Source organism: Kribbella sp. NPDC050281 (assembly GCF_040655855.1).
Taxonomy (GTDB): domain Bacteria; phylum Actinomycetota; class Actinomycetes; order Propionibacteriales; family Kribbellaceae; genus Kribbella.
The window spans coordinates 1-54,647 of sequence record NZ_JBFAKS010000031.1; the positions used below are offsets into that span (position 1 = coordinate 1).

At 68.5% G+C, this 54,647-nt stretch carries 57 protein-coding genes and 1 riboswitch; of the genes, 26 read left to right on the forward strand and 31 right to left on the reverse strand.

Going from position 1 to position 54,647, the window contains the following annotated elements; translation table 11 throughout:
* From AB0I34_RS29150 to AB0I34_RS29160, 3 genes are all read left to right on the forward strand, one after another.
* Positions 1–901, forward strand: a 901-nt coding sequence (locus AB0I34_RS29150) for a replication initiator (protein ID WP_360451169.1), incomplete at its 5' end; no start/stop codon positions are given.
* Positions 902–931: 30 nt separating this feature from the next.
* The gene (locus AB0I34_RS29155) at positions 932–1,120 is read left to right on the forward strand and encodes an excisionase family DNA-binding protein (RefSeq protein ID WP_360451171.1); all 189 of its coding nucleotides are present in this window, start codon (positions 932–934) and stop codon (positions 1,118–1,120) included.
* Between the two features lie 13 nt (positions 1,121–1,133).
* Positions 1,134–2,372: a tyrosine-type recombinase/integrase gene (locus AB0I34_RS29160; protein ID WP_360451174.1), complete on the forward strand. Its 1,239-nt coding sequence runs from the start codon at positions 1,134–1,136 to the stop codon at positions 2,370–2,372.
* A 175-nt stretch (positions 2,373–2,547) separates the two neighbouring features.
* Here the strand turns inward: AB0I34_RS29160 and AB0I34_RS29165 are convergent, their stop codons facing one another.
* Genes AB0I34_RS29165 through AB0I34_RS29180 form a run of 4 tightly spaced genes read right to left on the reverse strand, consistent with a single transcriptional unit; the run spans position 2,548 to position 5,812 of the window.
* A complete protein-coding gene (locus AB0I34_RS29165; RefSeq protein ID WP_360451177.1) occupies positions 2,548–3,111 on the reverse strand; it encodes a DUF1990 domain-containing protein in 564 nt (187 codons plus the stop codon).
* Positions 3,108–3,887 (reverse strand): YndJ family protein, encoded by a 780-nt coding sequence (locus tag AB0I34_RS29170; protein WP_360451180.1) that lies wholly within the window; start codon positions 3,885–3,887, stop codon positions 3,108–3,110. Before AB0I34_RS29170 ends, AB0I34_RS29165 begins: the two co-directional genes overlap by 4 nt.
* Before the next feature lie 20 nt (positions 3,888–3,907).
* On the reverse strand, positions 3,908–4,924 hold the full coding sequence (locus AB0I34_RS29175; RefSeq protein ID WP_360451183.1) for an LCP family protein: 1,017 nt from the start codon (positions 4,922–4,924) through the stop codon (positions 3,908–3,910).
* A 54-nt stretch (positions 4,925–4,978) separates the two neighbouring features.
* The gene (locus tag AB0I34_RS29180) at positions 4,979–5,812 is read right to left on the reverse strand and encodes an AraC family transcriptional regulator (protein ID WP_360451186.1); all 834 of its coding nucleotides are present in this window, start codon (positions 5,810–5,812) and stop codon (positions 4,979–4,981) included.
* 72 nt (positions 5,813–5,884) lie between these two features.
* Here AB0I34_RS29180 and AB0I34_RS29185 point away from each other — a divergent pair, with 72 nt between their 5' ends.
* Together AB0I34_RS29185 and AB0I34_RS29190 are read left to right on the forward strand one after the other, a co-directional pair.
* A complete protein-coding gene (locus AB0I34_RS29185) occupies positions 5,885–6,670 on the forward strand; it encodes a phytanoyl-CoA dioxygenase family protein (RefSeq protein ID WP_360451188.1) in 786 nt (261 codons plus the stop codon).
* A gap of 132 nt (positions 6,671–6,802) precedes the next feature.
* Positions 6,803–7,096 (forward strand): HU family DNA-binding protein, encoded by a 294-nt coding sequence (locus tag AB0I34_RS29190; RefSeq protein WP_131352976.1) that lies wholly within the window; start codon positions 6,803–6,805, stop codon positions 7,094–7,096.
* Positions 7,097–7,103: 7 nt separating this feature from the next.
* Here AB0I34_RS29190 and AB0I34_RS29195 read toward each other — a convergent pair whose 3' ends face one another.
* A complete protein-coding gene (locus AB0I34_RS29195) occupies positions 7,104–8,141 on the reverse strand; it encodes a superoxide dismutase (RefSeq protein WP_360451191.1) in 1,038 nt (345 codons plus the stop codon).
* A 129-nt stretch (positions 8,142–8,270) separates the two neighbouring features.
* Between AB0I34_RS29195 and AB0I34_RS29200 the strand changes: the two genes are divergently transcribed.
* On the forward strand, positions 8,271–10,205 hold the full coding sequence (locus tag AB0I34_RS29200) for a M13-type metalloendopeptidase (RefSeq protein ID WP_360451194.1): 1,935 nt from the start codon (positions 8,271–8,273) through the stop codon (positions 10,203–10,205).
* 51 nt (positions 10,206–10,256) lie between these two features.
* On the opposite strand, the gene AB0I34_RS29205 is transcribed toward AB0I34_RS29200, so the two are convergent.
* Positions 10,257–11,726, reverse strand: a complete 1,470-nt coding sequence (locus AB0I34_RS29205) for an aminopeptidase P family protein (RefSeq protein WP_360451197.1) — start codon at positions 11,724–11,726, stop codon at positions 10,257–10,259.
* Between the two features lie 17 nt (positions 11,727–11,743).
* Entirely contained in the window at positions 11,744–12,166 is a 423-nt protein-coding gene (panD, locus tag AB0I34_RS29210) for an aspartate 1-decarboxylase (RefSeq protein WP_360451200.1), read from the reverse strand.
* A 100-nt stretch (positions 12,167–12,266) separates the two neighbouring features.
* On the opposite strand from panD, the gene AB0I34_RS29215 reads away from it, so the two are divergent.
* Entirely contained in the window at positions 12,267–13,265 is a 999-nt protein-coding gene (locus tag AB0I34_RS29215; protein WP_360451203.1) for a hypothetical protein, read from the forward strand.
* Here the strand turns inward: AB0I34_RS29215 and AB0I34_RS29220 are convergent.
* The 4 genes from AB0I34_RS29220 to AB0I34_RS29235 are packed head-to-tail and all read right to left on the reverse strand — an operon-like array spanning position 13,255 to position 18,469.
* Positions 13,255–14,682 (reverse strand): FGGY family carbohydrate kinase, encoded by a 1,428-nt coding sequence (locus AB0I34_RS29220; protein WP_360451206.1) that lies wholly within the window; start codon positions 14,680–14,682, stop codon positions 13,255–13,257. The two genes, AB0I34_RS29215 and AB0I34_RS29220, sit on opposite strands and share 11 nt — an antisense overlap.
* Positions 14,669–16,066, reverse strand: coding sequence for a trehalose-6-phosphate synthase (locus AB0I34_RS29225; protein ID WP_131353333.1), 1,398 nt, complete (start codon positions 16,064–16,066; stop codon positions 14,669–14,671). Before AB0I34_RS29225 ends, AB0I34_RS29220 begins: the two co-directional genes overlap by 14 nt.
* Positions 16,067–16,073: 7 nt before the next feature.
* Positions 16,074–17,075, reverse strand: coding sequence for a Gfo/Idh/MocA family oxidoreductase (locus AB0I34_RS29230; RefSeq protein WP_360451209.1), 1,002 nt, complete (start codon positions 17,073–17,075; stop codon positions 16,074–16,076).
* Positions 17,066–18,469, reverse strand: a complete 1,404-nt coding sequence (locus tag AB0I34_RS29235) for an amidase (protein WP_360451212.1) — start codon at positions 18,467–18,469, stop codon at positions 17,066–17,068. Before AB0I34_RS29235 ends, AB0I34_RS29230 begins: the two co-directional genes overlap by 10 nt.
* A 148-nt stretch (positions 18,470–18,617) precedes the next feature.
* Here AB0I34_RS29235 and AB0I34_RS29240 point away from each other — a divergent pair, with 148 nt between their 5' ends.
* Genes AB0I34_RS29240 through otsB form a run of 3 tightly spaced genes read left to right on the forward strand, consistent with a single transcriptional unit; the run spans position 18,618 to position 20,373 of the window.
* The gene (locus AB0I34_RS29240; RefSeq protein ID WP_131352967.1) at positions 18,618–18,926 is read left to right on the forward strand and encodes a DUF3263 domain-containing protein; all 309 of its coding nucleotides are present in this window, start codon (positions 18,618–18,620) and stop codon (positions 18,924–18,926) included.
* A gap of 2 nt (positions 18,927–18,928) precedes the next feature.
* On the forward strand, positions 18,929–19,543 hold the full coding sequence (locus AB0I34_RS29245) for a LytR C-terminal domain-containing protein (RefSeq protein ID WP_360451215.1): 615 nt from the start codon (positions 18,929–18,931) through the stop codon (positions 19,541–19,543).
* The gene (otsB, locus tag AB0I34_RS29250; protein ID WP_360451218.1) at positions 19,540–20,373 is read left to right on the forward strand and encodes a trehalose-phosphatase; all 834 of its coding nucleotides are present in this window, start codon (positions 19,540–19,542) and stop codon (positions 20,371–20,373) included. Before AB0I34_RS29245 ends, otsB begins: the two co-directional genes overlap by 4 nt.
* Here otsB and AB0I34_RS29255 read toward each other — a convergent pair.
* A complete protein-coding gene (locus AB0I34_RS29255) occupies positions 20,339–20,806 on the reverse strand; it encodes a hypothetical protein (RefSeq protein ID WP_360451221.1) in 468 nt (155 codons plus the stop codon). The two genes, otsB and AB0I34_RS29255, sit on opposite strands and share 35 nt — an antisense overlap.
* An 82-nt stretch (positions 20,807–20,888) precedes the next feature.
* On the opposite strand from AB0I34_RS29255, the gene AB0I34_RS29260 reads away from it, so the two are divergent.
* From AB0I34_RS29260 to AB0I34_RS29285, 6 genes are all read left to right on the forward strand, one after another.
* The gene (locus AB0I34_RS29260; protein WP_360451223.1) at positions 20,889–21,800 is read left to right on the forward strand and encodes a DNA-3-methyladenine glycosylase 2 family protein; all 912 of its coding nucleotides are present in this window, start codon (positions 20,889–20,891) and stop codon (positions 21,798–21,800) included.
* A gap of 27 nt (positions 21,801–21,827) precedes the next feature.
* Positions 21,828–23,054, forward strand: coding sequence for a cation:proton antiporter (locus tag AB0I34_RS29265; protein ID WP_360451225.1), 1,227 nt, complete (start codon positions 21,828–21,830; stop codon positions 23,052–23,054).
* A gap of 71 nt (positions 23,055–23,125) precedes the next feature.
* Positions 23,126–23,266, forward strand: a riboswitch (SAM riboswitch).
* Positions 23,267–23,279: 13 nt separating this feature from the next.
* Complete coding sequence (thrC, locus tag AB0I34_RS29270) at positions 23,280–24,539, forward strand: threonine synthase (RefSeq protein ID WP_360451228.1); 1,260 nt, start codon at positions 23,280–23,282, stop codon at positions 24,537–24,539.
* The gene (locus AB0I34_RS29275; RefSeq protein WP_360451231.1) at positions 24,536–24,811 is read left to right on the forward strand and encodes a ubiquitin-like small modifier protein 1; all 276 of its coding nucleotides are present in this window, start codon (positions 24,536–24,538) and stop codon (positions 24,809–24,811) included. The genes thrC and AB0I34_RS29275 overlap by 4 nt, the downstream gene beginning before the upstream one ends.
* Positions 24,812–24,866: 55 nt before the next feature.
* A complete protein-coding gene (locus AB0I34_RS29280) occupies positions 24,867–25,247 on the forward strand; it encodes a VOC family protein (protein ID WP_360451233.1) in 381 nt (126 codons plus the stop codon).
* Between the two features lie 13 nt (positions 25,248–25,260).
* On the forward strand, positions 25,261–26,286 hold the full coding sequence (locus AB0I34_RS29285; protein ID WP_360451236.1) for a zinc-dependent alcohol dehydrogenase family protein: 1,026 nt from the start codon (positions 25,261–25,263) through the stop codon (positions 26,284–26,286).
* 153 nt (positions 26,287–26,439) lie between these two features.
* Here the strand turns inward: AB0I34_RS29285 and AB0I34_RS29290 are convergent, their stop codons facing one another.
* The 3 genes from AB0I34_RS29290 to AB0I34_RS29300 form a co-directional block, all read right to left on the reverse strand.
* The gene (locus AB0I34_RS29290) at positions 26,440–27,663 is read right to left on the reverse strand and encodes a hypothetical protein (RefSeq protein WP_360451238.1); all 1,224 of its coding nucleotides are present in this window, start codon (positions 27,661–27,663) and stop codon (positions 26,440–26,442) included.
* A 66-nt stretch (positions 27,664–27,729) separates the two neighbouring features.
* The gene (locus AB0I34_RS29295) at positions 27,730–28,692 is read right to left on the reverse strand and encodes a dihydrodipicolinate synthase family protein (RefSeq protein ID WP_360451241.1); all 963 of its coding nucleotides are present in this window, start codon (positions 28,690–28,692) and stop codon (positions 27,730–27,732) included.
* 8 nt (positions 28,693–28,700) lie between these two features.
* Positions 28,701–29,816, reverse strand: coding sequence for a dipeptide epimerase (locus AB0I34_RS29300; RefSeq protein WP_360451243.1), 1,116 nt, complete (start codon positions 29,814–29,816; stop codon positions 28,701–28,703).
* Positions 29,817–29,913: 97 nt separating this feature from the next.
* On the opposite strand from AB0I34_RS29300, the gene AB0I34_RS29305 reads away from it, so the two are divergent.
* From AB0I34_RS29305 to AB0I34_RS29320, 4 genes are all read left to right on the forward strand, one after another.
* Complete coding sequence (locus tag AB0I34_RS29305) at positions 29,914–30,888, forward strand: LLM class flavin-dependent oxidoreductase (RefSeq protein ID WP_360451246.1); 975 nt, start codon at positions 29,914–29,916, stop codon at positions 30,886–30,888.
* 83 nt (positions 30,889–30,971) lie between these two features.
* Positions 30,972–31,382 (forward strand): hypothetical protein, encoded by a 411-nt coding sequence (locus AB0I34_RS29310; RefSeq protein WP_360451248.1) that lies wholly within the window; start codon positions 30,972–30,974, stop codon positions 31,380–31,382.
* Between the two features lie 16 nt (positions 31,383–31,398).
* Entirely contained in the window at positions 31,399–32,517 is a 1,119-nt protein-coding gene (locus AB0I34_RS29315) for a hypothetical protein (RefSeq protein ID WP_360451250.1), read from the forward strand.
* Positions 32,504–32,995, forward strand: coding sequence for a hypothetical protein (locus tag AB0I34_RS29320; protein WP_360451253.1), 492 nt, complete (start codon positions 32,504–32,506; stop codon positions 32,993–32,995). The genes AB0I34_RS29315 and AB0I34_RS29320 overlap by 14 nt, the downstream gene beginning before the upstream one ends.
* Here AB0I34_RS29320 and AB0I34_RS29325 read toward each other — a convergent pair.
* From AB0I34_RS29325 to AB0I34_RS29365, 9 genes are all read right to left on the reverse strand, one after another.
* Complete coding sequence (locus tag AB0I34_RS29325) at positions 32,985–33,857, reverse strand: carbohydrate ABC transporter permease (RefSeq protein WP_131352946.1); 873 nt, start codon at positions 33,855–33,857, stop codon at positions 32,985–32,987. The genes AB0I34_RS29320 and AB0I34_RS29325 overlap by 11 nt on opposite strands.
* Positions 33,857–34,798, reverse strand: coding sequence for a sugar ABC transporter permease (locus AB0I34_RS29330; RefSeq protein WP_360451255.1), 942 nt, complete (start codon positions 34,796–34,798; stop codon positions 33,857–33,859). Before AB0I34_RS29330 ends, AB0I34_RS29325 begins: the two co-directional genes overlap by 1 nt.
* Complete coding sequence (locus AB0I34_RS29335; RefSeq protein ID WP_360451258.1) at positions 34,795–36,063, reverse strand: sugar ABC transporter substrate-binding protein; 1,269 nt, start codon at positions 36,061–36,063, stop codon at positions 34,795–34,797. The genes AB0I34_RS29330 and AB0I34_RS29335 overlap by 4 nt, the downstream gene beginning before the upstream one ends.
* Before the next feature lie 99 nt (positions 36,064–36,162).
* Positions 36,163–38,181, reverse strand: a complete 2,019-nt coding sequence (locus tag AB0I34_RS29340) for a hypothetical protein (protein WP_360451261.1) — start codon at positions 38,179–38,181, stop codon at positions 36,163–36,165.
* A 115-nt stretch (positions 38,182–38,296) separates the two neighbouring features.
* Entirely contained in the window at positions 38,297–38,872 is a 576-nt protein-coding gene (locus AB0I34_RS29345; protein ID WP_360451263.1) for a hypothetical protein, read from the reverse strand.
* Positions 38,869–40,023: an L-histidine N(alpha)-methyltransferase gene (locus AB0I34_RS29350; RefSeq protein WP_360451266.1), complete on the reverse strand. Its 1,155-nt coding sequence runs from the start codon at positions 40,021–40,023 to the stop codon at positions 38,869–38,871. Before AB0I34_RS29350 ends, AB0I34_RS29345 begins: the two co-directional genes overlap by 4 nt.
* Before the next feature lie 122 nt (positions 40,024–40,145).
* Positions 40,146–40,346 (reverse strand): cold shock domain-containing protein, encoded by a 201-nt coding sequence (locus AB0I34_RS29355; protein ID WP_131352941.1) that lies wholly within the window; start codon positions 40,344–40,346, stop codon positions 40,146–40,148.
* Between the two features lie 231 nt (positions 40,347–40,577).
* Positions 40,578–40,757 carry a hypothetical protein gene (locus tag AB0I34_RS29360; protein WP_131352940.1) on the reverse strand — a complete coding sequence of 60 codons (180 nt, stop codon included), beginning with the start codon at positions 40,755–40,757 and terminating at the stop codon, positions 40,578–40,580.
* Positions 40,754–42,094, reverse strand: coding sequence for a PspC domain-containing protein (locus AB0I34_RS29365; RefSeq protein ID WP_360451270.1), 1,341 nt, complete (start codon positions 42,092–42,094; stop codon positions 40,754–40,756). The genes AB0I34_RS29360 and AB0I34_RS29365 overlap by 4 nt, the downstream gene beginning before the upstream one ends.
* A gap of 194 nt (positions 42,095–42,288) precedes the next feature.
* On the opposite strand from AB0I34_RS29365, the gene AB0I34_RS29370 reads away from it, so the two are divergent.
* On the forward strand, positions 42,289–43,854 hold the full coding sequence (locus tag AB0I34_RS29370; protein WP_360451273.1) for a PspC domain-containing protein: 1,566 nt from the start codon (positions 42,289–42,291) through the stop codon (positions 43,852–43,854).
* Entirely contained in the window at positions 43,851–44,492 is a 642-nt protein-coding gene (locus tag AB0I34_RS29375) for a response regulator transcription factor (RefSeq protein ID WP_360451275.1), read from the forward strand. Before AB0I34_RS29370 ends, AB0I34_RS29375 begins: the two co-directional genes overlap by 4 nt.
* Positions 44,493–44,510: 18 nt before the next feature.
* Here the strand turns inward: AB0I34_RS29375 and rpsR are convergent, their stop codons facing one another.
* Positions 44,511–44,753, reverse strand: a complete 243-nt coding sequence (gene rpsR, locus AB0I34_RS29380) for a 30S ribosomal protein S18 (protein ID WP_131352936.1) — start codon at positions 44,751–44,753, stop codon at positions 44,511–44,513.
* A 139-nt stretch (positions 44,754–44,892) separates the two neighbouring features.
* Here rpsR and AB0I34_RS29385 point away from each other — a divergent pair, with 139 nt between their 5' ends.
* Positions 44,893–46,215: a C1 family peptidase gene (locus AB0I34_RS29385; RefSeq protein ID WP_360451277.1), complete on the forward strand. Its 1,323-nt coding sequence runs from the start codon at positions 44,893–44,895 to the stop codon at positions 46,213–46,215.
* Between the two features lie 9 nt (positions 46,216–46,224).
* Here the strand turns inward: AB0I34_RS29385 and AB0I34_RS29390 are convergent, their stop codons facing one another.
* Entirely contained in the window at positions 46,225–46,956 is a 732-nt protein-coding gene (locus AB0I34_RS29390; RefSeq protein WP_360451280.1) for an alpha/beta hydrolase, read from the reverse strand.
* A 40-nt stretch (positions 46,957–46,996) separates the two neighbouring features.
* Positions 46,997–47,725 carry a PIG-L deacetylase family protein gene (locus AB0I34_RS29395; RefSeq protein ID WP_360451283.1) on the reverse strand — a complete coding sequence of 243 codons (729 nt, stop codon included), beginning with the start codon at positions 47,723–47,725 and terminating at the stop codon, positions 46,997–46,999.
* Positions 47,726–47,783: 58 nt separating this feature from the next.
* On the opposite strand from AB0I34_RS29395, the gene AB0I34_RS29400 reads away from it, so the two are divergent.
* Positions 47,784–48,914, forward strand: a complete 1,131-nt coding sequence (locus tag AB0I34_RS29400; protein WP_360451285.1) for a serine hydrolase domain-containing protein — start codon at positions 47,784–47,786, stop codon at positions 48,912–48,914.
* On the opposite strand, the gene AB0I34_RS29405 is transcribed toward AB0I34_RS29400, so the two are convergent.
* The gene (locus AB0I34_RS29405) at positions 48,894–49,502 is read right to left on the reverse strand and encodes an ATP-dependent Clp protease proteolytic subunit (protein WP_360451288.1); all 609 of its coding nucleotides are present in this window, start codon (positions 49,500–49,502) and stop codon (positions 48,894–48,896) included. The genes AB0I34_RS29400 and AB0I34_RS29405 overlap by 21 nt on opposite strands.
* Entirely contained in the window at positions 49,502–50,098 is a 597-nt protein-coding gene (locus AB0I34_RS29410; RefSeq protein WP_131517059.1) for an ATP-dependent Clp protease proteolytic subunit, read from the reverse strand. Before AB0I34_RS29410 ends, AB0I34_RS29405 begins: the two co-directional genes overlap by 1 nt.
* Positions 50,099–50,195: 97 nt before the next feature.
* On the opposite strand from AB0I34_RS29410, the gene AB0I34_RS29415 reads away from it, so the two are divergent.
* Complete coding sequence (locus AB0I34_RS29415; protein ID WP_360451291.1) at positions 50,196–50,573, forward strand: hypothetical protein; 378 nt, start codon at positions 50,196–50,198, stop codon at positions 50,571–50,573.
* Positions 50,574–50,576: 3 nt separating this feature from the next.
* Here the strand turns inward: AB0I34_RS29415 and AB0I34_RS29420 are convergent, their stop codons facing one another.
* Positions 50,577–51,464, reverse strand: coding sequence for an alpha/beta hydrolase (locus AB0I34_RS29420; protein ID WP_360451294.1), 888 nt, complete (start codon positions 51,462–51,464; stop codon positions 50,577–50,579).
* Positions 51,464–52,108, reverse strand: coding sequence for a class I SAM-dependent methyltransferase (locus tag AB0I34_RS29425; protein ID WP_360451297.1), 645 nt, complete (start codon positions 52,106–52,108; stop codon positions 51,464–51,466). The genes AB0I34_RS29420 and AB0I34_RS29425 overlap by 1 nt, the downstream gene beginning before the upstream one ends.
* A gap of 107 nt (positions 52,109–52,215) precedes the next feature.
* On the opposite strand from AB0I34_RS29425, the gene pcrA reads away from it, so the two are divergent.
* Positions 52,216–54,534: a DNA helicase PcrA gene (gene pcrA, locus AB0I34_RS29430; protein WP_360451300.1), complete on the forward strand. Its 2,319-nt coding sequence runs from the start codon at positions 52,216–52,218 to the stop codon at positions 54,532–54,534.
* The last annotated feature ends 113 nt before the right edge of the window (positions 54,535–54,647 follow it).

Consider the following 54,647-nt stretch of genomic DNA (forward strand, 5'->3'; position numbering starts at 1 on the left):
GGTCGTCTGGAACGCGCTGTCCGGCGAACTGTGGCGCCGCACCATGGACCGCGCCAAAGAGATCCTCCGCGCCGAAGCCAAGAAGCACGGCGCCAGCGTGAAGCTGTCCTACGGCAAGGTCGCCGAAATGCAGGCCAGGGGAGTGGCTCACTTCCACGCGTTGATGCGCCTCGACGGCGTCAACCCGCTCGACCCCTCGCTGATCGAGCCGCCAGCGTGTGCCGCGACCTTCGCCATGCTTGCCGACGCCGTCCGCCGCGCCGCCACTACCATCCGGTTCCGGTCCCTGCCGCACCCCGACAACCCGGATGGCTGGCTGATTGAGTGGGGGACACAGCTCGACGTACGCCCGGTCCGGCAAGCCGTAGACGGCGCGATCACGGAGACGGCCGTGGCTGGCTATCTCGCGAAGTACGCCACCAAGGGCGCTGAGGCGACCGGCCACTCGTCGACGCGGCTCACCAACGCCACGGTCCGCCGCTACGCCACCGAGCGCACCCATGCCGGCCGATTGGTCGACGCCTGCTGGCGCCTCGGACGCCCTGGATCCGACCTGGACGAAGCAGAAGCAGCCAAGAACTCCGGGCGGCTCTCCTACCGGCGTCTCCAGCGGTGGGCACACATGCTCGGCTTCGGTGGCCACTTCTCCACCAAGAGCCGCCAGTACTCCACCACGCTGAAGGCGCTCCGCGATGCCCGCGCGAACTGGCGCCGCGACCACCACCGGACGGCCGACCACACCGACGTCGAAACCACGCTCATCGTCGGCAACTTCACCTACGCGGGCACCGGCTGGAAAACCATCGGCGACACACTCCTAGCCAACACCGCCGCCGCCAAAGCACGCGAACACCGGCGCCTGCTGAAAGACGTGATCGATGAGACGCCAATCGATGAGTGACACGTAACTGTCAACGAGAGGAGGGAAAAGATGGCTGAGGTTCAGATCTTTCTGACGGTCGAGGAAGCCGCTGCTGCACTACGTATCGGTCGGACTCGCATGTTCGACCTGATCGCAAAGCACGAGATCGAGTCGGTGCGAATCGGTCGCTCGCGTCGGGTTCCGGTCGACGCACTTCACAAGTACGCCGAAAAGTTGTTGCAGCAGCCCGCTGCCTGACAGGAGAACTGTTATGTCGCGAAACGCGAACGGACGATCGTCGATCTACGAAGACGCCAACGGTGTCTGGCACGGCTGGGTAACTGTTGGCGTCAAGGCGAACGGCAAGCCGGATCGCCGTCATCGGCGCGGTGCAACGAAGACGATCGTCACCAAGAAGGTCGAGGACCTTGAGCGCATGCGAGACGAGGGCAGAGCACCAGCCCTTGGTCAGAAGCCGTCGGTGCGGAAGTGGTTCTTGTTCTGGCTTGAGAACATCGCTCCGCTCACGGCTAGTGAGGCGACGATCATCAATGTTTACCGACCGAAGGTCATCAATCGAATCATTCCCGGAATCGGTGAGCATCGCCTTGATCGACTGGGGCCTGAACACCTGGAAGTGTTCTACTCCGCATTGAAGCGATCTGGTCTGAGCTCGAAGACGATCCTCGACTATCACCGCATGATCAGCAGATCGCTGAAAATGGCGCACCGACGGAAGCTCGTCACCGTCAACGTCGCGACCATGATTGATGCACCGAGTCATGTTGACACGGAGATCGAACCGCTACTCCAAGAGGATGCCAGGGCGATACTGGATCAGGCCAGCGCCCTCCGAAACGGTGCACGATGGTCCGTTGCCTTTGCGTTGGGCCTTCGTCAGGCCGAGGCGTTGGGCATGCGGTGGAGGTACGTTGACCTGGAGAAGGGGCAGCTGCGCGTTTTCCAGCTGAAACGGCGTGGTTTCGCTCATGGGTGTGGAGATCCAGTGGCCTGCGTCCAAACGAGGCATAAGGACACCTGTGGCCCTGACTGTGTCGGTCATGCTCGTTACTGTCCTGAGCGCGGCGGCGGTGAGTGGGAATTCAGGAAGCCCAAGGGTCGCAAGACTCGGCCGGTGCCGATTCCTGAACCGTTGATCCCGTTGCTGAGGGCTCACAAGGCCGCCCAGGCGGCCGAACGGCTGGCGGCGGGCAGTGCATGGGAGGACCGGGATCTCGTCTTCTGCCGTCCGGATGGCCGGCCGATTGATGCTCGCGATGACTGGGGCTCCTGGCAGTCGCTTCTTGAGGCAGCGGGTGTTCCGCCCGCCCGTTTGCACGATGCTCGACACACTGCTGCCACTCTCCTCCTCGAACAGGGCGTGGACATCAGGGTCGTGCAAGAGATCCTGGGGCACTCGTCGCTCGCCATGACCAAGCGGTACACCCACGTGACGTCCCGCCTCGCGCGCGATGCTGCGGACCGGATGGGGAAGGCGCTGTGGGGATGAGTCCTATTGCAACCGCAACTGCAACCACGGAGCGAGTTGCTGCCCCGCCGCTCACACTGAGCACTTGGTTGATCGACTTGCTGTGTTGGCGTGTTGGTCATCTGGGCGGCTTGAGACCGCTGGTACAAAGGACCCGGCCCCGCAAAGGTATGAGCTTGCGGGGCCTTTGCTTTGGTCAGCGGGTGGCCAGGCGGCGGAGGGTTTGGGTGTAGCGGCGGGCGGCGAGGTGTTGGGCCTTGCGGGTGGCGGGGCCGCCGAGGCGGGTGTACCAGGTGGCGGGGCGGCTGTAGGCGCGGACGGTGAAGTGGATGCCGTCGGGGTCGCGGGTGACGACGAAGGACTCTTCGCCGGACGCCGGGTGGCCTTCGAGAGTGCCGTACGCGAAGCCGGTGCGGTCCGGTTCGTCGACGGTCCAGACGACGCGGCACGGGACGGGGAATCCGAGCAGGCCGACCGGGGACAGGGTGCGGAGGCGGCCGACGAGCATGCCGGCGCCGAGCCGGCCGAGGCTGTTCGTGCCGATGGCCGGCGGTGTGTCGGTCGCCGTCATCGGCAGTCCCGCCGCACGGTGCATGCGCCAGCCCAGCAGCGCCTCACCAGCACGCAGGAAGACCTCGTCTCCCTCGCCGATCCGCTCCCGGTACTCGAGCCGGTGGTATCCCTGCGGCGTCTCGTCGTACCGCGTCGAACCGACCGCGTCGTAGTTGAACCGCAACCCGGCCAGATCCTCCAGCCTCATCGAACCCCTTCCCTCAGCCGTCGCCACGCCAGTACCCCGCACAACGCGAACCCGGCCGCGTTCGCCAGGCCGTGTGTCGCGACCATCCACTCCAACGGTAGGTACGGCGTACCAGCGACATGCCCCACGGCCCAAGTCAACGCCAACACCATCGTCACCACGAGGGTCGACGCGGAGACGATCAAAAGGGCGGCGGTGGCTCGCCCGGCCTGCCGAGACCGAAGCCAGAGATTCCACCCGACCAACCACATCCCAGCGGTCAGTACGGCGGCACCCGCGAGTTCCACCGCATCGCCGAGGAAGAAGCCGAGCAGGACGATCCCGGTGCCGAGCGGGACGCTGATCGCGGCGGCGGTGGTTGTCGTGCCCGGGCGATCGGAGACCAGGTAGGCGATCAGCGCGGCCGCGAAACCGGCGAAGTGGAAGTGGGCGACGGTCAGGGTGAGGACGGTCAGGCTGAAGCCGAACAGTTCGTACGACGAGCGTTCGGCGACCAACGCGACAGCGGCGATGGACGGCGTCGCCAACGCCGTGTAGAGCGCGACCTCGCGAGGGCGGATCGCCTTGTACTGCAGGGGATGGCGAGCAGCCAGCGCGATGAGCACGAGCGTGCCGGCGAGATAGATCGACGCGAGGGCGATCGAGACCGGGCCGCGCGGGAGCCAGAGGGCGAGTGCTCCGGGGATGGCGAACGCGAACCACCAGCGCGTGCTGGTGGTTCGCGTTGGGAGGAGAGTGAGACCGAGCGGTACGACGACGAGCATGCCCAGGCTCACGACAGCATGGACGAGGACGGTCAAGCGCTCTTGAGGCCGCTCGTGTCGTCCTGCTTGAGGGAGTTGAAGAGCGCCAGCGCCTTCTTCTGGTCCCACCTCACCGCGACGCTGCCGTCCGACAGGCGGTAGTTGTCGTCGCCGATCGGGACGGTCAGGGTGACACCGCCGCTGCCCGAGACCGCGCGCATCCCGCGGGCGAAGCGGATGAAGTCGAACAGGCTCATGTCGTTGTCGACGGTCAACGCGTCCACACCCTTGGTGGCGACGTTGAAGTAGCGCACCGGGTTGAGGAACGTCGACGGCGAACTGGCCTTCTTCGCGACCGCACCGACCATCGTGCGCTGCCGCTCCACCCGGCCGAAGTCGTTGTTGCCGTCGGCCTTCCGGGACCGGACGTACCCGAGCGCGTTCACACCGTCGAGCTCCTGGCAGCCGGCCGGCAGATTGATGTGCGCGTCCTTGTCCTTCATTGCCTTGGGCAAACACATCTCGATCCCGCCGACACTGTCGATGACCGAGGCGAAGCCGCCGAAGCCGACCTCGACGTAGTGGTCGATGCGCAGGCCGGTCGCGTTCTCGAGGGTCTCGATCAGCAGTGCCGGGCCCTTGTTGAAGGCAGCGTTGATCTTGTGCTTGCCCTTCATCCCGGGGATGGTCACGGCACTGTCGCGCGGAACGCTGATCAGCGCCGTCGGTCCGGAGTCGGGCACGTGCATGATCATGATCGTGTCGGTCCGGGCACCGCCCTCGGAGCCGGTGTGCAGTCGGGCCCGCTCAGCACGGCTGAGGTCTTCGCGGGCGTCGGAGCCGACCATCAGGTACGTCGTTCCAGGGGTTTCGGCCGGCCGGTCGCCGGTCGGCATCGCGTCGATCTTGTCGATCCGGCTCCAGGCGTAGAGCGGTACCGCGACGAGCATGAGGATGAACAGCAGGACGATCAGTCCGACGGTCCGGAGGAACCAGTTACGCCGCTTCTTCGGTCGTGCCTGCGGCGGCCGGCTCACGTAGCGTGGGTCGATGGGCTGCGGTTGACTCATACCCACGACCGTAGCGGTGCCGGGTCCTGGTGCACGTCACCCCACTGAACGGTTTTACATGGCGGAAAGTCGATCCCGCCTCCTCCGGAAGGAGGAAATCCGGCCCGAAACCGAACCAGAACGCCGGAAGCCGCCGGGCGAAAGCCCTACCCGGGCGGTGAACAAGCGCGTGAAGTACGCCGGATCGTCATACCCGACCTGCCGGGCGACTACGGCAACAGGCAGGTCCTCCTCGGCGAGCAAAACCTTTGCAGTGTTGAGTCTTGTGGTCAGGACCAGTTCCTGCGGTGTGGAGCCAGTGGTACGACGGACTGCCTCGCGCAACTCCTTCACCGTGAGCCCGAGCTCAGTGGCGTAGTCCTGAATGCTCATCGGCGTACACGCCAACTCGCTCAACCGCCCGGCCACATCATCAGCACGCGGCGGTGCCGCTGCCGCGAGAAGCTCATACAGCGCAGCCACTGTCTGTACGGCGTCATGCGTCCTGCTGACTCGCAGCAGTCGGGTGAACGCGCGGTCGACCGGTCGCGCGTCGGCGTACCGTCGTACGGGCTCGGACGGGTCGAGATGCCCCAGTGTGGTGAGTGCGGCGGTGGCCGGACCGCTGAACAGCGCCCATTCCTGACGCCAGCTGGTCGTCGGTCTATAGCCATGCAGAACGCCGGGATAGAGCCAGAGCATCGCGGGTGCCTTGACCTCGTGCAGCCGGCGGTCGGGGCCGTGCAGAAACTGCCCGCGGCCCTCCTTGATCCAGACCAGGGCGTGGCACCCGAGGGCCCGCTCCGGAGGTGCCCCAGGCGGGTGGTCCTGTTCGCCGGCTCCGAGACAGAAGAGTCCAAGCTCACGCTCAGGAGCGCCAGGGGTCAGGTAGATCGACCAGTTCGGCATGACACAAGAGTCCAAGAATCGGGTCCCGGCTGTCCATTCCGGAGCGGCCGCAGGCCCGGATGCAATGGACGTGTGCTGACTTCGAACGGGTATGTGCTGGATGAGCGGCGGCTCGGTGAGCTGAGCGTCGTGCCGGAGCGGGAGCGTCAGGACCGGTCGCGGTTGCGGGAGAGGTTGCAGCGGGACGGGTATCTGTTCCTGACCGGGCTGCTGGATCCCGAGGAAGTGCTGGCGTTCCGGCGCTACTACTTCGGGCTCATCGGGTCGGTGACCGAGCGGGCGACGTACCGGAAGGTGCTGTTCGGTCAGATCGTGCCGGGGTCGGAGTACGCCGCCTTCTGCACGCAGCCGGCCTTGAAGGGGTGGTTCGAGTGGTTCCTGGGTGGTGACCCCTTCCTGCACAAGCGGAAGATCATCCGGCAGACCGCACCGGGCGAGAACGGCATCGGTACGGCGACGCAGGCCCACTACGACCTGGTCTACCTGCGCGGGGGCAGCGACCAGGTGCTGTCGGCGTGGATCCCACTGGGCGACTGCCCGGTCAGCCGCGGCGGCCTGACCTATCTGGAGCGCAGCCACCACAGAGTCCTCGCGGACGAGGCCTCAGGACGGCTCAAGCGACCCGCAGCCTCCATGACCGCCGACCTGCCGGGCCTGGCCGAGGAGTACGACGCCAACTGGCTGGTCACCGACTATGCGGCCGGAGACGTCGTGATCCACACCGCCCACACCATCCACGCGGCGCTCGACAACGTGTCGACGGACATGCGGCTCTCCACCGACATTCGCTACCAACGGGCCGACGACGCCGTCGACGCGCGCTGGCAGAACCACTGGCATGACCAGGACGGACTCTGAGCGACTCTAGACGCCGACCCCGCCGGCGAAGTTCCCGCTCCGGAGCAGTCGACCGGATTCCGGGCGCTTCTCGCTAACGACAATCATTTCGGTTACGGTTCCGGTCGAAGGTTAGCGAATCGGAGGAGAGCCGTGAACCGCAACGAGCTGGTCGCCGGGGTGGCGCAGAAGGCGGGCATCCCGCGGAACCAGGCCGAGAAGGTCCTCGACGCGCTGGGCGACGTCGTCACCGAGGCCGTGCACAAGGGCGACAAGGTGTCGCTGACCGGTCTGCTGAGCATCGAGCGGGTCCTGCGCGCACCGCGCACCGGCCGCAACCCGCAGACCGGCGAACCGCTGGCGATCCCGGCCGGCTACTCCGTGCGCCTCTCGTGCGGCAGCCGCCTCAAGGCTGCCGCACGAGGAGACCTCCGAACCGTTTCCTGACCCCCGATTACCCCTTCAGGAAGCGGATAGGGTCGCACTGGCCGTCGTCGGCCGAGTGCTTGACCGGCGAGATCTGGACCGCGGTGGCCCAGTACTCCGTGGTCGGCGTCGGCGGTGTGGTGAACCGGGCGTTCGGCAGGTAGAGCCGGTTCCCGAACGCCGCCGCTGTGGTTGGTACGTCGAAGTCGTCGCTGGTGATGCGCCGCTCCACCATCCCCTTGGTGCCGGCGGAGTTGAGGCTGACGACCGCGATCGTGTTCAGCCGGTTCTGGACGACGTACAGGGTCTTGCCGATCAGCAGCAGGCCGTCGCCGTTCGTCATCACCTCGGTGCCGAGATCGACGCGCGTCGTCACGCCGGTGCGCGGGTCGACCCGGAAGAGGAAACCGGTCGACGACTGCACGATGATCAGGCCGCGGCCGTCTGGGGTCAGCGAGATGCCGTTCGCGTTGGTGACGCCGGGCGTGTGTTGGTAGGCGCCGCTGAGCGGGACGGTCTTCACCGCGGACTGTCCCGCCAGCCGGCCGTGGCGGCCGAACGGAACCTTGTAGAGCACCGGCTGCTGCGAGTCGGTGAACCAGGCGGCGTCCTTGCTCAGGATCACGTCGTTCACGAACGTCATGGTCGAGGTGGTGAACGTGTAGCTCTTGAGGATGCGGCCGGTGCGGAGGTCGACCACACGGCCGTTGCCGCCGCCGGCGCCGGCTACCCACAGCCGTTGGGAGCGGTCCACCTTCATCCCCAGGGACGCGGTGCCTGGTCCCTGGCTGAACACCTTCCCGGTCCCGGTCCTCAGGTCCGCCCGGTAGATGTCACCGTCCACCCGCGAGCCGAAGAACGCCTGACCGCCGGCGATCGCGATGCCTTCCGGCTGGAACCCGGCCGGCAGATCGATGTGGGCCGGGAACTTGGTCGTGGTCTGCGTCGTGGTTTGGGTCGTGGTTTGGGTCGTGGCCGGGGCGGCGTCGGCCGGCGAACTCACCAGGACCAGTAGCAGAGCGGGCACGCTCAGCACTGTGGTGAGCCGGCGGACAAGGTTAGACATGGGCGGGCCCTCCTGATCCGATGTCCTTTACAGGGACAACGGCGCATCCCTGTGGATGGTTCAAATCCTGGTCCGTGCAAGCGGGTACTGTCACTGGCAGCAACTCGACTTCGGGAACAAGGGGCAGGGATGACAGCAGGGATCGACAGTTCCGGCACGGTGCGCCCGCAGGACGATCTGTACCGGCACGCGAACGGGCAGTGGCTGGCCGAGCACGAGATTCCGGCGGACAAGGCCATCTACGGCGCCTTCCACGCGCTGTGGGACACCGCCGAGCAGGACGTCCGCGCGATCGTCGAGAAGACCGTCGCGGCCGGGCATCCGGACGGCAGCGAGGCGCGCAAGATCGGCGACCTGTACGGCAGCTTCATGGACGAGGACACGATCGAGCGTCTCGGCGCCGAGCCGATCGCCGAGCAGCTGGCCCTGGTCCGCGCGATCGAGGACGTCCCCGGCCTGGTGTCGGCGCTCGGGCAGCTCGAGCTGCAGGGTGTGCCGGGCCTGTTCCACTACTGGGTCGACGCGGATGCGAAGAAGTCCGACGAGTACGTCGTGTACCTGATGCAGGGCGGCCTCAGCCTCCCGGACGAGTCGTACTACCGCGAGGACAACTTCGCCGGCGAGCGGACGGCGTACGTCGCGCATGTCGCGCGGATGCTGGAGCTGGCCGGACTGCCCGATCCGGCCGGGTCCGCCGAGCGGATCATGGAGCTGGAGACGCGGGTCGCCGGTCACCACTGGGACCGGGTGAAGAACCGCGACGTCACGCTGACCTACAACAAGGTCAACCGGTCCGGCCTGGAGGCACTGACCCCGGAGTTCGACTGGTCGGTGTGGCTGACGGGAGCCGGCGTACCGGAGAGTGCCTTCGAGCAGGTCGTCGTCCGTGAGCCGGACTTCTTCACCGGAGCCGCCGCGGCCATGCAGGACGCCGGGCTGGACCGCTGGAAGGAGTGGCTCAGCTGGCGGATCGTGCACAGCGCGGCGCCGCTGCTGAGCAGGGCCTTCGTCGACGAGAACTTCGCCTTCTACGGCAAGACTCTGACCGGTGCCCCGGAGCTGCGCGAGCGGTGGAAGCGTGGCGTCGGTGTGGTCGAGCAGGCGCTGGGCGAGGCGCTCGGTCAGCTGTACGTCGCCGAGCACTTCCCGCCGGCCGCGAAGTCCCGGATGGTCGAGCTGGTGCAGAACCTGGTCGAGGCCTACCGGCAGCGGATCGAAACGCTTGACTGGATGGGCGCGGACACCCGGCAGCGCGCGCTCGACAAGCTCGGCACCTTCATGCCGAAGATCGGCTACCCGGACAAGTGGAAGGACTACAGCGCGCTCGAGATCGACCCGGCCGACCTGTTCGGCAACGTCCGCCGGTCGGTCGCGGTGGAGACCGCGCGGGACCTGGCGAAGCTGGGTCAGCCGATGGACCGGACCGAGTGGAAGATGACGCCGCAGACGGTCAACGCGTACTACAACCCGCCGATGAACGAGATCGTCTTCCCGGCCGGCATCCTGCAGCCGCCGTTCTTCGACGCCGAAGCCGACGACGCGGTCAACTACGGCGCGATCGGCGCGGTGATCGGGCACGAGATCGGCCACGGCTTCGACGACCAAGGCTCGCGGTACGACGGCGACGGCAACCTGAACGACTGGTGGACCGACGACGACCGGGCCGCGTTCGAGCAGCGCACCGACAAGCTGGTCGCGCAGTACGACGTCCTCGAGCCGGCCGAGACGCCCGGTCAGCACGTGAACGGCAAGCTCACCCTGGGCGAGAACATCGGCGACCTGGGCGGCCTGTCGATCGCGTACGTCGCCTATCAGCTGTCGCTGGACGGCGCCGAGCCGGCGGAGGCCGACGGGCAGCGGTTCTTCATCTCCTGGGCACACGCCTGGTCGACCAAGACCCGGCCGGAAGAGGCCGCGCGGCGGCTCGCGATCGACCCGCACTCGCCGCCCGAGTTCCGCTGCAACGCGGTGGTGAAGAACATCGACCAGTTCCACCAGACCTTCAACAGCACCGAAGGCGACGGCATGTGGCTCGCCCCCGAGGAACGCGTCCGGATCTGGTAGCAGACAAGCGAAAGGGGCCGCACCGATCCTGGTGCGGCCCCTTCGGCTGTTCTACTTAGCCATCCAGTTCTGGATACCCTCGACGTCGCGCGGCATCGCGTCGGAGAGGTTCTCGGCGCCGTCGTCGGTGACGAGGATGTCGTCCTCGATCCGGATGCCGATGCCGCGCAGATCCTCCGGCACGGTCAGGTCGTCGGCCTGGAAGTACAGCCCCGGCTCGACCGTCAGCACGTAGCCGGTCTTCAGCTCGCCCTTGCGGTACTTCTCCGATCGCGCTGCCGAGCAGTCGTGCACGTCCAGGCCGAGCATGTGGCTGACGCCGTGCAGCGTGTAGCGCTGGTAGAGCATGCTCTCCGGGTCGAGTGCCTCCTCGGCCGAGACCGGCAGCAGGCCCATCGCGTCGAGGCCATGGACGATGACCTCCATCGCCGCCTCGTGCGCGGCGCGGAACCGCGCGCCGGGCTTGACCGCCGCGATACCGGCGTTCTGCGCGTCCAGCACCAGCTGGTAGAGCTCGCGCTGGCGCGGCGTGAACTCGCCGTTCACCGGCAGCGTGCGGGTGATGTCCGCGGTGTACAGCTGCCGGTTCTCGACGCCCATGTCGAGCAGCATCATCGTGCCGTTGTCGACCGTGCCGTCGTTCTCGATCCAGTGCAGCGTGGTCGCGTGCGGACCGGACGCGGCGATCGAGCTGTAGCCGAGATCGTTGCCCTCGGCCCGGGCCCGGCGGAAGAACGTGCCCTCGATCCAGCGTTCGCCGTACTCGCGGACATTGTCCATCTCGGCCAGTACGTCGGAGAAGCCGCGGTGCGTGATCGCGACCGCGTCCCGGAGCTGCTCGAGCTCGAACGGATCCTTCACCAGCCGCAGCTCCGACAGCGTGGCCGCCAGCTCGTTGTCCTTGAGGTCGTCGGTCCGGGCGCCGCTCAGCAGCGACGCGATCGACTCGTCCTCGTCGCGCCGGACCCGGGTGGGTACGTCGCCCTTGAGCGCGTCCGCGAGCTGGTCGACGTGCCGGGTCTCGATCCCGAACTCCTTGGCGGTCTCGGTCAGCGACGGACGCCGGCCGGCCCACAGCTCGCCGTACATCCGGTCGCGCCAGAACTCCTCGCCCTCGCTGCGGTCCGCGCGGGGCCGGAAGTAGAGCACCGAGTCGTGGCCGCTGGTGCCGTTCGGCTCCAGTACCAGCACGGCGTCGGAGGTCTGGTCGCCGGCCAGCCAGACGTAGTCGGTGTGCGGGCGGAAGACGAAGTCGGTGTCGTTCGAACGGACCTTGTAGGTGCCGGCCGGGATGACCAGTCGCTCACCCGGGAACGCCTGCGACAGCGCGTCCCGCCGCTTGGATGCCCACACACCGACGTCGCTGAGCGTCACGTCGTGTCGCTCCGAGTCGGCCCAGCCCGAGTTCATGAACGCGCGCAGCTTCGGGTTCGGCTCGTTGTCGTGCGACGCGGTCTTCGGTGCGGATTCGCCGGTCGTGGCGGCGGTGGTGTCAGCGGTGGTCTCGCCGGGTTCGGTCATCCTGGACCAGTCCTGTCTCAGCGCGGGGTGTGCAGTTGGTCGCCCCGCAGCGTGCCGGTGTCAGGCAGCGCTTCGGCGGGGTCCGAGCCGATGCGCGTGATCGCATTGTGCTCGTTCACGAAGACTACGCTCGGTGCGAAGACCTTGGCCTCGGTGGTGTCGAACATCCCGTAGGCGATCAGGATGACCAGATCGCCGGGATGGATCAGGTGCGCCGCGGCCCCGTTGATCCCCACCACCCCGGACCCGCGCGGTCCCTCGATCAGGTACGTCGACAGCCGCTGACCGTTGGTGATGTCGACGATGTCCACCTTCTCGCCGGGCAGCAGATCGGCCGCATCCATCAGGTCCGCGTCCAGCGTGCACGACCCGACATAGTGCAGATCCGCCTGCGTCACCGTCGCCCGGTGGACCTTGGACTTCATCATTTCGCGCAGCATGCGCGTCATGATCCAGGCAGGCCCGGATCCTGTCAGTGGCGGCGGTCACCCAACTACTGAGATGTCCAGGGCGTCAGACTGTCCCAGAGGAGGGCGGCTCATGCGTGTGGTGATGCTGTGTGGTGGCGAGAGCTCGGAGCGAGACGTCTCGATGTCTGGTGGCTGGGCGTTGGCGGGTGCGTTGACCCAGCGCGGCCACGAGGTATCGGTGATCGACCCGGCGGCAGCCGAGCCGGTGCTCGCGGAGAGGGTGGAGGGGAACGGAACGTCGTACCCGATCCCGAAGACACCGCCTGTGATGGACGAGCAGCCGCTCTGGCGGGAGCGGATGTACGCCGCTCTCACCGGCGGCGACGTACTGCGGCGGATGCGCGCGGCGGACCGGGTCTTCATGGGGCTGATCGGCGGCTGGAGCGAGGACGGTCACGTCCAGGCGCTGCTGGAGATGGCCGGCATCTCGTTCACCGGTGCGGGCAGTGCGACCTGCGCGCTCAGCTGGCAGAAGGACCGTTGCCAGGCGCTGCTCGGCGCGTACGGCGTCCCGGTGGCCGAACGAGTCGTGCTCCGGCCCGGTGCCGGGCTGCCGGACCGGGTGAAGGAGTTCCTGGACGCCGGACCGGTGGTCGTGAAGCCGATCGCGGACGGCTCGAGTGTCGACGTCCGCCAGGTCCGTACCCTCGAGGAGCTCGCCGCGATCACACCGCGGACCGACCTTCTGGTGGAGCCGTTCCTGCCCGGTCGTGAGTTCACCGTCGGCGTCGTCGGCGACCAGGTCCTGCCGGTGGTCGAGATCGAGCTGTCCACGGCGATCTTCGACTACGAGACGAAGTACCAGCCGGGCGCCGCGCGGGAGATCTGCCCGGCTGAGGTGACGCCGGACTTCGCCGCGCGGCTGCAGGAGTTGGCGCGCACCGCTCACGATGCGCTCGGCGCCCCGGCGTATTCACGGGCGGACTTCCGCTGCGACGCGTCCGGCAATCCCCACTGCCTCGAGGTGAACGCTCTCCCCGGCTTGGCCCCGGTCAGCCTCGTCCCGCGAGCGGCCGCCGCCCACGGCTGGAGCTACGCCGACCTGGCCGAGAAGATCCTCACGGCCTAAGCGCGGAGGCCTGCACGGCCAGTTCGCGGAGCGCCTCGTAGCGCGGACGGAGCGCGGCGACGCGGTCCACGTCGGCCGGCACTGGGTCGAGGTGCTCGCCGCCAGGCTGTGGTGACAGGCCGAGGGCCACAGCCGCGGCGCCGCGCGCGCCGACCTCGGCTTCGGCGCAGACCGTGGCGGGCCGGGCGAAGGTCGCGGTGAGGCATCGACGCCACCAGGCAGAGGCGTCGATGCCGCCGCCACCGAGGACGACGGACAGCTCACGCCCGAACAGCGAGTCCAGCATCCGCAGCCCGCGGTCGACCTCCAGCGAGGCGCCCTGCATCGAGGCGGCCAACAGGTCCGCGGCGGTGTCGTCGAAGGACAGGCCGAAGTACACCCCGGATCCGCTCGGCACCGTGGCCGGCGGCCTGGTCCCGGCCTGGAACGGGATCGCGATCACTCGCGTCGCCCCGATCTCCACACCGGTCGGCTCGTCCGAGGTCAGCCGCAGTACGCCGGTCAGCCACGCATGCAGATTCCCCGCGGCCGAGAACGCCATCCCGGTCACCGCCCGCTTGTCGTCGACGCGGTACCGCCACAGCTCCCACGGCAGCTCCGGCGCGCCGTCGATCGGATGCACCACCCGCACCGCGGCCGATGTCCCCACGGTCACGGCAGCGGTCGTCTCGTCGTACCCACCGGTTCCGACGTTCGACGCGGCGCCGTCGCCGGTCGGCGGATGGACGGGTACGCCGACGAGCCCGGGCCATCGGCGTTCGTACTCGGGGGACAGGCGAGCCGTCCAGCCGGTCGGCACGATCGACGGCAACCGGTCGGCCTTGACCCCGGCGATCTCCAGCGCCTCGTCGTCGTACTCGCCGGTGGCGAGGTCGAGGGTCCCGGTGCCGGAAGCGATCGACACCGAGGTGACCCGCTCGCCGGTCAGCCGCTCGATCACGAGGTCGGGCAGGCCGGCGAAGCCGGCTGGGGATCCTTCGGACAGCAGCCAAGGGATCCGCCGCGTCCAGTAGAGGCGGTGCAGCCAGGATCCGGTCCGCGCGTGGAAGGCGTGCTCGTCGAACGACGAGCCGAGGTCGAGGTCGACCGACCGCGTGTCCGCCCAGGTGACGACCGGCGTCAGTGCGTCGCCCTTGTTGTCCAGGGCAACGATCGAGTGCCACTGCGACGAGACCACGATCGCGCCGATGTCGTCCAGGTGCCCGTTCTGCTGGAGCTCGTCCAGGCAGCTCAGCATGCCCTCGACGTACTGGTGCAGGTCCAGAGTCGCCGAACCGCCGGTGCCGTAGGTGGGGGAGATCTTGTGCCGGGCCAGCGCGCCCGGGACCGGCGCGGCGTCGCCGGCCGTCAGCACCAGGGCCCGCGCCGACGACGTCCCGAAGTCGAGCGCGAGCACCCGGCCGTCAGTCGTCGTCATGCAGGGCCTTCAGGAAGGACTGGGCCCAGACGTTCACATCGTGCGCGGCCAGGTGCTTGCGCATCGCCTTCATCCGGCGGCCGAGCTGGCGGTCGTCGGTGTTCATCGCGTCGACGATGGTGTCCTTCATGCCGTTGATGTCGTGCGGGTTCACCAGGAACGCCTGCCGGAACTCGTCCGCGGCGCCGGCGAACTCGCTCAGTACCAGCGCGCCGGTGTCGTCGTACCGGCAGGCGACGTACTCCTTGGCGACCAGGTTCATGCCGTCACGCAGCGGCGTCACCACGGCCACGTCGGCGGCCCGGAACAGCGCGGCCATCTCGGTCCGCGAGTACGACGTGTGCTGGTAGTTGATCGCCGGCGTACCGATCCGGCCGTGCTCACCGTTGATCCGGCCGACCAGCAGCTCGATCTCGTCGCGCAGCACCCGGTACTGCTCGACCCGCTCCCGCGACGGCGTCGCCACCTGGACGAACACCGCGTCGTCGACGGAGATGCGCTTCTCGTCCAGTAGTTCACCGAACGCGCGCAGGCGCTGCCGGATGCCCTTGGTGTAGTCGAGCCGGTCCACCCCGAGCAGGATGTGCGCCGGATCGCCGACCTCCTTGCGGATCTCGCGGGCGCGCTGCTCGGTCTCCGGCTGGCGGGCCAGCTGTTCCAGCTCGCCGACGTCGATGGAGATCGGGAACGCCTTCGCCCGGACGATCCGGTCGTCCGGCAGATGGATGCGGTCGCCGCGGGTCCGCAGCCCCATCCGGTTGCGGGCCAGGCGGGCGAAGTTCGACGCGGCGCCAGGTCGCTGGAAACCCACCAGATCCGCACCCATCAGCCCGTCCAGGATCTGCCGCCGCCACGGCATCTGCGCGAACAGCTCGGTCGGCGGGAACGGGATGTGCAGGAAGAAGCCGATCCGGACGTCCGGACGCAACCGGCGCAGCATCGCCGGCACCAGCTGCAGCTGGTAGTCGTGCACCCAGACGTCGGCGTTGTCCTCGGCGGCGTCCGCCGCGGCCTCGGCGAACCGCCGGTTCACCGCGACGTACGACTCCCACCACTCACGATGGAACTCCGGCGCCACGATCACGTCGTGGTACAGCGGCCAGAGCGTCGCGTTGGAGAAGCCCTCGTAGTACAGCTGAACGTCCTCGGCCGACAGCATCACCGGGACCAGGTGCATGCCGTCGTTCTCGAAGGGGTCGACCTTCTCGTCGGCGCTTCCGGTCCAGCCGATCCACGCACCGTGGGCCCGCTGCATCACCGGGGCCAGGGCGGTGACGAGACCACCTGGGCTGCGCCGCCACGCCGTACTGCCGTCGGGCATCTCGATCCGGTCGACCGGCAGCCGGTTGGCCACCACTACGAAGGAACTTCGTCCGTTCGGCATATTCAGTTCATCCACTCAGGTCGTCGTCGTCACCGGGGTAACGGACCCCGATCTGTCTCCGTGTCTCGTCGAGGAGTTCGAGGATCCCGACCGTGGCGGCATGCGGCAGCGACGGGACCTCAACCAGTCCATCGCGCAGCGCCTGCATCACTGCGGCGGCTTCGTAGTGGTACCCAAGCCCATGCGTCGGTACGTCGATCCGCTCCGGGCCGGAAGCCGTACTGCGCACGTAGTACTCCGGGTGGTGGAAGCGGTGTGGGAGTTGCAGACTGCCCTCGGGGCCACTCACCGAGGCTGTCCAGGGGTTCTGAGAACGCAGGCCGCAGGTGATCGCGGCCACCGCGCCGGAGTCGTACCGCCAGGCCATGGCGACGTTCAGATCGATGCCGTCGTCGTTGAGCGAGCCGACCGCCTTGATTTCGGCGGGTCGCCCGAGGGTCATGTAGGTGAACGTCATCGGGTAGATGCCGCCGTCCATCAGCGAACCGCCGCCCAGCGCCGGGTCGAGCAGGCGTGCGGGCAGCGACGGCTTGTAGAACGCGAAGTCCGCGACGACCTGCCGCGGTTCGCCGATCACGCCGCTGTGCAGATCGGCGAACATCGCCTGGATCACGGGGTTGGTCCGCATCCACATCGCCTCGGCGAACAACGTGTTGTGCTCGGTGGCGACGGCGATCAGGTCCCGGGCCTGCTTGGCCGTGAGGGTGACCGGCTTCTCACACAGGACCGCGATACCGGCCTGCAGTGCGGCGCGGGCGATCGCGTAGTGCTGTGGGTGCGGTGTACCGATGTAGATCACGTCGACGGTGCCGGATTCAATCAGTCGGCGATAGTCGTCGTACGCGTGGTCGATGCCGAACTCGGCGGCGAACCGGTCCGCGCTCTGCTGGGACCGGGACGAGACAGCGGTGACCACGGCGTCGTCGGCGAGTAGCTTCAGGTCCCTCGTGAACGACGTCGAGATGTTGCCAGTAGCAACAACGCCCCACCTGACGCGATCTACACCCACTGTGTGAACTCCGGGGTCGGAAACGGTCCGTCTGCCTTGATTCTCGCCGTTTCGAACGCATGAGCCAAGCGAATGAGCGTGGCGTCACTCCGGCCGGTACCGCTGAAGGTGATCCCGACCGGCAGTCCGGAGACCGTTCCGGACGGCACCGAGAGCAGCGGATAGCCCGCCAGCGCGGCATGTGAGGACGAACTTCCGAGCACGTGGTCGCCGTTCACCAGGTCGATCGTCCAGGCCGGCGAGTACGACGGCGAGACCAGAGCGTCCAGCTGGTTGTCCTGGAGCAGGTTGTCGATGCCGTCCCGGCCGGCCCGCAGCGCTGTCAGCCGGGAAGCGACATAGATCGGGGAGCCCAGGCCCTCGGTCTCCGCGGCCCGCTCGAACAGCTCCTGACCGAACCACTGGAGCTCGACGTCCGCATGCTCCTTGTTGAACGCGATCAGGTCGTCCAGCGTGCGTGGACCCCCGGGAACGCGGGTGGACAGGTAGGCAGCCAGATCGACCTTCAGCTCGTGAGCCAGGACCTGCAATTGGTCCTCCTCGCCACCGGGCGTCGGCAGCGACAAGTGGTCCACCAGCGTGGCGCCACAGCGGCTGAGGATCTCCAGAGCCCGCTCGCTGACCTCGTCGAGGCCGGTCGAGTACCCCCACAGCGGTCCTCGCGGTACGCCGATCCGCAGGTCACTGAGATCGTCACCACGGCAGTGCTCTGTGTAGTCGGTGCCACCACCGGTCAGCACGGTCAGCAGGGCAGCGGCCTGGAACACGGTCCTCGTCATCGGACCGGCCGTGTCCTGCGAGTGCGAGATCGGCACGATGCCCTGCTGCGAGACGAGGCCGACCGTGGGCTTCAGACCGACGATGCCGTTCAGCGCGGCGGGGCAGACGATCGACCCGTTGGTCTCAGTTCCGATGGCGTAGTCCACCAGCCCGGCGGCCACGGCTGCGCCGGATCCACTCGAGGAGCCGCCGGCCGAGCGGTTCAGGGCGTACGGGTTGCGGGTCAGGCCGCCGTACGCGCTCCAGCCGGATGAGGACGACGAGCCGCGGAAGTTGGCCCACTCGCTCAGGTTGGTCTTGCCGAGGACGACGCAGCCCGCCGCACGCAGCCGGCGGACCAGTGGGGCGTCCTCCGGTGGTGGCGGCTGATCGGCCAGCGCCAGCGAGCCGGCGGTCGTCGGCAGGTCGGCGGTGTCGATGTTGTCCTTCACCAGAATCGGTACGCCGTGCAGCGGGCCGCGGACACGCCCATCGTCACGCTCTGTGTCGAGTTGGGCGGCATGGGTGAGAGCGGCAGTGTTCGGCGTGCAGATGGCGTTGACCAGCGGGTCCACCTCACGGCTCCTGGCCTGCAGCTCTTCTACCAGCGCCACGCTGGAGAGAGTTGAGCTCACACGGTCGATCCTGCCAGAGTTGGCCACGTCTGGCTGTCCGCTCAACGACACGCTTCGTGTCGGTCGCCGGTGAATGACATCGCTGTTGTTCAGCACGTACAGTGGAGCGCGGACGGACGATCACCGACCGCACAGGAGTCATCAACAGATGGACAGCGCCAACGCCAGCTCTCCCGGTCCTGCCGAGGCTGCGCCGCCGGCTGTCGCCGGGCTCTCCGAGCGTGACGGCGCCATCCTCGCCTTCGAGCGGCACTGGTGGAAGTACGCCGGTGCGAAGGAGCAGGCGATCCGGGACCAGTTCCAGATGTCGGCCACCCGGTACTACCAGGTCCTGAACGCACTGATCGACCGGCCCGAGGCTCTCGCCCACGATCCACTGCTGGTGAAACGGCTGCGCCGCCTGCGTGCCGCCCGGCAGCGAGCCCGCTCCGCACGCCGGCTGGGCATCGAGGTCTGAGAATGTCCCGCCCGACGGACGAACGGGGCCAGGTCCTCTCGTCCCTCGTCGCCGTGCTCGCCGTCGTCGCGATCGTCGCCGGCCTGCTGGTGCTGTTCGGCACGCGCGGCAGCGACAGCACCGCGGACCAGCCGTCCAGCGCGACCAGCCCGAAGCCGAGCACCAAGCCGACGACCGGGCCGTCGACGATCGTCGCGAGCGTGCCGCGGCCTGGTGAATCCGAAACGCCTGGACCTCCCACGACCGAGCCCACCAGTGCGCCCACCCCTGAGCCGACGCAGCCGCCGTCGAGCGAGACGACCACCGCGCCGCCGCCGGCCACCGAGCCGGCCATCCCGCCGGCCGAGCGGCCCGCGGTCGAGGTCTACAACAACACCGGGCGCAAGGGCCTGGCCGACTCGGTCGCAGGCCGGGCGCGGCAGGCCGGCTGGACCGTCGCCGGTGCCGACAACTGGCACGGCAAGATCGCCGAGAGCACCGTGTACTACCCGCCGGGCATGCTCGACGCCGCCAACCAGCTCGCCCGCGATCTGGGCATCAGCCGGACCAAGGGCGCGCTGGACAACATGAAGAAGGACCGCCTCACCGTGATCCTCACCTCGGACTACACCGGATGAGTACGCCGGTCATCCAGACGGACGCCGGTCGGGAGGGCTGGGAGGCGATCGTCGCCCACCCGGCCGGAGCCGTCATCTCGTCGGACTTCGACGGGGTGCTGTCGCCGCTGGTCGAGGACCCGGCGCGAGCCCGTCCGGTCGACGGCGCCCTGGACGCACTGGCCCGGCTGGCCCGGTCGGTCAAGCAGGTCGCGATCGTCACCGGTCGTCCGGCCCTGGTGGCGACCGAGCTCATGGGTGTCACCGGCCACGCTGGTTTGGGGGGTCTCGTCGTACTCGGGCACTACGGTCTGGAGCGGTGGGATGCGTCGACCGGGCGGGTGACCAGCGAGCCGGTGCCTGAGGGTGTCGCTGTGGCCCGTTCGCGGCTGCCGGGGCTGCTGCAGGAGGCCGGTCTGCCGGACGCCTTCGTCGAGGACAAAGAGAGCTCGCTGGCTGTCCACACCCGCCGGCTGCCGGATCCGGTCGGCGCGCTGGAGCTCCTGCGTACGCCGTTGACCGAGCTGGCCGCCGCCACTGAGCTGCGGCTGGAGCCGGGCAACCTGGTGCTCGAGCTGCGGCCGCCCGGCATCGACAAGGGCGTCGCGCTGCGCGGTCTGATCGAGTCCACCGGTGCTGAGTCGGTTTTGTACGCCGGGGACGACCTCGGCGACCTGGCGGCGTTCCGGGCGATCGACGAGCACCGCAAGGCCGGACTGCGCGCGGTGCTCCTGGCCACCCGGTCGTCCGGCGCGACCGAGTTGATCGAAGCCGCGGACATCGTGGTCGACGATCCGACCGGCGTGGTGACGGTCCTCACGGCCCTTTCGGACGCGATCGCAGCCCGCTGAACGCCTGGGTCAGGGTCTGACCGATCGGCTGGATCGGCCGCTCGACGTACCCGCCGTCCTTGAGGCTCGCCATCCGCTCGAACGGGTTGCGTGACGCCGGATCGCCGGTGAGCAGGAACGAGACGATCACACCGACGACGTACAGCGGCAGCATCGGCAACCCGAGCAGCCAGAAGTACTGCCACGAGTGCCGCTCCTCGTGCCGCACGAGAGCCTCGTCGTCGAAGTACGAGCGCTCGTGCTTGCTCAGCACCACGTTCCCGATCGTGAACGCCCCCGCCACCGGGAACTTGATCCGGTACCCGTTCGCGAAGTACAACCCCCGCGGCCCCCGACTGACCCGAGCCCGCCCGATCGCCCCCACCAGCAACCCGGCAACCGTCGTCAGATTCACGAAGTTCCCCACCACCTTCACCCACTGCCACCCACCCATGCGGTCAGTATGCGGTTCTGTCCGTGGGGTGAGTAAGACTTGGTGGGTGAGTTCGGTGGTGCGGGTTTGGCGGGCTGGGCGGATGGTTGATCCGCATTCGGTGATCGGAGGGTTGCGGAAGGGGCCTGGCGACCCTGCGTACTACTTCGAGGGTGGTCGTCGGACGGTCTGGCGGGCGACGCGGACGCCGGACGGGCCGGTGCTCCTTCGACTGACGCCGTACGCCGGCGAAGTCGAGGCGGAGGCGTGGGGGCCGGGGTCGGCCTGGGTGCTCGACGGGGTGCCGGAGTTGCTGGGCGAGGCGGACAGCTGGGACGGGTTCGAGCCGTTGCCGGAGCATGGGGCGCTGGTGGATGCGGCTCGGCGGTTCCCGCACGTTCGGGTGCCGCGGACGCGGGCGGTGTTCGAGGCGATGGCGGCTGCGGGGATCGAGCAGGTCGTCACCGGCAAGGAGGCGTTCCGAGCCTGGCGGCTGCTGCTGCGTGAGTACGGCGAGCCCGCGCCGGGCCCGAGCACACGGGATGGGCGCGTGATGATGGTCCCGCCGTCGCCGGAGGAGTGGCGGCAGATCCCGTCTTGGCAGTGGCTGCGGGCCGGAGTGGAGGGCCGGCGCTCGCGGGTGGTGGTGACGGCGGCGACCCGGGCCAAGGCATTGGAGCGGACGCTGGAGCTGACGGACTCGGCGGAGATCGAGCGGCGACTGCGGTCGCTGCCGGGCGTCGGGGTGTGGACCGCGGCCGAGGTGCGGCAGCGGGCTCACGGTGACGCCGACGCGTTCTCGTTCGCGGACTACCACGTGTCCCGCGACGTGTCGTACGCGCTGATCGGCGAGGAACTCGACGACGACGGGTGCGCCGAGCTGATCGAGCCGTACCGCGGCCACCGGTTCCGGGTGCAGCGGCTCCTCGAGATGGCCGGCATCCGCCACCCGCGCTACGGCCCACGCAAGTCCCTGCCCACGCACACCCCCGGCGCGACCCACCGCTTGAGGTAGCCGTCGCCGGGGCACTGGAGCGCCACCATGACGATCAACGGGGACGGGCTCTACCTGGTGGCGGGGCTGGCTCTCCTGCTCGGCGCAGTGCTCCCGCGTCTCCTCCGCCGGTACGCCGTCTCCGCGCCGATCGCGTTCCTCGGCGCCGGCCTCCTGCTAGGCCTGGCAGTCGGCGACCGGGAGCTCAGCCCGATCGCCGAACCCGAGGTCACCAAGCACCTGGCCGAACTGACAGTGATCGTCGCCCTGATGGGCGTAGGTCTGGCCATCGACCGCCCGATCAGCCTGCTGCAGTGGAGAGTCACCTGGCGACTGCTGTTCGTCGCGATGCCCGCAGGGGTCGCTGCACTGACCGGAGTCGGCTGGCTGCTCGGCCTCGCGCCGGCGACGGCGCTGCTCATCGCCGCCGTCCTGGCGCCCACCGACCCGGTGCTGGCGTCCGACGTCCAGGTCGGCGGGCCGACCACCGGGGAGGACGCCGAGCTCGACGAGGACGACGAAGTGCGGTTCGCGCTGACCTCGGAGGCCGGCCTGAACGACGGTCTGGCCGCTCCGCTCGTCTACCTCGCCGTATTCATCGCCACCAAGAGCTTCTCGCCGGTCGAGTGGCTGGCTTGGGACGTGGTCGGCAAGTCGGTCATCGGAGTCGCCGTCGGCTTCGGGGCGGGCTGGTTGCTGGGGAGGATGACCTTCTCGGCGCCGGCGCGGAGTTTCCGCCTGGCGGACTCTCGCGAGCCGGTGCTGGCGCTGGCCATGACCCTTGGCGTGTACGGGCTCACCGAGGTCCTGCACGGCTACGGCTTCATCGCGGTGTTCGTCGCGGCGCTCACGCTCCGGTCAGCCGAGCGTCGTCATGACTTCCACGAGGAGTTGCACGACTTCATCGGTGAGCTCGAACACATCCTGACCTGGGGAGTGCTGCTGCTCCTCGGTGTCGCGATCACCGGCGGTCTGCTCAAGCCGCTCACGCCGGCCGGCGCAGCGATCGGCGTACTGCTCGTGCTGGTGGTGCGCCCACTGGTTGCCTGGCTGTCGCTCGCGCGCACGGAGCTGGACCGGTCGGAGCGCTGGGCGACTGCGGCCTTCGGGGTCCGTGGGGTGTCGTCGATCTACTACCTGGCCGCGGTCGGCGCGCACTTCAGCTCCGAGTTGCCGTGGTTGTGGGCGACGCTCGGTTTCACCGTGGTCCTGAGCGTCGTACTGCATGGCATCGCCGCCACACCGGTCATGCGCTTTCTGGAACAGCGGAGTTAGCGCTGAGATCGGCCGTCTCGGATGGTGGGAAGTGAAGACACAATATGGACCCGATTGGGTAATCTCGGGGGAGCTCATCCAGAGGGACTGAGGGAAACGGCCCGTTGATGTCCCGGCAACCCTCCCCGTTGAGGTCCCAGTCCGGGGCCCTCGCGGCGGAACGGTGCCAAATCCGTCCCGCGCCGAGATCCGGCTCCCGGGGAAGATGAGAGGGGAACCTCACTCATGAGCCTGACCGCCACCCACACGATCCGTGAAGGTGCCTTTGGCAACGGTACGCACCTGAGCTGTCGCGCCTGCGGGGCGAAGTCGCCGCTCGGTCCGTTCTACGCCTGTATGGAATGCTTCGGTCCACTCGAGGTCGGGTACGACTACCCGGCCATCACCCGCGAGCAGATCGAGGCCGGACCCAAGAACATCTGGCGCTACCAACCGCTGCTGCCCGTCCCGGTCGACGTGGCCAGCTTCCCGAACACCGAGCCGGGCTACACCCGGCTGATCGACGCCGGCAACCTCGCCCGCGAACTCGGCCTGCGCAAGCTGTGGGTCAAGGACGACTCGGGCAACCCGACCCACTCGTTCAAGGACCGCGTGGTCGCGTCCGCCCTGAGCGCCACCCGCGAGCTCGGCCTGAAGGTCTTCGCCTGCCCCTCCACCGGCAACCTGGCCAACGCCGTCGCCGCGGCCGCCGCCCGGGCCGGCATCCGCTCGGTCGTGTTCATCCCGCACGACCTCGAGCGCCCGAAGGTGATCACCACCGCCGTGTACGGCGGCACCCTGGTCGCCGTCGAAGGCAACTACGACGACGTGAACAAGCTGGCCTCGGAGATCGCCGGCGAGGAGGAGGGCTGGGCGTTCGTCAACGTCAACGTCCGCCCGTACTACTCCGAGGGTTCCAAGACGCTGGCCTTCGAGATCGCCGAGCAGCTCGGCTGGCGGCTGCCGCAGCAGATCGTCATCCCGGTCGCCTCCGGTTCGCAGCTGACCAAGATCGACAAGGGCTTCACCGAGCTCGGCAAGCTCGGCCTCGTCGACGCCACCGACTACAAGGTGTACGGCGCGCAGGCGACCGGCTGCTCGCCCGTCGCGCAGGCGTTCCGCGACGGCCACGACGTGGTCAAGCCGGTGAAGCCGTCGACGATCGCGAAGTCGCTGGCGATCGGCAACCCGGCCGACGGACCGTACGTGCTGGACGTCGCCCGCCGTACCGGCGGCGTGATCGCGGACGTCAGCGACGAGGAAGTGGTCGAGGGCATCCAGTTGCTGGCCCGGACCGAGGGCATCTTCACCGAGACCGCGGGTGGGGTGACGGTCGCGACGCTGAAGAAGCTGATCGAGACCGGTCAGCTCGACCCCGAGGCCGAGACGGTGATCATCAACTCCGGCGACGGGCTGAAGACGCTCGACGCCGTGGCCGACCGGGTCGGCCCCAAGGTGACCATCCCCGCGTCGTACGACGCCTTCGTGAAGGCAGGCCTGCAGTGAGCGTGAGCGTACGGGTCCCGACCATCCTGCGGCCCTACACCCAGGGCGCGTCCGAGGTGTCCGCCGAGGGCGCGACACTGGTCGAGGTGCTCGACTCGCTGGACAGCTCCTACCCCGGGATCAAGGGCCGGGTGCTGGACGAGTCGGGTGAGCTGCGCCGGTTCGTGAACGTGTACGTCGACGACGACGACGTACGGTTCGCCGACGGCCTGCAGACCTCGATCAAGGATGGCGGCCAGGTCTCCATCATCCCCGCGGTCGCCGGCGGCTGATCTTCCCGGTGGTTCCGGGCGCCGTTCGTCCGGAACCACCGGTACCGTCGCCTGCATGGCGACGAAATGGACCATCGGTGGGGATGCCGCCGACCCACAGAAGCTGGCGCGATTCTGGGCGGCGGCCCTCGGCTACGTGATCGAGCCCGGCTTCGACGAGCCGGACATGGCGGGGATCATCGATCCCGACGACGTCGGGCCGGCGATCTGTTTCGGCCGCGTCCCCGAGCCCAAGACCTCGAAGAACCGGCTGCACATCGACATCCGCGTGGCGGGGCCTGGCGAGCGGGACGCCGCCTCCGCAGAGCGCATGCGCACGAAGGCGGCCGCGCTGATGGAGCTGGGCGCGACCCAGGTACGAGAGGACTTCTACGGCCCCGAACTCGGCCACATCGTGATGCTCGATCCCGAGGGCAACGAGTTCTGCGTTGGCTGACTACGATGCCGCCATGCGCGCTGTCGTCATCGAGGAGTACGGCGTACTGCCCGTCGTACAAGAGGTTCCGCGGCCCGAGCCGGCGGATGGTTCGGTCGTTCTGAAGGTCGAGGCGACCGGGTTGTGCCGGAGCGACTGGCACGGGTGGATGGGGCACGACTCGGACATCGTGTTGCCGCATGTGCCGGGGCATGAGCTCGCCGGGACGATCGCCGCGGTCGGGTCCGGCGTACAGGGGTGGCAGGTCGGGGAGCGGGTGACGACGCCGTTCATCTGTGCGTGTGGTGTGTGTGAGCAGTGCCGCGAGGGGAATCAGCAGGTCTGCCCGAATCAGCTACAGCCCGGGTTCAACTACTGGGGTTCGTTCGCCGAGTACGTCGCGGTGCCCTACGCCGAGGTGAATCTGGTCCGGCTGCCCGACGATTTGGACTTCGCGACCGCTGCCGGCCTCGGGTGCCGCTTCGCGACGTCGTTCCGCGCAATCCACCAAGTGGGCAAGGTGGTCGCCGGGGAGAACGTGGTGATCTTCGGCTGCGGCGGCGTCGGTCTGTCGGCCGTCATGATCGCGGCGGCTCTCGGTGCGCGGGTGATCGCGGTCGACACCAATCCCGATGCGTTGAAGCTCGCCCGCGAGTACGGCGCATCCGACACCCTGCAAGCGGGGTCGACCACCGTGCAGGAGATCCGGGACCTCGGTGGCGCACACGTGACCATGGATGCCCTCGGCTCCAACGACATCGTCCAGCAGGCGCTGCACGCACTGAAACCGCGTGGCCGCCACCTCCAGGTCGGCCTCCTGCCGTCCGGAGTGCAGCTGGACGTAGGCCGCCTCATCGGCCAGGAACTCCACTGGCTCGGCAGCCACGGCATGCCCGCGCACGCCTATCCCGAAATGCTCGGCTTAGTTGCCACCGGCAACCTCAAACCCGCCGACCTGATCACCCGCACCATCACCCTCAACGAAACTCCGGCCGCCCTGGCCGCCCTGTCGACCGGCACCCCCGCCGGCGTCACCGTCATCCACCCCAGCACCCGCTGATGGGCTGACCCATCAGCGGGTGGGTTGGCCCACTGCGTGCCATGGGCGAACCCACCGTCTGATTGGCCAGCCAGGCAGACGGGGGGAGGGTGGCGGCTACAAGCTCCCACTGTCTGATTGGCCAGCCAGGCAGACGGGGGGGGAGGGTGGCGGCTACAAGCGGATGAGGTAGACGGTGGGTGGGCGGCCGGTTCGGCCGTGTTGCTGGCTGCCTATGGGGTCGGCGAGGCCGGCTCGTTCGAGGCGTTTGAGGACCCGGCGGGCAGTGCGGAGCTGGACGGCCAGGTGGTCGGCGACGTCTTGGGTGGTGAGGCCGTCGGGGAGGGCGGTGGTGAGCTCGCGCATCCGGGCCAGGGTTTGCGTGTTGAGGCCGACCCGTCGCGCCAGGAGCGGGAGGCTTTCGGTGCCGCGTGCGGCGGCCGGGTGATCACCGGACGGTTCGATCACGATCTCCACGTCGTCGGACATCGACACCACCCCGGCGACCGTGCCGATCGAGCCCGCCCGGCTGACCGCGCGACGGGCGAGTGCCTCCGCTTCGGCCGCAGTACGTCCGACGCCGAAGCCGACGTACGCCGTGCTGTGCCGTGCGGCGAGGTGGTCGAGGAGGGGCATCCGGGAGAACTGTTCGGTCGCCTGCTCGAGCAGGCCACGGGTGGTGACGACGAGGTGCCGGCCGTCGGGGAGTGCGGCCAGGCTGCCACCGAGCGTGATCAGGTCGGCGGCCAGGGCGTCGTCCGGCTCGGGCAGGTCGATGACGCCGAGCGCGACCTGCGCGTCGCCGACGTGCTGGCCGGTCGTCGTCAGAACCAGCGCTTGCAGCGTCGACCGGATCGAGTACCGCGACGGTGCGAGCCGGACCGAGGGCATCTCGTTCTCGAGCAGGTGGAAGGCGGAGCCGAGGCAACTGATCGCGACCTTGGTGTCGTGCTTGTCCCGCGCGGTCCGGTGGAACTCGACGATGTCGTCCGACGTCAGGCCGGGCCGGTACGGGAGCACCTGGATCTGGTCGGTCGGGAGCTTGGCCTCGATCAGCGTCTCCATCACCTCGCTGCGGCGCAGGGTGTCGATGGAGAACTGGGTGACGTTGTGACCGAGCCGAAGCAGTTCGACCAGGGCACGCAGCAGCGTGGCGCCGTCGTACGAGACGTACATCGCGGGCCGGTCGATCACGCCGGCCTCGGTGGCGATCGTGTATGGCACGACGCCGGTGAACAGCAGCGCGTCGACCTTCTCGTGCGCCTGCTCGACCAGTTCGACCGCTTCGGTCTCGTGCCGGTAGGGCAGTGGGAGCAGATTCGCGCCGCTCGGCGGACCGACGGCGATGACGCGCTGCACCAGGTCCTCGGGGCCGACCACGCCGACGGAAAGGGCCATCAGGCCACCGCGCCAGGGGCTGAGCTCATCTGCACGGCACTCCTTCGAAGACTTCTGGTCTGGCCCTTAAATCGCAGGATAGTGGCTGAGTTCCTCGAGGCAGCGGATCACCAGGTCGCGCTCACTCGCCGGCAGTTCCGGCCCGTAGGGGTCATGGGCCGCGTCCTCCGGGATCAGGCCCTCCCACACGGCCGCCCAGAGCATCCGCTGCACGTAGCCCTCGATAGGTGCGTAGAAGGTCGCCGCAGCAAAGCGGTCCAGTCGTTCGGAGGCCGTCAGGAAGCCGCTGTGGTCGCCTGACGTCCAGCTCCGCAGTACGGCGGCCGACAGCTCGACCTGAGCCGCGGCGATCCCGACCAGGGCCGTGTCAGCGCCCCACATGAACGACGGGCCGTACATCCGGTCCTCGCCAGTGATCAGGAGCTTGCCAGTGCCGCGCCCGGCCCAGATGGCGTCCTGGCAGCCGATGGCGCGGTCCAGAGTGGCCGTCTTGACCCCGAGCATGGAGTCCAGGCTCAGCAGGTCGCGGATCAGCTCAGGCGAGTACGGGTACCCGCCCGCCTCCCCGTGCAGGTAGAAGCCGACCAGCGGCAGCCCACTCTCGGCCGCCACGCGCTCGTGCAGCGCCACCGCCTGCGCATGCCCGTCCGGCAGGTCTCCGAGAGCAGCCAGCGGGTAGACCATCACCGCATCGGCTCCGCCCGCCGCCGCCTGCTGTGCCATCGCCACAGTCGCGTCGGAAGCCTCCTGCAGGCTCTGAGCCGATTCAGACCTGGGTACGCCGACTCCCGCGACGATCGGGAGGTCCGTGGCCTGTCGCCACGTCTCCAGCACCTTGGACCGGTCAGCTGCCGTCAGGTAGAGCCCCCGCCCGGTGTGAGCCCAGACGGCCAGCCCGCCGATGGGCTGAGCAGCGAGAGCACCGGCGTACGAGGCCAGTACGTCGTACGCGACGACGCCCTCGGTGGACATCGGAGTGACGACCGCGGGAAGCAGCGTGCCGCGGAGCCGTGAGACGAGTGCGTGCATGGGACCTCTCAGACGTCGTGGCCGAGGCCTGGTCGCTTGGGTACGTCGATCCAGCCGTCACAGTCGGCGAAGACGGTCGGAGCGAGTGGATCCTCGTGCACCATCAGCGGACCGACCAGATCGGCCGCGACAGTGGCACCCGGTACGGCGGCGGCCAGGTGAACCGCGGCCAGTGTGGCCACGCCCAGCTCCGGCATGGAGCCTACCTTCACCGCCAGCCCGGCAGCCTCGGCCACGTTCGCGATCTGCAGGGCGCGGTGCAGTCCGCCGACCTTGAGGATCTTGATGTTCAGTACGTCGGCCGCACCACGCCGCGCGATCTCGAGAGCGTCGTGCAGCGAGTGCATGCTCTCGTCGACCATCAGCCGTACGTCGAGGCGCTCCCGCAGCCGGACCAGGCCGTCCAGGTCCCAGCGCGGCAGCGGCTGCTCCAGCAGTGTCAGGCCGGCGTCCGCCATCTTCGCGAGGTACGGCAGCGCGGTCGCGTCGTACCCCTCGTTGGCGTCGAGACACAGCTCGGCGTCGGCGGGGATGACAGAGCGGACCGCGCGGATCAGTTCCAGGTCGTCGGCCGGTACGTGGCCGCCCTTGACCTTCAGGTGGCTGAAGCCCTTGGCGGAGTACTCGGCGGCCTCGGCCGCCATCTCGTCCAGCGTGCCCAGCCCGACCACCCAGGTCGTCTGCACACGGTCCCGGACGCTGCCGCCAAGCAGCGTGTGCACCGGCCAGCCGCTGATCCGGCCGGCCAGGTCGAAGAGCGCGATGTCGAGGCCGGACTTGGCCACCTGCTGACCGCGCAGGACTGTGTCCATCACCACATGCGCCCCGGCCCGGTCGAGCGGGTCGTGGCCGATCAGGGCCGGGGCGAGATGTTCCTCGATCGCGGCGGTGACCCCGGCCAGCGTCTCCCCGGTGTACGCCGTCATCGGGGAGGTCTCACCGATGCCGACGGCACCGTCGGAGGTGTGCACCTCGACGACCAGGCTGACCAGCTCCGTGCTGGTCCCGCTGCTGATCCGGAACGGCCGGCGGTACCGCGCGCTCACCACTCGGGTCTTGATCGCGCTGATCGGCCCCGAGCCCGTCCCGGCGGGCACCCCGACCGGATGCGATGCCAAACTCAATTCCGGCTCCTAAGGGTCGCAATCTCACGCAAAAGCATTTACGGTCAAGACCGTAAATACCGCGAGCGCTCTCTGTCAACGGAAGGTGGCACCCCCGATGCGGCTGGGTCTCTATCTGAACCTCTACGGCACCCCCGGCGAGCGGCCCTTGCTGGCGGACGCGGTGGAGCAGGCGCGGCTGGCCGAGCAGGCCGGGTTCGAGTGGATCGTGCTCGGGGAACGGCACCTGCACCGGCCCGGGTACCACGAGATCCTCAGCTCGCTGACCTGGCTGGCGGCGAAGACCGAGCGGATCGGGATCGCCACCGCGGGGATCGTTGCCCCGCTCTACCACCCCGTCGTCCTGGCCGAGACACTCGCGCACCTCGACGTACTGTCCGGCGGCCGCGTCACCGCCGGCTTCGTGCTCGGCTACCGGCCGGAGGAGTTCGCCCTGTACGGCGTGACCCAGCCGGAGCGGGTCGCGCGGTTCGAGGAGTGCCTGGAGATCGTCACCCGGCTCTGGACCGAGGACGAGGTCTCGTACGACGGCAAGTTCACCAGCATCCGGGAGGCGTACCTCTCGCCGCGTCCGGTGCAGAGCCCGCGGCCGCGGCTGTGGAACGGCGGCCGGGTGTCCGCCGTCCTCGAGCGGACCGCGCGGATGTGCGACGGCTGGACCACGTCGTTCAACGAACTGGACTCCGACCTGCCGGACAAGATCGCCGAGTACCTGTCGTACCCGCGCGGCGAGGGCACGCTCGGCGCCGAGGTGATCCTCTGCCGGGAGGGCTTCTGCGCCCCGACCTCGCAGGACGCCCGGCAGGCGCTGGAGGAGCCGCTGCGCGACCTGTACGACGCCTACACCGGCTGGAAGCGCACCTCGACGGACGTGAGCCGCTACACGCAGGGCTGGGACGACATCGCCGCACGCAGCGTGATCGGGTCCCCGGCCGAGTGCGCCGAGCGACTGGCGCACTACGAGGAGATGGGTGCCGACGGCATCATCCTCCGGATCCAGCCGCCCGGTATGCCGCAGGCCGACGTACTCCGCTCGATCGAAGCGTTCGGAGACATCACCCAAGTCGGATGATCCTTTGACCGCCTGTGCGCGCTTAGTCTCGATGAGCACTCGGCACCCATTCGGGGTGGCCGACCACTGAGGGGTGGGCGCAGATGACCCAGGAAGAGACCAACGACCGGCGACAGCAGTCCGTGTTCGCCATGACCGGTGTCATGTTCGCCGCGACCATGATGGTCCTGCTCGGGGCGTTCCAGGTGATCGTCGGGCTCGCCGCGATCATCGACGACCGGTACTTCGTGACCGCCCAGGGGTACGCCTTCCACCTCGACACGACGGCCTGGGGCTGGATCCACATGCTCCTCGGCCTGCTCATGGTGGTGGCGGGCTTCGGCCTGTTCTACCGGGCCACCTGGGCCGGGGTGACAGCACTGGTCCTCGCCATCCTCAGCGCGATCGACAACTTCTTCTTCATCCCCTACGCGCCAGTGTGGTCGTTGCTGCTGATCGCCCTCGATGTCTGGGTGATCTGGGCCCTGACCCGGCCGAGAATGATCACCACCTGACCGGGTCTCTGCGGACATGAGCGTCGACGTTGTCTTCTGGACGGTGGTGCTGGCGCGGTTCCTCCTGCCGCTGCTCATCCCGCGCTTCCCGCTGCCGGCGATCGTCGCCTGCCTGTTGCTGGACGGCGTCGACCAGACCATCTTCCAGACCTTCGGCTTCGACCCGCCGAACTACCAGAGCTACGACAAGGCGATGGACGTGTTCTACCTGTCCGTCGCGTATCTGGCCAGCCTGCGGAACTGGACCAACCTGTCGGCGGTCAAGATCAGCCGGTTCCTGTTCTTCTACCGCCAGATCGGCGTGGTGGCCTTCGAGCTCAGCGGCGCCAGGTTCCTGCTCCTGCTCTTCCCGAATACGTTCGAGTACTTCTTCATCGCCTACGAGCTCGTCCGCGCCCGGCGCAATCCGCTGCGCTACTCGTTCCGGTTCTGGGTGCTGGTGGCCGGTGGGATCTGGATCTTCATCAAACTGCCGCAGGAGTACTGGATCCACATCGCCCAGCTGGACCTGACCGACACCATCCGGGACGTCCCGTGGTTCCTGCCGGTCCTGGTGGTGGCGATCCTCGCCCTCGCCGCGGTGCTGTGGTTCGTGGTCCGGCCCCGACTCAGTCCGGCCGACTGGTCACTGCGACTGGCGGCCGACCCGCTGCCGGTCGAGATCGACGAGGCCAGCGAGCGCGCCGCGTACCAGGCCGCGCACCGCAAGGTGTTCGACCTGGCGTCGGTGGAGAAGATCTTCCTGATCGGCCTGATCAGCGTGATCTACGCACGGGTGCTGCCGGGGGTCGAGACGAGCGATCTCCGGCTGTTCTTCGGTATCGCCGTCTTCGTCATCCTGAACTCCGCGATCGGGCTCTGGTCGGCCCGGCGGGGCTACGGGTGGGACTCCGCGGCGATCTCCTTCGCCGTCGTCTTCGCGGTCAACGTCGGACTGGTCGTCATCGCCGAAGTGCTGCTGCGGCGCGGGAACGGCGATCTGCGACTGTCCGACACCCTCTTCTTCGTCTTCCTGGTGAGCATCCTGACCATGCTCTACGACCGGTACCACCCGGTCGCCGACTACCGCGCCGCCCATCCGGAGGCCGTGCAACCCCCGCCACCACGAGTAGGAGGTCACGATGTCGGAGACTGATGCCAACCCCACCGCGGCGAGGCACCGGCAACCGCCGGCGCCGGGTGAGCCCGAGGTTCCGGAATGGCCGAGCCGGTGGGTCGGCTGGATCCTGTTCGCCGGCGTGATGATGATCGTGCTCGGCATGTTCCACGCGTTCCAGGGGTTCATCGCGCTGTTCGAGGACGACTACTTCCTGGTCGGCAGACGCGGTCTCACCATCCACCTCAACTACACGGGCTGGGGCTGGATCCACCTGTTCCTGGGGCTGGTCGTCATCGCGGCCGGGATCGGGCTGCTGAACGGCCGGTTGTGGGGACGTATCGTCGGCGTGGTCCTGGCGGTGGTCAGCGTCATGGTCAACGTGGCGTTCCTCGCGGCGTACCCGATCTGGTCGATGATCATGATCGCGGTCGACATCCTGGTCATCTGGGCGCTGACCGTCCACGGCGACGAGATGCGCGTCATCCGGGAGACCGGGCCGGAGGTCAGCCCTTGAGCCCGGACATCGCGATGCTGTCGGTCAGGTAGCGCTGCAGCAGGCCGAACACGAGCAGGCTCGGTACGACGGTGATGGTCGCGCCGGCCATCACCTGGTTGATCGGCACCGCCTGCGTCTGCAGTGTCGCCAGGCCGACGGTGAGTGTCTGCATCTCCGCCGACTGGCCGATCACCAGCGGCCAGAGGAAGTCGTTCCAGTGCCACAGGAACACGAAGATGCCGAGCGTCGCCAGCGCGGGCCGGATCAGCGGCAGCACGATCTGGGTGAAGATCCGCCACTCCGGCGCACCGTCGATCTCGGCCGCCTCGAACAGTTCGTCCGGCAGCTGGCTGATGAACTGCCGCAGCAGGAACACCGCCTGCGAGTTCGCCAGCGTCGGCACGATCAGACCCCAGAAGCTGTCCACCCAGTCCAGCCGCGAGACCAGGATGTACGACGGGATCAGCGTCGCCTGGAACGGCACCATCAGAGTGGCCAGGAAGGCCCAGAACATGATGTCCCGGCCGGGGAACCGCTTCTTCGCGAAGGCGTAGCCGGCCATCGAGGCGAACAGCAGCACGCAGACCACCGAGACCAGCGAGTACAGCAGCGAGTTGACCGTCCAGCGCGGGATGTCCGAGCTGGACAGCACCCGCTCGAAGTTCTCGAACGTGAAGTTGGCCGGGTTGAGCGCGTCCGGGAAGGTCCGGCCGCTCGGCGGAGCGAACGCGACCAGGACCATGGCCGCGAACGGCACGACGGTGACGATCGCGGTCAGTGCCAGCAGCGTCGGCAGGGTGAGCCGGGCGACCGGGCGGCGGTCGACCCGCGGCGACTCGGTCCGGTCCTGGACCTTGGGTCGTTCGAGCAGGTTCACCATCAGTCGTCCCTCCCGACGAGCCGTCGCTGTACGAGCGAGACGATGAGCACGATCAGGAACAGCACCAGTCCGATCGCACTGGCGTAGCCGAAGTCGAAGTACTTGAATCCGCTGTCGTAGAGCAGATAGACGAGCGAGTAGCTGGAGCGGACCGGTCCACCGCCGGTCATCACGTACATCGCGTCGAAGACCTGGAACGCGCCGATGGTCTCGATCACCAGCACGAAGAACAGCACCGGGCGCAGCTGCGGCAGCGTGATGTAGCGGAACCGCTGCCAGCTGCCGGCGCCGTCGATCATGGCTGCTTCGAGGTACGACTTCGGCACCGCCTGGAGCCCGGCGAGCAGGATCAGCATCGAGTAGCCGAAGCCCTTCCAGGCCGACGTCACCGCGATCGACGGCAGTACCGACCCGGACTGGCCGAGGAAGTCCACCGGGCCGACCGACGCCAGCCCGAGGACCGCGTTCAGCAGGCCGTCCTGGGCGTCGTAGATCCACTTCCAGATGACCGCGGCCAGCACGATGCTGGTCACGTACGGCAGGAAGAACACGCTGCGGAAGAAGCCGCGGTTCCAGACCACCTGCTGCAACATGATCGCGGTGCCCAGCGACAGCAGCACGGTCAGCGGGACGAAGATCACCGTGTAGGTGAGGGTGACCACCAGGCTCTGCCGGAAGAGGTCGTCCTGGAGCAGCCGCGTGTAGTTGTCCACGGCAACGAAAGTCCAGCGGCCGCTGAGCCGGTAGTCGGTGAGCGAGAGCAGGAAAGCGCCGACGACCGGCAGGAACCGGAACACCAGGAACAACGCCAGCATCGGGGCCACGAACAGCAGCCCGACCCAAGGGCGCCGCCCCGGTCCGCGCCGCCCTGTGGGCGACGCGGACCGGGAGAAGACGGAGCGGCGGCGGGAGCCGTCCCGCACCTGCTGGGTGACGGTCAACGCTGTCTCGACAGGAGGTCGTTGGCCTGCTTGGCGGCGTCGTCGAGCGCCTGCTGCGGCTGCTTCTTGCCGGTCAGTACGGCCTGGATCTCGACGCCGAGCAGCGAGTTCACCTGCCGGGCGGCCGGGTTCGGTTCACCCGGGAAGGCGTACTGCAGCGCGTCGGCGAACTTCGCCGCGGTCGCGTCCGCGGCCGGCGCCTTCACGTCGGTGCGCGGGGTGTAGAACCCGGACGCCTTGCTGAGCGCCTCCAGTTGCGGCGGCTGGATCATGAACGACATGAACTTCTTCGCGGCGTCCTTGTTCTCCGAGGCGGCGTTCAGTACCAGCCCGCCGGGCAGGCCGAAGCCGACCTGCTTCTGACCGGTCAGCGGCGTACCGATCTCGATGTTCGCCGCACCCCAGGTCTTCGCCACGGTGCCCGCGTCGGCCGGTGTGCTGGTGAAGGCCATCGCCACCTGGCCCTTGCCCAGCGGTGAGTCGGCGACGGTGTTCCCGTTGCTCAGGGCGCTCTTCGGGATGCCGCCCTCGTCCCACAGGGACTTCAGGAAGGTCAGCGCGTCCAGGCCCGGAGCCTGGTTGAAGGCGACGGACTTGCCGTCGTCGGCGAACACCTTGCCGCCGGCCTGCCACAGCAGCGGGTAGAAGTTCAGGTTCAGCGACGCCTCCGGCGAGGCGGAGTAGTCCAGCGTGGAGAACCCGGCCGCCTTGATCTTGGGCGCCGCGGCCTTGATCTCGTCCCAGGTCTCCGGCGGCGTGGTGATCCCGGCCTTGGTCAGGATCGTCTTGTTGTACATCGTCGAGGTGACGGTGTGGTAGATCGGTGCGCCGTACACCTTGCCCTCGACGCTCAGGCCCGGGATCGCGGCCGGCAGGAACTTGTCCTTGTCCGGCGTCACCACGTCGTCGACCGGCTCGAGCGAGCCGTTGGTGACGTACTGCGGGATCTGGTCAGGGATCATCAGCAGGACGTCCGGGCCCTTCTTGCCGGAGAACGCCGCCGCGAGCTTCTCCTCCCGGTTCGCCCACGGCTGCATCTCAAGCTTCAGGTCGATGCCGGAGTTGGCGGCCTCGAAGTCCTTCTCGACCTTCTGCCAGTAGGCGTCGCTGGCCGCCTGGTCGCCGATCACCGGATACATCCAGAGCGTGATGCTCTTGGTCTCGGTCGACGACGAGCCCGAGTCGCCGCCGCACGAGGAGAGTGCGGCGGCCAGTACGAGCGCCGTGAGTGGTGCCGCGATGCGGCGGACGGTCGTGTGAAGCATGGAAGACATCGCACCCCCAGGGTGTCCGGAAGTCAGGGCCGGAAAGTAGATCGCCGAATAACGGTCAGGACCGAAAGTAGCTGGGTCGAATTTCGGCTGTCAACGGCTGATATCAACTCGGAACAGCTCGGAGCCGCTGGTGAGCAGCAGCTGGTGATCTCCCCGGACCCCGAGCCGCCGGTGGGCGTGCTCGACGAACAGCGTCGGGGTCTGCTTGTTCCCCGGCGCGATCCGGTAGACCCTGTTGAGGTCGATGCTCACGTACACCGCCTCGTTGGTGGCGACGATGTCGCCGCTGGACGTGGTGGTCCCGAGCGTGAAGGACCTGACCAGCTTGCCGTCTCGGGGGTCCACCGCGAACGCGGTCTTGCCGGCCACGCCGTACAGCAGCCCGTCCGGGCCGATGGTGACCGACGAGACCGTGGCCGCACCGGGCACCGGCACGGTCTCCCACAGCTTGCGGGACCTGGCCGCGTCCCAGGCGAACACGGTGCCCGCGTCGCGGGTGGGCGGGGTGGTGGACAGTCCGCCGACGATCGACGTACCGCCGTAGACGATGTCGCGGCGGGCGGTCAGGCCGAAGATGCTCTCGTCCTGGACCACGTTGCGGAAGGACTGGGTGGTCCCGGTCTTCGGGTCGACGATGGCCAGCACGCCGCCGAGCCGGTCGCCGTCGGGGACGGTGCCGACCGCGATCTTGCCGTTCACCTCGGCCAGGGCGCGGGCGCGAGTCTGCAGCTCGGAGTGCAGATTGACCGCCAGCGTCGGGTTGTCCGGCGTACCGGGCGGTCCGGGGGAGTACTCCGGGCTGCTCCAGGGCTGCGTCTGGTCGTACGAGTACAGCCGGGCCTCCGGGTAGGCGCCGATCCACAGCTTGCCGTCGGAGCCCTCCATCAGCGCCTCGGTCTGGGAGAACCTGTTGTACGCCGCTTCGCCGGTGGCCGGGTCGACGACGGAGACGCCGCCGTTCAGGAACCCACCGGCGTACACCTTGGACTTGCCGCCGGCGACGGACAGGATCTCGATCGGCTCGCGGCGGACCTTGGTCTCGAAGATCTCCGACTTGCCGGTCTGCGGGTTGTACCGGAACTCCTCGCCGCGCCAGAGCGTGCCGACGACACTCGTGCCCGGGTAGTCGGGCAGGTCGAGGTCGGCGTACCCGATCGCGCGGGCGTTCTGGATCCGGCCGGTGAAGGTGAGGCCGGTCCCGGTCAGTGTCTTGGTCGCCGGGTCGTACTTCTTCAGCTCACTGGCCTGGATCAGGTAGATCTCGCCGTTCGCGCCGACCGGGGAGATGTCCAGGCCGTGCGCGTTCGGGATCTCGTCCACCCAGGTGCGAGAGGCGATGTCCCAGACGTACAGCGGGCCGGGGAAGGCGGTGCTGATCCGGGCGTATACGCGGCCCCCGCGGGCGTTCAGGTCGTACACGACCTTGTCGGTCGGGTCGCCGAGCCCCGGTGGCGACGGCAGTTCGGTGATCGCTCCGCTGGCGACGTCGAGCTCCATGATGTGCGCGTCGGGCAGCGAGCCGGTGTAGATCTTGCCGTCGGCGTAGTCGATGCTCTTGACGTACGGCTGGCCGGCCTTCAGTTGGCCGTAGTCGCGGACGGCGCCGGTCTGATCGTCGTACCGGAACACCTTGCCGTTCGGGAACGTGCCGCCGTACACATTGCCCTGCTCGTCGGTGGTGATCCGCCAGATGAACGTCTCGGAGGCGATCGGGCGTCCGAGGTCCTCGACCGTGGTCCCGGAGCCGGGACGCAGACGATACAGGTGGCCGTTGTTGTACGTGCCGACGTAGATCGTCCCGTCCGGGGTCGCGGCGACCGCGTAGCTGCCGTCGGCGCCGGGCAGTGCCGCGGACAGCAGGCTCTCGCCGGTGGCCGGGTCGATGGCGTTCAGGTACGCCGGACTGCCGGTGGACACGTTCCAGATCGCGGTCTTGCCGTTCGGGCCGGGGGCGACGGTGCCCCCGATCAGGAGTACGTCGGACAGCGGGATACCGAGTGACACGAGCTTGCCTGTCGGTGGCTGGTGGTTCGCCTGGGCGGGAGTGGTCAGGGTCGTCACGAGTACGGCGGCAAGTGCCACCGCGATGAGCGAGCGGGCTGATCGCATGCGAGGGGCCTCCGGGGTGCCGTATTTACGGTCCTGTCCGAAAGTGAAGCCCTGGGCATGTGGCCAAGTCAACCGCTCAGCCCAAATGCGGACGGTCCGTTTACGGCCTCGGCCGTTAAGACGCAGGCAGCCGGGTGAGCAGGGTCTCGAGCTTGTCCCGGGTGGCGGCGAAGTAGCTGTTCTCCCGGTGCAGGGCCCGATGGAAGGCGGCCAGTTCCTCGGACGAGATGCTGTTCGAGAACGTGCTGATCTCGGTGAGATCGAGCCGCCGGTTGAACAGGTTCACGGTGTCGCGCCACCGGTGCAGCAGGCCGACCAGCTCCGAGTCGCGGTGCAACCCGAGAGCGCCGGAGACGAGCGCGAGGTCCACCGCGGACACCACGAGCCGCGGGTACACCTGCCGGGTCGTCGGCGTCGCCGGGGAGAACCGCTCGTCGTTCAGGAGCCGCTTGTTCTCCTGCAGTTCGTCCGCGACCGCCCGCAGTACTTCGGTACGACGTTCAGCCTCGGCGGTCAGGCGCTCGACGAAGATACCGGTCAGCCCGGCGACCAGGGTCAGCGAGTTCACCGCCGGCTCCCACCGGGAGTTCTCCGGCCAGAAGAACCAGATCACCCCGAGGGAGAACGCGAGGCCCAGCAGTCCGTAGCTCAGTGCGGTGACCACCGTCCGCCGCGCACTGGCAGGGATCATGTCGACCAGATGTCGTCGGCGAGGGTGGTGATGGCCGGGCCTTCGACGGTGCCCGGAGCGAGCAGCAGCAGATCGAGGCCGAACGGGCTCGGCCGGCGGGTGTGCCGGAAGCCGGAGTGCGCGTGCTCGATCGGCGTCAGGTCACAGGCGGCGGTGAGTCGCTTCAGCCGCTCGGTGGAGAACTTGCGGGTGGTGTACAGCAGGATCGTGTCCTCGGGGTCCAGCACCACCTCGGTGTGGTCGGGCAGACCCATCACGATCGGTTCGCCGGTGTTGTTCTGCCAGACGATCTTCACCCGCAGGGCGTCGTCGGTCTCGACCTCGCCGCGGAAGTCGATCCGGTCGTTGTCGATCTTCAGGTCGGTGTTGTACCGCAGGGCGCTGGTGACGAACTCGGCGAACGCCCGGGTCTGGTGGTACTCGTCGGCTGCCGCCTTGGCGGCGTCCTGATCCAGGCTGCTCGTGCTGGCCACCTCGAGCAGCAGCCGGTCCTGCGGGCGCAGGCCCCGGGTGATGGTGCGGAGCAGGTCCTCGTCGCTCTCGAAGTTCGCCAGCGTGTTGCCGGTCAACGTGTACAGCAGCGGGTCCTTGCCGACCAGCCGCGCCAGCATCTGGGCCAGCTCGCTCATGTTGTCGTCGATCGAGAAGTCGAGCTGCACCGGCAGCACCTGCGACATCGGGAAGCGGACGCCGCGGACCGACTCCAGCGTGCCCATCCGGAGCATCTCCGAGCTCATGTCGACCGGGATGTAGTACATGCCCCGGTTCTGCCGGCGCATGTCGCCGAGGATGGTGCGGTCCTTCACACCGGTGCCGACGCCGAGGCTGACCAGGTGGAAGCCGCCGTTCTCGACATGCGGGCGGACCTTGCGCCAGTGCCGCAGGAACGACTCCGCGCCGGCCTTCATCACCAGGTAGAACGGGTCGTTGGTCGCGTTCGCCCACGCGATCGTCGGACCGATACCCCAGTAGGAGAAGCCCGAGGTGATCTGCTTGCCGTCGCCCGTCGTCGAGTACGGTCCGCGCAGGTCGCCGGTCAGCGTGGCCAGCTTGTCGGTCTGGTCCTCGCCGACGAGCAGCAGCGACCAGGCGAAGTCGTCGTCGGCCAGCGCCTGCTCGAGCCTGCGGATGACGGGTACCGGCTCTGTCACGTCTCTGACCCTCCCAAGGTGAGGTGGTCAGGTTATCGGTTGACGACTCCCGGTGCAGTCCGGAAAGCGGGGAACGGCGTGGGCCGGGGGCAACAGCTTTGCGCGGTAGGTCCTTCGCGTGGTCAGACCGGAGTGACCGTGTCGGCCTCGCGGCCCTTCGGCCCGTCGACGATCTGGAAGTCGACCTGCTGACCGTCCTCCAGCGTCTTGTAGCCGTCGGAGACGATCTTGCTCCAGTGGACGAAGACGTCGTCCTGTCCGTCGACGGCAAGGAAGCCATAGCCCTTGTCGGCGTTGAACCACTTCACGGTGCCGCGCACCATCGGAACTCCTTGACAGCGGGGCCCGCTTCAGCCGGGCCCCTCGGGTACTCGCCCCGGCCGAAGCCGATCAGCGGTCCACAAGCCTAACCGAGACCCCGGCACGGGGGCGGACTCGGTCAGGGCGAACACGCACCATCCGGCCGGCAAGATGCCACCGGCAACGAACACCATCCGGTTGCCGCGTCGGTCGGCGTACCGTCCCGCGGTGGTGACGCCGGCGGTCGATCGAATTCAGCCGCGGTGGGAGGCGGCGAGGCCGATGACGCCGGCGGCGACGAGCAGGAGGGCCGCGGTCAGGCCGAGGTCGTCGGTCTGCAGGACGCCGTTGTCGGTCAGCATCCAGACGGTGGCGCCGCCGGACAGGATGGTGCCCGCGATGACGCCCGGGACATCCGGCTTCGTCTTCCTCATCCGCGCTCCACTGTGATGCTGCCGACCTTGAGGTCGAGGTCGAGGGTGACCTGCTGCGGCCCGGCCTTGCCGTCGGGTCCCAGGTCCTTGATGGTCAGTTCCGCGTTCCGGCCGCCGTGGTGCTCGTTCAGCCAGGTCACGTCACCCATCTTGGTGGCCAGGTTGCCGTCGATGTCAACGGTCTCGGGCAGTTTCACCACGACCTCGCCGACGCCACCGTGCACCTCGACCTTCGCACCCGGTGCGAAGGTGGCCTTGGTCAGGTCCAGGTGTACCGATCCGGCGTCGAAGGTGTACGACTGCCCGGTCGCCCCGATCTTCTCACCGGTCGGCGCGACGTAGTTGGTGTCGGCGAAGTTGCGCGGTACCTCCGTGAACACGGTGCTGACGATCGCGCCGACGGCGAGCAGAATGCCCAGCGGCAGCAGCGCGACGGTCTTGCCGACGAAGCCACCGACCAGCATGCCGCCACCCAGCGTGATCAGGCCGATGATCAGCATCGTGGCGGTCGAGGCACCGGCGGCCGCGGCGATCGCGATCGCGATACCGGTCAGCACGACGATGATCGACTTGACCCCGCGCATCCCCTTGGCGGGTGGCTCGGCCTTCGCGGACCGGGCCGGCTCCGACGGCGGTCCGGCCGGCGGCTCGTCGACGTACAGGCCGAGGGGGTCGTCCTCGGTCCACACAGCCTGGACCGGTTCGACGGTGCGGTCCTGGGGTCTCTGTGTGGCCGAGGACGACGGACCCGTCGGGGGAGCTGACGGGCCGTTCTGGGGTGCCATGTACGCCGAGGTGCCGGTCGGCTGATGGTTCGCCGCGGTGGAGTCCTGCGGACGCGGTGCGGTGGGCTGGCCGCCCTGCCACTGCGTGCCGGGACCGGCCCAGCCTGCGCGCCGGCCACGCCGATCCCTCCGGCGGTGCCGCGCGACCAGCCAGATCACGGCGAGCACGATCAGCGGCCCGGGGACGAACCGGCCGATGTTGAACGACGACATCATCGCGATGGCGACGAACACGCAGACGCCGATGATGACAGGCCACAGCCACGGGTGGTCCGGCCGGATCCGGTCGCCGAGCAGACCCTGGGCCGCGGAGCGCTGGCTGCCCTCGTCGGGCATCAGCACCCAGGCGGCGATGTAGAAGATGATCCCCGGTCCGCTGATGATGAGCACCGCCATCACCACGCGGATCAGCACCGGGTCGATGTTCAGCGCGCGGCCGATCCCGCCGCAGACACCGGCCACCATCCGGTCCGACCGGCTACGCTGCCAGGTCTGCACGTCCTGCAGGCGGCTGCGGTCGAACCCACCGGGCCCGCTCGAGTTCTGCTCCATGTCATCGATACTGGCTCGCTCGGCGCCGGTACAACATCGGGGATACCCCCTGAGCACCCCCGGAGTCGCCAGGAGTCGAGCACTGGTTAGGGGTTCTCCCCGAGCCGACCCTGAGCCTGGCGGACCGCCTCTGAGGAGCCGGCCCGGGACAAGCCTGCTGGTGCCGGCCCTTCCGGCGTGTGACGATCGTGGGGATGAGTCATCCAGCCGCAGCCGCGCCGTCGGGCGGGTCCTCCACTTCCGGGACCCCACCCGAGCCGACGCATGCGCCGGGACAGGGACAGGCACCGGGCCAGCAGAACGACGGCCAGTGGCAGTACAAGGGCTGGGGCCCGCAAGGACCTGGACAGTACCAAGGCCCGTACGCCGCCTACACCGGACAGATCCCGCCGTACGCCGGCCCGCCGTACTCCGGCCAGGGCCCGTACTCCGGTCCCACGGGAGCCGCGTACGCCGGAGCAGGCCAGCAGACCCGCCCGACGCCGGATGCGCCACCGGTACGCCGGGCCTACCGCCGTACCGAGGGACGGATCATCGCCGGTGTGGCCGGTGGGATCGCGGACCACCTCGGCGTTTCGGACACCGTCGTACGCCTCGTGTTGATCGCCACCACTGTGTTCGGTGGGTTCGGCGTCCTGATCTACGCCGCGCTGTGGTTCCTGATGCCGCTGGCGCCCCCGGGGATGCCGGCGGCGCCGGGGCTGGCCGCACACACCCGAAGCGGACTGCGGTCCGACGAGGCGCCGCCCCCGGTCACCGAGGCCAAGGCGCGGCGGCGGGAGAAGAGCAAGAGCCAGGTGACGGCCCTGGTCGCGATCGGTGTCGGACTACTGCTGCTGTTGCAGGTGGCCGGGCTCGGAATCGCCGGGAAGATGTTCTGGCCGCTGGTGTTCGCCGTCACTGGTCTGGCGCTGATCTGGCGGCAGGCCGACGAGAGCCAGAAGGCCGCCTGGACCCGGGACTACGGGCGCTTCTCGTTCCTCGGCATCCTGCTCGGCAAGGGCGGCTGGAAGTCGCTGATCCGGATCGGCATCGGCGTCATCCTGCTCGGGACCGCGGTGACCGTGTTCCTGGTGCAGAACGGCCGGCTCTCGATGGTGGGCGACGTGCTGATCGCGCTGCTGCTCGCGGTCGTCGGTATCGGCGTCATCGCCGGGCCGTGGGTGCACCGGCTGACCCGTGACCTGAACACCGAGCGGTCCGAGCGGATCCGCTCCCAGGAACGCGCCGACATGGCCGCGCACCTGCACGACTCGGTGCTGCAGACGCTGGCGCTGATCCAGAAGCAGGCGAACGATCCGCGCGCCGTCGCCACGCTGGCGCGGTCGCAGGAGCGTGAACTGCGGTCCTGGCTGTACGACGAGGACGACAAGACCGACCAGACGCTGGCGGGAGCCGCCAAGCGGGCCGCCGCCGAGGTCGAGGACTCGCACGGGGTTCCGGTCGAGGTGGTCACGGTCGGCGACTGCGACATGACCGAAGGGTTGTCGGCGATGGTCCGGGCCGCCCGGGAGTCGATGGTGAACGCGGCCAAGCACTCCGGTGCGGCCAAGATCGACGTGTTCGTCGAGGTGGACGGCGACCGGGCGGAGATGTTCGTCCGGGACCGCGGCAAAGGGTTCGACGTCGACGGCGTGCCGGACGACCGGCTCGGCCTGCGGCACAGTGTGATGGGCAGGATGGAACGGCACGGCGGCCGCGCAACGGTGCGGTCCGATCCGGAGACAGGCACCGAAGTGCGACTGGAGATGGACAGATGAGCAACAGGCGCGTTGTCGTCGTCGACGATCACGACATGTTCAGGGCCGGGGTGCGCAGCGAGATCGGCGCCTCGGTCGACATCGTCGGGGAGGGATCCGACGTCGACACCGCCGTGAAGGCGATCGTCGGGACCGAGCCGGACGTCGTGCTGCTCGACGTTCACCTGCCCGGAGGTGGTGGCACCGAGGTGATGAAGCAGGTGCACCAGCGGCATCCGGAGGTCAAGTTCCTCGCGCTGTCGGTGTCGGACGCGGCCGAGGACGTGATCGGCGTGATCCGGGCCGGCGCCCGCGGCTACGTCACGAAGAACATCAGCGGGACCGAACTGGTCGACGCGATCAACCGGGTCGCCGACGGTGACGCGGTCTTCTCGCCGCGGCTGGCCGGCTTCGTCCTGGACGCGTTCTCCGGCGCGATCGACATCGCCTCGGTCGACGAGGACCTGGACCGCCTGTCCCAGCGCGAGCGAGAGGTACTGCGCCTGATCGCCCGCGGCTACGCCTACAAGGAAGTCGCCAAGGAGCTCTTCATCTCGGTGAAGACGGTCGAGACCCACGTCTCCTCGGTACTGCGCAAGCTGCAGTTGTCGAACCGCCACGAGCTGACCCGCTGGGCCACCGACCGCCGCCTGGTCTGATTGCCGCCGGCAACTGCCCTACCGGTTGGCCGACGTGTAGGGGAGGAGCGCCATCTCCCGGGCGTTCTTGATCGCGCGGGCGACCTGCTTCTGCTGCTGCACCGACAGGCCGGTGACGCGGCGGGAGCGGATCTTGCCGCGGTCGGAGATGAACTTGCGCAACAGCGCGGTGTCCTTGTAGTCGATGTAGGTGATGCCGTCGCGGTCGAGCGGATTCTGCTTCGGCTTGCGCTTGCCGGTCGGGGCCGGACGTCGGGGCATCTGCCTTCCTCCTTATTTGAATGTCGTTTTCATTTAGCATAACGCAAGGCCTCGCGGGTGGCGGGTTTTGGACAGGGCATTGATTCGCCACCCCGGCGGAGGCGCTACCGGCTTGGTCGCTGTTATACCGTCGACAACTATGGAGCGGAATCTCACAGCCGAACAGCTCGCGCTCTTCGAGAAGGAGTTCGCATCGAACCCGCAGTACCGGGTGATGCAGAACGCCGTCACGCAGACGCCGGTCAACACCATTGCCCTCGACCGCCAGGTCGTCACCTCGATCGACCATTCGGTGTCGAACCTGCTGGACGACTGGAAGGTGACCAACCAGAAGAAGAGCGGCCGTTGCTGGCTGTTCGCCGGACTCAACCTGCTCCGCGTCGGCGCGGCCGGCAAGCTGGGCGTCAAGGACTTCGAGTTCTCGCAGAACTACGTCCTGTTCTGGGACAAGTTCGAGCGCTCGAACTTCTTCCTCGAGGCGATCATCGAGACCGCCGGGCGGGACGCCGACGACCGGACCGTCGCGCACCTGCTGTCCGACCCGATCGGTGACGGCGGCCAGTGGAACATGTTCGTCGCGCTGGTCCGCAAGCACGGCCTGGTGCCGAAGACGGCGATGCCGGAGACCGAGAGCTCGTCGGCGACCGCCCAGATGAACGACATGCTCCGCAAGCTGCTGCGCCAGGGTGCGCGCGACCTGCGGGCGCTGGACGGCCTGGAGGCGCAGCGGGACCGCAAGCAGGAGATCCTGACCACCGTGCACCGGGTGCTGAGCATCCACCTCGGTACGCCGCCGCAGAAGTTCCTCTGGCAGTGGAAGGACAGCGACAAGGGCTTCCACCGTGACGGCTGGACCACGCCGGCCGAGTTCGCCGCGGCGTACGTGCAACTGCCGGTCGACGACTACGTCTGCCTGGTGCACGACCCGCGCGAGTCCAGCCCGGTCGGCAAGACCTTCACCGTCGACTACCTCGGCAACGTCATCGACGCGCCGCCGGTGGTGTACCTGAACGTCGACATCGACCTGATGAAGCAGCTCACCCAGGACGCGATCGTCGGCGGTGAGCCGGTCTGGTTCGGCTGCGACGTCGGCAAGCAGATGAGCGGTGACCTGGGCTTCTGGGACGCCAAGCTGTACGACTACGGCTCCGTCTACGACACCGTGTTCTCGCTCGACAAGGCCGAGCGGCTGGTGCACCACGAGACGCTGATGACGCACGCGATGCTGTTCACCGGTGTCGACGTGGTCGACGGCAAGCCGCGCCGCTGGCGGGTCGAGAACAGCTGGGGCGACGAGAAGGCCGACAGCGGCTTCTGGACCATGAACGACTCGTGGTACGCCGAGCACGTCTTCGAGATCGCGGTCCGCCGCTCCGCCCTGCCGGCCGAGCTGCAGGCGCGTCTCGACGACGAGCCGATCGTGCTCCCGGCCTGGGACCCGATGGGCGCCCTGGCCGACTGAGGCAGGCCGTCAGCTGATGAGCGCCCCGGCCTCGCCGGGGCGCTCCAGCGTCGGCAGGTGCCCGGCCCACGGCAGGTCGATCCGCTCGACGTTCGGCAGCCGTTCGGCCAGGTACGTCGCGCAGTCCGCGAAGAACCGGAAGTCGTGCGCACCGGTGATCAACCGCACCGGCATGGTCAGCTTCTCCGGCTCGACGGCGTACTCCTCGTTGTCGACGTCACCCGCGGCGAGTTGAAGCTCATACGCCCGCTTCTGCATCGCCCGGAGCAGTTCCCGCGCGTCGTCGTCCGCGTCCGGCCCGATCCAGCTCCGCACCATCAGGTCCGTGGCGCCTTCGACGTCGCCGGCCTCGATCAGCTCGTTCTCCTCGGCCCACACCGCGCGCAGGTCGTCCGTCGGCTGCACGTCATCAGTCGGTGCACAGAGCAGCACCAGCCGGTTGAACCGCCCCGGCTGCCGGCTCGCCGCCTGCTGCACGACGTACCCGCCGTACGACGATCCGATGGCGGCCACCGACTCGGCGCCGACCTCGTCGAGCACCGCGAGCAGATCGCCGGCGTCGGAGTACGTCGCGCCCACCTCGAGCGGAGTCTCGCCGTACCCGCGCAGATCCACCGTGATCACCCGGTGGTCCTGGCGCAGCTCCTCGACCTGCCGCGCCCACATCCGCGCATCCGCCACGCCCGCGTGCACCAACAGCACCGCAGGCCCATCTCCAACCACCCAATGATTGATCGTCATGCCCGCACCCTGTCTCCTCGCCGATCTACCCGCAAAGTAATTAGCGCAGCCGGATGACCGTGAAGTCCTCGGCGTAGTGGTTCGGTGGCATGCCCGCGCCGGTGGCGACCTGGGCGAAGTGGGCCCGGATTCCGGTGCGGAGGCCCTCGGGGTCGCGGTGCTGGCTGGTGTGTGACATCAACGCCGCCAGCTTCTGGTCGAAGGTGTCGGTGATGTCGACGTAGTGGTTGATCTCCGGGTGGTCCATCATCCAGAGCTCGTCGACGTCCCAGGCTTCCTCGGCAACGTCGGGGTACGCGTACGGGTTGCCGGCGGCCGGGTAGAACGCCCGGACCGTGGCCTCCGCCGCGGCCAGGTGGTCGGGGTGCGAGACCTGCAGGCGTGACCACACCCGCTCCGGTGACTGGGTGAGCAGGCGCTGTGGACGGACCTTGCGGATCACCCGGCTGATGTCGCGGACCAGCTCGAGTGTCGGCTCGACCGCGCCGTCGGTGTAGCCGAGGAAGTGCAGGTCCCGGACGCCGACGTGCTGCGCGGCGGCGGTCTGCTCGGCCCGTCGTACGGCGGGAATCTCGGCACGGTCCCGATCCGGTTCGAAGCCGCCCGCCTGGCCGTCGGTGACGATGCAGTACTGCACCTCGATGCCGGCCTTGGTCCACAGCGCCACCGTGCCGGCGCCGCCGAAGTCGATGTCGTCCGGATGGGCCACGACCACCAGCACCCGCTCGATCTCGTTGTCCGGACGCGGATTCCCCTCAGGCACGCTCACCTGATCGACCCTAACTTGTCCTGCGCGGCAAGCTGGTTGACAGGGGGAGGTGAAGGCGATGGATTTCGGCGGCGACTGCGAACCGCGCGACGCCGGTCTGGACCCCGACCGGCTGGGTGAGGCGATCCAGCTGGTCCAGGGCCGTTCTGGGGTCGCGCAGCTGTGTGTGGTCAGGGACGGCCGGGTGGCCGTCGACCTGTCGTTCGGCTGTCCACCCGACGCGCTGTTCTGGCTGTTCTCGGCCGGCAAGCCGTACATCGCCGTCGTGATCCACCAGCTGGTCGAGTCCGGCCGTCTCCACCTGGACGATGCGGTGGCGGCGTACTGGCCCGGGTTCGCGCACAACGGCAAGCGCGACATCACGGTCCGCCAGGTGCTGCAGCACCGCTCCGGCCTGACCGTGGGCAAGTCGTACCTCGGAGACGTGCGCGCGATGGCGGATTGGGAGCGCTCGCTGGAGCGGATCGAGGAAGCCGGACCGCGCTGGCCGCTCGGCACCGTCGCCTACAGTCCGCTGGCCTTCGGCTTCATCCTCGGCGAGGTCGCACACCGGTGCAGCGGTCTCCCGATCGACGAGCTGGTACGGCGCTTCGTCCTCGAACCACTGGGCGTCGCCGACACCTATCTCGGGCTGCCCGCCGACCAGTGGGACCGGCACGTCCCGGTCCGGGTGTCCGGACCGGCCGGTCCGTTCATCCAGTCGGTCCTGAACCGGCGCAGTACTCGTGAGGCCGTCGTACCGGCGGCGGGGATCTCCACCACCGCACGGGATCTGACTGTGTTCTACCGGGCCCTGTTGAACGGCGGAGTCGGTCCGGCCGGGCGGGTGCTGCGGCCCGAGTCACTGGCCGTGGCCGTGGAGCCGACCAGCGAGGGTGAGCTGGACCGGACCGTACGGGCACCGATCCGGTGGTCGCAGGGCTTCCAGCTCGGCGGTCCGCGGTTCCTGCCGGACGCCATCTCGTCGCTCGGCACGACGAGCAGCCCGCGCGCGTTCGGGCACAACGGCAGCAACTGCTGTGTCGGCTGGGCGGACCCGGACCGGCGGATCGCTTACGCGTACCTGACCGACCGGCTCGGGCGCCCGAAGGTCGACATGGCTCACCATGCCGCTGTCGCCGACGCGGTCCTCGCCGCCGCTGACCTCACCTCGCCCGGGACCACAGCCTCAGGCGAAGGCGGCCACTGACACCCGGTGCTGGATCACCTGGTCGACGATGCCGTACTCCTTGGCCTCTTGAGCGGTCAGCACGTGGTCCCGGTCGGTGTCGTGCCGCAGCCGCTCGATCGACTGACCGGTGTGCTCGGCCAGGATCGACTCCACCTGTCCGCGGACCCGGACCACCTCGTCGGCCTGCAGGATCAGGTCCGGGATGGTGCCCTGACCGCGGGCGGCCGGCTGGTGCAGGACCACGCGGGCGTGCGGCAGGAGAGCCCGGCGCCCCTGCTCGCCGGCGGCCAGCAGGACCGCGCCGGCCGCGATCGCCTGCCCGACGCACAACGTCGAGATCGGCGCCTGGATGTACTGCATGGTGTCGTAGATCGCGAGCATCGCGGTCATGTCGCCGCCCTCGCAGTTGATGTAGAGGTTGATCTCCTGGTCCGGCTTGTCCGCCTCCAGGTGCAGCAGTTGCGCGATCAGCGCGTTCGCCACGCCCGCGTCGATCGCCGTACCGAGATAGATGATGCGCTCGCTGAGCAGGTGCGAGTAGACGTCCATGATCCGCTCGCCCCGCGGATGCTGAGCGATGACGTTCGGGATCGTGTAAGTACTCATCAGGCGGCCGCCTTTGCTTGGGGCATGACTTGGTCGAAGGTCTCGACGATGTGGTCGATGAAGCCGTACGTGCGGGCCTGTTCGGCGGTGTACCAGTGGTCGTGCAGCGAGTCCTCGTGCACGGTGTCGAACGACTGCCCGGTGTCCTCGGCGATCAGTGCCAGGACCGTGTCGCGGATGTGCCGCAGGTCGTTGGCCTGGATCTCGATCTCCACCGCGGACCCGCCGATCCCGGCCGAGCCCTGGTGCATCAGGACCCGCGCGTGCCGCAGTGCGTAGCGCTTGCCCGGCGTACCGGCCGACAGCAGGAACTGCCCGGCGCTGCAGGCCAGTCCGATCGCCAGCGTCGATACGTCGCACGGCACCAGTCGCATCACGTCGCGGATCGCCAGCATCGACGGCACCGAGCCGCCGAGGGAATGGATCCACAAGGCGATGTCGGTCTTCGGGTCCTCGGCCGCAAGCGTCAGCATCTGGGTCGCCAGCAGCGTCCCGTTGTCGTCGTCGAGCTGCCCGTCCAGGACGACGATCCGCTGCGCGAGCAGCCGTTGCCGCGTGGTCTCGTTGAACAGCGGAGGTTTGTTGTCTTCAGCCATGCCCTCAACACTGACCGGCCGAACCGGCCCACCCCAGTTTTTCTGCTGACGGCAAGTCTGCTCAGAGCAAAGCTGTTCCTGTGGCAGGCTCCTGCGGGTGAATCTGGGCGACAACGCGATCCTGGTGGCGGACGACCTGTCCGATTCCGAACGCCTCCTGCTGGAACTGATGGCCACTCCGTCCGCCACCTTGCTCGGCGCGGTCTCGGACATCCTGCGTACGATGCTGTTCGGCGACGATCCGGCCGGTTGGGTCGACATGTGGCGGGCGCGCCACAACCTGGCCCGGGTCGAGTGGCTGGACGGCCCCGAGCTCGCCCACGTCGTCGGCCACCTCGCCGCGAAGGACTACGAGGGCACGATCGAAGGCGTCCCCGGCCTGCGCGTCACCTCCTGCGACGACCACACCGCCAAGATGCTGTGGCTGGGCGCTGCCATCCCGGTGGAACTCCACCTGACCCGCCAGCTGTCCTGACCGTCAGCTGAGGATCTTCTCCAACCGGCTGGAGAAGTCGGTGGGGACGGTGTGAGCCAGGCCGGGCAGCCGCTCGATCGTGAAGCCGAACGAGGTCAGCCGCACGGCGGCCTCGTTGACCACCTCGAGCAGGTCGTCGTCGGTCCCGATCAGAATCGTTGCCGGAGACAACGTCTCGGCCGAGGTGGTCGGGAGCCCGCGAATGGCGGGAGCCACCAGGACCGCACCGGAGACCTTGACCGGACGTGCGGTCAGTGCCCAGTCGAGGGCAGCGCGCCCGCCGGCGGAGAAGCCCGCCGCGATCACCGGTACGCCGTTCAGCTCGGCGGGCAACTGGTCGAGCGCGCGGGCGATGTCGTCGGCGGCACGTTCCCGATCCGGCCAAGTCCGGTACATCGGCGACATCCGCTGCGACGACTCCACGCACACCAGCCCGTAGCCGAGCTCGAGCACTCCGGCCCAGTCTTGCGCCGAATGCGTCGCCCGCAGTCCCGCACCGTGCAACGCCACCACCACACCAACAGCCGGCACGGCGGGCAGTACGACGAGAGGAGGTAGCGGGTCGTCCGCGGCCCGCTCACCCGACACCGCGACCAACTCCTGGAACTCAGGTCGCTCCTGAAGCGCGGCCAGATCGTCGTCATCGGTCAGGATCGACGGCTGCCACCATGCCCCTGTGGCGCTCGCCGCCTGGAGAGTCCGCAGTGCCGAGTCCGCATCTCCGGAAGCGCCGTACAGACAGGCTTTGAGGTGGGCCAGCTCTGCGGTCCACTCGTCCAGTCCGCCGCTCTCGGCCTCCATCAGGCCGAGCGCCGTGCTGAACTGCTCGTTGCTGTAGAGCACCTCGACCTGATCGACCAGTGCGGTGTACCGGGCTTCAGCGCTGTGCATCAGGAGTCCTCGGGGCGGACGGCGCGGCCGAGGATGTGCGGGGCGGCCGGGTTGGAACCTGTGGGCGGGAACTTGAAGTGGTCGAGCTCGGTGATGGTGAAGCCTGCGGTGGCGATGGCGGCAGTCGTGTCCCGATGCAGATGGCAGCCGCCCGACACCCGCGGATAGATGGTCGCATCGAGGACCTTCTGGACGGTCTCCATCCGGCCGGGTGCGGCGGCGACGTGCTCGTAGAAGCGGAGTTCGCCGCCCGGACGCAGCGCGCGGAAGGCCTCCGCCAGCGCGACCGCCTGGTCCGGGACCGAGCACAACACCAGCGAAGTCACCACGGCGTCGACCGAACCGTCCGCGAGCGGCAGGCGTTCCGCCGTACCGTTCACGACCTCGACGCGGACGCGTGCGAGCGCGGCCTGCCGTTCGGCCTTCGAGCGGAGATACGGCTCCGGCTCGATGGCGATCACGCGCGTCACCTCGCCCGGGTAGTGGGCGAAGTTCCCGCCGTCGCCCGCACCGATCTCGACGATCTCGCCGGCCAGTCCGTCCAGCAGCCGCTTGCGGTGCCCGGCCACGCCGTGCTCGTCCAGGCCCGGACGGACGCGCGCGTAGATCCGCGCGAACACCGGATGCGACCCCCGCTCACTCATCGATGCCACCCAAGGCCCATCCGTGGGCTGCTGTCAACCACGAACGCCGACACCCGATTCGAACCGGCGTTCGGTAACTGTCGGCGGGAGCGCCTAAGGTGTTGGTGATGACTACGCTGTTCTCGCCTGATGAGCTGCCGGTGCCGCTGGAGGAGCCCACGACGCACCGGACCGATCCGGAGGCGCTGCTCAAGGGGCTCAATCCGCAGCAGCGCGCCGCCGTCGTGCACGGCGGCAAGCCACTGCTGGTGGTCGCCGGTGCCGGCTCGGGCAAGACCCGGGTGCTGACCCGGCGGATCGCCTACCTGCTGGCGGCCCGCGACGCGCACCCCGGGTCCATCCTGGCGATCACGTTCACCAACAAGGCCGCCGCCGAGATGCGCGAGCGGGTGGTGGACCTGGTCGGTCCGCGGGCGAAGCTGATGTGGGTCTCGACGTTCCACTCGTCCTGCGTGCGGATCCTGCGCCGCGACATCAAGCGGTTCGGGATCAACTCGACGTTCTCGATCTACGACGACACCGACTCGCGCCGGCTGATGACGCTGGTCTGCCGCGAGCTCGACCTGGACGTGAAGCGGTACAACCCGCGCGCCGTGCTGAACTGGATCAGCACCCAGAAGAACGAGCTGATCGACCACGAGACCGCCGCGGCGAAGACCTCCAACCACCTGGAGGAGACGTACGCCGAGTGCTACCGGATCTACCAGGAGCGGCTGGCCCAGGCGAACGCGCTGGACTTCGACGACCTGCTCATGACCACGGTCAACCTGCTGCAGGCCTTCCCGGAGGTCCGGGAGTACTACCGCCGCCGGTTCCGCCACGTCCTCGTCGACGAGTACCAGGACACCAACCACGCGCAGTACACGCTGATCCGCGAGCTCTGTGGCGAGGACGAGCCGGGCCGGATGGGCCCGACCGCGCCGCCGGCGGAGCTGATGGTGGTCGGCGACGCGGACCAGTCGATCTACGCGTTCCGTGGCGCGACGATCCGCAACATCCTCGCCTTCGAGGAGGACTTCACCAACGCCGAGACGATCCTGCTGGAGCAGAACTACCGCTCCACCCAGACGATCCTGTCCGCGGCGAACGCGGTGATCAGCCGCAACGAGGGCCGCAAGGCGAAGAACCTGTGGTCCGACCAGGGCCAGGGCGAGCAGATCGCGGTGTACGTCGCCGACAACGAGCACGACGAGGCGCAGTTCGTCGCCGACGAGATCGACCGGCTCACCGACGCCGACGGGGTGAAGCCGTCCGACGTGGCGGTGTTCTACCGGACCAACGCACAGTCCCGGGTGTTCGAAGAGGTCTTCATCCGCACCGGCCATCCGTACAAGGTGGTCGGCGGCGTCCGGTTCTACGAGCGCAAGGAGGTCCGCGACGCGCTCGCGTACCTGCGCGTGCTGGTGAACCCGGAGGACACCGTCTCGCTGCGCCGGATCATGAACGTGCCCAAGCGCGGTATCGGCGACCGGGCCGAGGCGGCGATCGAGTCGCTGGCCGCGCGGGACCGGATCTCGTTCGCGCAGGCGATGCGCCGGGCCCAGGAGGCGCCGGCGATGGCTTCGCGGTCCGTGAACGCCGTGCAGGCCTTCGTCGACATCCTCGACGAGCTGACCGCGATGGTCGACTCGGGCGCACCGCCGGACGACATCCTGGACGTCGCCTTGCACCGCTCCGGGTACTACGAGGAGCTGCAGAAGTCGACGGATCCGCAGGACGAGACCCGGCTGGAGAACCTGGACGAGTTCATCTCGGTGGCCCGCGAGTTCGTCGAGGAGCGCACCGCTGCCGGCGAGGCCGCCGACCTGCAGGCGTTCCTGGAGCGGGTCGCCCTGGTCGCCGACGCGGACCAGATCCCGGACGCGGCCGACGACGGCGGCGTGGTCACGCTGATGACCCTGCACACCGCGAAGGGCCTGGAGTTCCCGGTGGTGTTCCTGACCGGCATGGAGGACGGCGTCTTCCCGCACTCCCGGTCGCTGACCGACATGAAGGAGCTCGAGGAGGAGCGCCGGCTCGCGTACGTCGGCATCACCCGGGCCCGGCAGCGACTGGCGATCTCCCGCGCCGCGGTCCGTTCGGCGTACGGCGCGCCGCAGCACAACCCGCCGTCGCGGTTCCTGGAGGAGATCCCGGCCGAGTTGCTCGACTGGCGCCGGGACGAGTCGGCCATCACCCGCTGGTCCGGCACCGGTACGTCGACCGGCAGCGGCATCCCCAGTCGCTACGAGCCGGCCCGTCGTACCGCGTCCGACAAGCCGGTGATCAGCCTCAACCCGGGGGACCGGGTGGTTCACGACAGCTTCGGGATGGGCACCGTCGTGGTGGTCCGCGGCGACGGCCAGCAGGCGCAGGCCGACATCGACTTCGGGTCCGAAGGTGTGAAGCGGTTGTTGTTGCGCTACGCGCCGGTAGAGAAGATCTGACACCGCCTCTGTCACCGCCCCGGGCATATCCCCGTCAAGCTTTTGGACGTTTACATTGCGTCCCAGCCGGAGATTGAGACAATCAAGGCTTCTTCGGCCCCCTCCCGGAAGCG

Coding starts and splice junctions, on each gene's coding strand:
- AB0I34_RS29215 (WP_360451203.1), top strand. CDS start 12,267: ATGCGTGTGGTGATGCTGTGTGGTGGCGAGAGCTCGGAGCGAGACGTC.
- AB0I34_RS29280 (WP_360451233.1), top strand. CDS start 24,867: ATGGCGACGAAATGGACCATCGGTGGGGATGCCGCCGACCCACAGAAG.
- rpsR (WP_131352936.1), bottom strand. CDS start 44,753: ATGCCCCGACGTCCGGCCCCGACCGGCAAGCGCAAGCCGAAGCAGAAT.
- panD (WP_360451200.1), bottom strand. CDS start 12,166: ATGCTGCGCGAAATGATGAAGTCCAAGGTCCACCGGGCGACGGTGACG.
- AB0I34_RS29370 (WP_360451273.1), top strand. CDS start 42,289: ATGAGTCATCCAGCCGCAGCCGCGCCGTCGGGCGGGTCCTCCACTTCC.
- AB0I34_RS29315 (WP_360451250.1), top strand. CDS start 31,399: ATGAGCGTCGACGTTGTCTTCTGGACGGTGGTGCTGGCGCGGTTCCTC.
- AB0I34_RS29355 (WP_131352941.1), bottom strand. CDS start 40,346: ATGGTGCGCGGCACCGTGAAGTGGTTCAACGCCGACAAGGGCTATGGC.
- AB0I34_RS29180 (WP_360451186.1), bottom strand. CDS start 5,812: ATGCCGAACTGGTCGATCTACCTGACCCCTGGCGCTCCTGAGCGTGAG.
- AB0I34_RS29195 (WP_360451191.1), bottom strand. CDS start 8,141: ATGTCTAACCTTGTCCGCCGGCTCACCACAGTGCTGAGCGTGCCCGCT.
- AB0I34_RS29305 (WP_360451246.1), top strand. CDS start 29,914: ATGCGGCTGGGTCTCTATCTGAACCTCTACGGCACCCCCGGCGAGCGG.
- AB0I34_RS29405 (WP_360451288.1), bottom strand. CDS start 49,502: ATGAGTACTTACACGATCCCGAACGTCATCGCTCAGCATCCGCGGGGC.
- otsB (WP_360451218.1), top strand. CDS start 19,540: ATGAGTACGCCGGTCATCCAGACGGACGCCGGTCGGGAGGGCTGGGAG.
- AB0I34_RS29310 (WP_360451248.1), top strand. CDS start 30,972: ATGACCCAGGAAGAGACCAACGACCGGCGACAGCAGTCCGTGTTCGCC.
- AB0I34_RS29205 (WP_360451197.1), bottom strand. CDS start 11,726: ATGACCGAACCCGGCGAGACCACCGCTGACACCACCGCCGCCACGACC.
- AB0I34_RS29340 (WP_360451261.1), bottom strand. CDS start 38,181: ATGCGATCAGCCCGCTCGCTCATCGCGGTGGCACTTGCCGCCGTACTC.
- AB0I34_RS29390 (WP_360451280.1), bottom strand. CDS start 46,956: ATGACGATCAATCATTGGGTGGTTGGAGATGGGCCTGCGGTGCTGTTG.
- AB0I34_RS29160 (WP_360451174.1), top strand. CDS start 1,134: ATGTCGCGAAACGCGAACGGACGATCGTCGATCTACGAAGACGCCAAC.
- AB0I34_RS29290 (WP_360451238.1), bottom strand. CDS start 27,663: ATGGCCCTTTCCGTCGGCGTGGTCGGCCCCGAGGACCTGGTGCAGCGC.
- AB0I34_RS29220 (WP_360451206.1), bottom strand. CDS start 14,682: ATGACGACGACTGACGGCCGGGTGCTCGCGCTCGACTTCGGGACGTCG.
- AB0I34_RS29285 (WP_360451236.1), top strand. CDS start 25,261: ATGCGCGCTGTCGTCATCGAGGAGTACGGCGTACTGCCCGTCGTACAA.
- AB0I34_RS29245 (WP_360451215.1), top strand. CDS start 18,929: ATGTCCCGCCCGACGGACGAACGGGGCCAGGTCCTCTCGTCCCTCGTC.
- AB0I34_RS29225 (WP_131353333.1), bottom strand. CDS start 16,066: ATGCCGAACGGACGAAGTTCCTTCGTAGTGGTGGCCAACCGGCTGCCG.
- AB0I34_RS29325 (WP_131352946.1), bottom strand. CDS start 33,857: ATGGTGAACCTGCTCGAACGACCCAAGGTCCAGGACCGGACCGAGTCG.
- AB0I34_RS29320 (WP_360451253.1), top strand. CDS start 32,504: ATGTCGGAGACTGATGCCAACCCCACCGCGGCGAGGCACCGGCAACCG.
- AB0I34_RS29410 (WP_131517059.1), bottom strand. CDS start 50,098: ATGGCTGAAGACAACAAACCTCCGCTGTTCAACGAGACCACGCGGCAA.
- AB0I34_RS29375 (WP_360451275.1), top strand. CDS start 43,851: ATGAGCAACAGGCGCGTTGTCGTCGTCGACGATCACGACATGTTCAGG.
- AB0I34_RS29295 (WP_360451241.1), bottom strand. CDS start 28,692: ATGCACGCACTCGTCTCACGGCTCCGCGGCACGCTGCTTCCCGCGGTC.
- AB0I34_RS29175 (WP_360451183.1), bottom strand. CDS start 4,924: ATGAGTCAACCGCAGCCCATCGACCCACGCTACGTGAGCCGGCCGCCG.
- pcrA (WP_360451300.1), top strand. CDS start 52,216: ATGACTACGCTGTTCTCGCCTGATGAGCTGCCGGTGCCGCTGGAGGAG.
- AB0I34_RS29345 (WP_360451263.1), bottom strand. CDS start 38,872: ATGATCCCTGCCAGTGCGCGGCGGACGGTGGTCACCGCACTGAGCTAC.
- AB0I34_RS29155 (WP_360451171.1), top strand. CDS start 932: ATGGCTGAGGTTCAGATCTTTCTGACGGTCGAGGAAGCCGCTGCTGCA.
- AB0I34_RS29240 (WP_131352967.1), top strand. CDS start 18,618: ATGGACAGCGCCAACGCCAGCTCTCCCGGTCCTGCCGAGGCTGCGCCG.
- AB0I34_RS29255 (WP_360451221.1), bottom strand. CDS start 20,806: ATGGGTGGGTGGCAGTGGGTGAAGGTGGTGGGGAACTTCGTGAATCTG.
- thrC (WP_360451228.1), top strand. CDS start 23,280: ATGAGCCTGACCGCCACCCACACGATCCGTGAAGGTGCCTTTGGCAAC.
- AB0I34_RS29420 (WP_360451294.1), bottom strand. CDS start 51,464: ATGCACAGCGCTGAAGCCCGGTACACCGCACTGGTCGATCAGGTCGAG.
- AB0I34_RS29265 (WP_360451225.1), top strand. CDS start 21,828: ATGACGATCAACGGGGACGGGCTCTACCTGGTGGCGGGGCTGGCTCTC.
- AB0I34_RS29260 (WP_360451223.1), top strand. CDS start 20,889: ATGGTTGATCCGCATTCGGTGATCGGAGGGTTGCGGAAGGGGCCTGGC.
- AB0I34_RS29425 (WP_360451297.1), bottom strand. CDS start 52,108: ATGAGTGAGCGGGGGTCGCATCCGGTGTTCGCGCGGATCTACGCGCGC.
- AB0I34_RS29385 (WP_360451277.1), top strand. CDS start 44,893: ATGGAGCGGAATCTCACAGCCGAACAGCTCGCGCTCTTCGAGAAGGAG.
- AB0I34_RS29360 (WP_131352940.1), bottom strand. CDS start 40,757: ATGAGGAAGACGAAGCCGGATGTCCCGGGCGTCATCGCGGGCACCATC.
- AB0I34_RS29365 (WP_360451270.1), bottom strand. CDS start 42,094: ATGGAGCAGAACTCGAGCGGGCCCGGTGGGTTCGACCGCAGCCGCCTG.
- AB0I34_RS29200 (WP_360451194.1), top strand. CDS start 8,271: ATGACAGCAGGGATCGACAGTTCCGGCACGGTGCGCCCGCAGGACGAT.
- AB0I34_RS29400 (WP_360451285.1), top strand. CDS start 47,784: ATGGATTTCGGCGGCGACTGCGAACCGCGCGACGCCGGTCTGGACCCC.
- AB0I34_RS29335 (WP_360451258.1), bottom strand. CDS start 36,063: ATGCTTCACACGACCGTCCGCCGCATCGCGGCACCACTCACGGCGCTC.
- AB0I34_RS29165 (WP_360451177.1), bottom strand. CDS start 3,111: ATGAGGCTGGAGGATCTGGCCGGGTTGCGGTTCAACTACGACGCGGTC.